Raw genomic sequence first — 57,671 nt, 5'->3', positions numbered from 1 at the left:
TCGGCTCAGTTCAGCGGATGCTTCGGCATGATTACGGTTGGCTTCAGCCACCCGGACCACCTCGCCTATGACCAGCACGGCCGGGTTGCTGCAACCGGTGGCTGCCGTTTCGATCGTACCCAGATCGGCGATGGTGGTGCGCTGGCCCGGGCGGTAGCCGCGTTCCACCACAGCCATCGGCATGTCGGATTCCATCCCCGCCCGGCGCAGGCCGGCGGCAAGCTGCGGGAGGGTTCCGATGCCCATGAGGACAACGATCGTGCCCCCGAGTCCCGCCAGGTGCGTGTGTTCCTTCTCCGTCAGGGGAGCGTGTCCGGAAACCACGGTGAACATGTGGCTGACCTCGCGGTGCGTTACCGGAATTCCCGCTGCGGCCGGAACGGAGATGGCGCTCGTGACGCCGGAGACCACGCGGACGGGAACGCCAGCGGCAACACAGGCGGCCACTTCTTCGCCACCGCGGCCAAAGACGTATGGATCGCCGCCCTTGAGCCGGACCACGTTCTTGCCCAGGAGCGCAGCTTCCACCATGAGTTTTTCGATGTCACGCTGCGTGACCTTGTGGTGTCCAGGCTGCTTTCCAACGTCCACCAACTCGCCGGACGTCAGGTCTGCCAGCTCCTGGTATGGGGCCAGGCGATCGTAAAACACGACGTCGGCATCGCGCAGGGCGTCCACCGCACCAACCGTGAGGAGATCCAAGGCGCCCGGACCACCGCCCACCAAGGTCACATGACCCTCGATGCCTGGTGCCGGCTCGAAGGCAACCGGAATCCCGGCGCCGCCGCAGCGTTCCACCAACGGCTCCCAGCCGGTGTCGCCGTCGTCCACCACTGCTACCAGGAACGGACGCTCCGGAAGCGGACCGTCGCCGGGTGTGCCAGCAGGTGTGCTGAGGCGGTATACGTTGGCCCCGGCAGCCTGGTAGCGGCGAACCGCTTGGCGGGCGGCTTTTTCGGATCCCGTAACAAGGACGTCCCGGCCTGTGAGATCAATGGTGAGCTGCATGGGTTCCCCTAATTCTCTGCGCCGACGGCTTCGCGGCGGACCGGGATAGTGGAGGCGATGAGTACGCCGCCCTTTTCCTCGTTCGTTGCGGGACGGATCTGGCCGCGCTCCGGAACGAAGGAGATGGACTCGTCCTTCTGGTTGGGGGCGTTGACGAAGGAACGGAAACGGCGGAGGCGCTCCGGGTCCTTCAAGGTCTCAGCCCACTCGTCCTCGTAGGTGTCGATGTGCTTGGCCATGGCGGCTTCAAGCTCTTCGGCAATACCCAGGGAGTCGTGCACCACTACTTCCTCGACGTGCTTGATGCCGCCGTCGAGCTCTTCCTGCCAACGCGCGGTGCGCTGCAGCCGGTCGGCGGTGCGGATGTAGTACATGAGGTAGCGGTCGATGTACTTCAGCAGCGTTTCGTCATCCAGGTCCTTGGCGAGCAACTGGGCGTGTGCCGGGGTGGCACCGCCGTTGCCGCCTACGTACAGGTTCCAGCCATCAGCGGTGGCGATGACGCCGACGTCCTTGCCGCGGGCTTCTGCACACTCACGGGCGCAACCGGAAACACCCATCTTCAGCTTGTGCGGGCTGCGCAGGCCCCGGTACCGCAGTTCCAGGGCGATGGCCATGGCTACGGAATCCTGGACGCCGAAGCGGCACCATGTGGACCCAACGCAGGACTTCACCGTGCGCAGGCTCTTGCCGTAGGCCTGGCCGGATTCGAAGCCGGCGTCAACCAGTTCCTTCCAGATGTCCGGCAGCTGCTCCAGGCGGGCACCGAACATATCGATGCGCTGGCCACCAGTGATCTTGGTGTACAGGTTGTACTTTTCGGCGACCGCTGCGATGACCCCGAGACCCTTGGGAGTGATTTCACCACCGGCAATGCGCGGAACCACCGAGTAGGTGCCATCCTTCTGCATGTTCGCCAACGCGCGGTCGTTGGTGTCCTGCAGGGAACCACGGCCGGCATCCAGGACGTAGGCGGAGTGCTGGCTGGCCAGGATGGAGGCGATGGTCGGCTTGCAGATATCGCAACCGGCACCCGTGCCGTACTTGGCCATGATCTCCTCGAAGGAGGTCAGTTCCAGGACGCGGATAGCGTCAAACAACTCCTGGCGGGACAGGCTGATGTGCTCGCACAGGGCCTTGGAAACCTCGATGCCGGACTTCTTCAGTTCGCCTTCGAGGAGCTTCTTCAACATCGGGACGCAGGAACCACACTGGGTGCCGGCACGCGTGCAACCCTTGAGTTCGCCGAGCTCCTGCACGGGAGCGTTGCCCTCGCAGGCACCGCAACCGTTGACGGTGTCGCGGATGGTTCCGGCAGAGACATTGTTGCAGGAGCACAGGATTGCATCGTCCGGAAGCTCGGTCTCCGGAGCCTCGCCGCCACCGGCAGCGCTCAGGAAAGCGCCGGGTTCGGCAGGCAGTTCACGTCCCAGCAGCGGGCGCAGGCTCATGTAAGGGGAAGCGTCGCCCACGAAGATGCCGCCCAGGAGGGTCTTTGCATCGTCAGTGGTGACAATCTTCTGGTAAACGCCGCGGGCGGGGTCGGCATAGACGATTTCGAGGGAGTGTTCGGTGCGGGCAAAGGCATCACCGAAGCTCGCCACATCCACGCCGGACAACTTCAGCTTGGTGGCGGTATCGAACCCCGGGAACGTTGCCTCGCCGCCATGCAGGCGGTCCGCGACGATCTCGGCCATGGTGTTTGCGGGGGCAACGAGGCCCAGGCACATGCCCTCGAAGTTAGCCACTTCACCGATGGCCCAAATACCGTCCACCTCGGTGGCACAGAAATCGTTGATCACCACACCGCCGCGCTGGCCCAGGCTGAACAGCTGCTCTTCGCCCTCAGCTGCGCGGAAGAGGTCGTCGCGCGGCTTCACACCGATAGCCACGATGACGAGGTCCGCATCAATGGTGCGGCCGTCTGCCATCAGGACTCCGGTGACCTGGCCGTCGTCGTCCGTCAGTACTTCGGACGGGAAGACGCCGCCGTGGACCTCGAAGCCCTTCGCCTCGATCAAGCGGCCAAGCGCCTGGCCGGCGCCTTCATCCAGCTGCGTGTTCATGAGCCACGGCGCGCCGTTGATGACGATCGGAGTGGCACCCAGCTGCTCGGTACCTGCGGCAGATTCAAGGCCCAGCAAGCCACCACCGATGGTGACCGCGTTAACCTTGCGGCCCAACTTTTCGCGAAGCTCTGCAATGGCCTTGTTAATCGCCCAAACGTCCTCGAGCGTGCGGTAAACGTGGGTGTGCTCGGAACCAGGGATCGGGAGCCGGGCTGCATCCGAACCCGAGGCAACCACCAGGTGGTCATATTCGTACTTGTTGCCTGCCGCTGTGAGGACACTCTTGGCAACGGAATCAATCTTGATCGCGCGCTCCCCGGTCTTCAGCGTCAGGGCCTCGTGCTCCCACATGGCAGCATCGCCAAGGGTGAGGTCTACGTCGGTTTCCGTCAGGGCCTTGCTCAAGGCAACGCGGTCGTAGGGGAGGTGCGCCTCTTCGGTCAGCACCGTAACCTGCCAGCCTTCAAGACCGCGGTTGTACATTGCGTCGGCGAAACGGTGGGCCGCAGGGCCGCCTCCGACGACAACGATGCGGCGCGGGTTCTCTGTACTTGAAGTGTGTCCGGTCACTGGTGGGCCTTTCGCAGATGTTGCAGACGGATCTCCGCAACTTGTGCTTCCAGCCTAGGGACGGGCAGTTTCGCTTCAGTTTCCCTTTTGTTTCGTGATCTTAACTTCTGCATCACGAACGCATTTCGCGGGGTGTGAGGTCTCTTTTACGCACCGGACACAAATGCGGACCCCCGATGAAACACCCGCGCCCTAGCTTTGAAGAGTGGCCGCAAGCGTGGCCCGGTCCGGGGGAGTGAAGGTGGAAATTGCCAGCGCCCGGACACAGTGAGAGGGGCTGAAATGACCGTAATTCTGGACCGTGCCGACGAACTGACTACTACCGCCGTTGGCGAATGGCACCGTGTGTGCCTGGTGGACGAACTCGAAGTGGCCTGGGGCGAAGCGGCACTCATCGAGGGCCGGCAGGTAGCGTTGTTCCGCATCGCACCCGGCGAAGTCTTCGCCGTCGCACAGCAGGACCCGGCCACACTGGCCAACGTCATGGCCCGTGGCATCATCGGGTCCCGTGGCAGCCGGCCGACCATTGCGTCACCGCTGCACAAAGAGGTCTACGACCTCGAAACCGGTGAGTGCTTCACTGACCCGGACCTCAAGCTCGCAACCTTTGCCACCCGCCTTGTGGATGGCTACATCGAGGTTGAACTCTAAGAACCCGCCAGACTCCGGCGGCTACAAGCCCAACGCCTCGCGGACATCCCGAAGGACGTCGTCCAGGGATGTCCGCGCTGCGTGTCGTGCAGCGGGAAGCTCTGCCGCCGACTCCACAGCCTGGATGACCTCCAGATAACACTTGAGTTTTGGTTCCGTGCCGCTGGGCCGGATGATCACGCGGCTCTGGTCCCGCGTGAGGTACAAGAGCCCGTCCGTGGGCGGCAAGGATTCGCTGCCTTCAGCAAGATCGGTGAAAACCTCGACGCCGGAGCCTCCAAACGCTTCCGGCGGGTTGACGCGCAAGCGGTTCATCATGGCGTCCAGGAGCCCAAGGTCCGCCACGCGGATGCTCAACTGGTCACTCGCATGAAGCCCGTGCACCAGGTACAGCTCATCCAGGGTGTCGAAGATCGTCTTGCCCTCGGCCTTTGCGGTTGCCGCCAATTCCGCGATCAACACGGCCGCTGAGATGCCATCCTTGTCCCGGACCAGGTCCGGCGCCACACAATATCCCAACGCTTCCTCGTACCCATAGGTGAGTCCCGGGACGCGCGAAATCCATTTGAAGCCCGTGAGTGTTTCCTCATGGGCGTAGCCTGCTGCAGCCGCAATGCGTGACAACAGCCGTGAGGACACGATCGAGTTGGCGAAGACGCCTGCCCCTGGTTCTTCGCCGCCACCGGCGGCCATACGCGCAACGATGTGTGCGCCCAGGAGCGCACCAACTTCGTCCCCGCGCAGCATCCGCCAGACTCCCGTTGCGGGGTCAACCGCAGCAACCGCAGCCCGATCGGCGTCGGGATCATTGGCCAGGACGATGTCGGCACCCCGGTCCGCCGCAGCCGCAAGCGCCAGGTCCAGGGCGCCGGGCTCTTCCGGGTTGGGAAATGCGACGGTGGGGAAATCCGGGTCAGGTTCGGCCTGCTCGGCGACGAGGGTGACGTCCGTGAAGCCTGCTGCGTTCAGTACCGATACGGCTGTTTCACCGCCCACACCATGCATGGGGGTGAGGACGATCTTCAGGTCCCGCGAGGGGAAGCGCTCTGCATCCACCAGACCTGCCATCGCCGCTTGGTAGTCGGTGGCGATGGAGCTGGGAAGTACAGTCCAGCCCGCCCCGCTCAGGGCGATGGACTCCAGGGTGCCCACGGCCTCAATCTTTTCCGCAATCCGGGCATCGTACGGGGCAACGATCTGTGAACCCCTGCCGCTCTCAGTCACGGCGTGCCGGCCAAGATAGACCTTGTAGCCGTTGTCCTGCGGCGGATTGTGGCTCGCGGTGACCATCACGCCGCCGTCGCAATCCAGCGCCCTGACCGCATAGGCGAGCAACGGCGTCGGGAGTGCTGCCGGCATGAGGAAGGTCTCGATGCCAGCCGCAGTGAAGATGGCAGCTGTCTCTTCCGCGAAAATGTCCGAGTTATACCTGGCGTCAAAGCCGACGACGGCGCGTGGCCTGGTACCCGGCGCAGCTGCGGACACCGCTTCGGTCAGGAAAGCAGCCAAGCCAGCCGCTGCCCGACGCACCACCACCCTGTTCATCCGGTTGGGGCCTGGGCCGAGAGCCGCTCGAAGGCCTGCGGTGCCAAACTGCAGGGTGCCGTTAAAGCTGTCGCCCAATTCCTGGACTGCTCCTGCGTCACCGCCGCTGGCGAGGTCGGTGAGCTCAAGGAGAGCCGCCGACGTCGTGGGGTCCGGATCGTGGGAAGCCCATTCACGGGCGTCGGTGAGCAGCTGGTTAAGGGCGGCATCGCTTGATGTCATAGGGACAAAACTATCCTCATTGCCCACATCAAGGGCAACGCGGGGTCAGATATGGCCCATAAATCTGGTCGCAATGATGCATACCTGACCCCGCGTTGCTTTAGAGGGCGCGGGATCGGACGGTGAAGTCCGTGCTCCCATCCATGCTGAACAGAGAAGATCCCGTGTTGTCCCAATCCGGGAAGAAGGTGTCCGAAATAACTGCCGCCCCATCCTGGGCGAAGACCTCCACGGACGAGGAATCCAGGAGGATGCGCAGGTGGACCTTGCTGTCGCTGCCGGAGGAGGGCAGGGCAACCTCGTGATAAGGGCTGAATTTCTCGGAGAAGTTGCTGGTCCCGGCCTTGGAACGGTCAACCTTTACCGTGCGCTTTTCCTTGTTATAGGAGATACGCAGGTTTGCGCTGCCGTCAGCGGATCGGCGAAGGAGAATTCCTGCTTCCCGCGCAGAGGTAAGGTCCATTTCGAGCTCAATGAGCTGGGTACGGCTGGCAAAATCGGCGCCAAGATCTGTGTTGGTACCCTGCGGGTCGTGGCCGACGGTGAGGTTTTTGCTCTTCATCTCACCTGAGTGTTCGAGTGCTTCCCTCGCCACGCCGGCAATTGCCGATCGCAGTTCGAGCCGCTTCTGGCCCCGGACCAGGGTGAGTTCGCGAGGGATGGCCATGGACCCGCGCCACGGCGTGGTGGGAACGTGTTGCGCGTAATCCCAATTGCCCATCCAGCCAAGGAGCACAGGCTTGCCGCCGGGCGCTCCTGAGATGGAGTTTGCCGCATAGTAGTCGGCGCCGTGGTCAAGCCACTGGGATTCGGTGAGCGGGGCATCGGCGGGCGCGGCGTTTTCGGCCGTGAAACGGGTGCCGTCGAATTCGCCGACGAAGTACTGCATGCCCGAGCCACCCGCGATGCCGCCGGGGTTGATGCTCAGCAGCATGACCCACTTCTTCGCGGCGGAGTCCTCTACGTCCATCTGGACGAGTTCCGGCACCTCCCAGAGTCCGCCTTGGGCGCCGACCCCGGAGAAATCACTGAGGAAGTCCCAGTGGAGAAGATCCGTGGATTTGAACATCTTCACTACCTGCGCGTCCGCCACGACCGTGGTCATCACCCAGTATCGTCCGGGTTCGTACCAGGTGATCTTGGGGTCGCGGAAGTTGTTGTTGGTGGGCGCCAGGTTCAGGACGGGGTTGCCCTTGTACTTCTGCCAAGTGCTTCCGTTGTCCAGGCTGAAGGCCACGGATTGCGCTTGCGCACCTTGGGGGAGCGCGCCGTTCTTTCCATATGCACTGGTGTAAAGGGCCACCATGGGTGGGTTCTGCGCGGACCCCAGTCCGGACGCGTTGTTCTTATCCATCACGATCGAACCGGAGAAGATTTCCTCCTGCGGGCTCGCCTCCATGGCAACAGGCTGCTGTTCCCAGTGCACCAGGTCCGTGCTGGTGGAGTGGCCCCAGGACATGTTGCCCCACGAATTCCCGCGAGGGTTGTACTGGTAGAAGGCGTGGTAGGTCCCGTCGTGGTACACGAGGCCGTTGGGATCGTTGAGCCAGTTCTTTTCAGCAGTCAGGTGGGCTGCGGGCCGCCACGGATCCGAAGCGGATGGCCGGTGGCCGCCCGGGGTGGGGGCCGACGTCGGGCTTTCCGTTGCTGGAGCGGTGCAGGCGGCAGCGGAAAAGGCGACCACGACGGCGGCACTTGCGGCCAGCAGATGACGGCGGGAAAGGCGGGGATTGGGGTAAGTCATGGGGAGAGATCCTGGGGTTGGGGAGTGGCAGGGGTGCCGGCCCTTGTGGAGCCCGCACCCCTGCCGTGGCCTAAGGGCCGGGGGTGTTGCGGCCTACTTGTAGAGGCCTTCGCCGCCAACGCGGAGGTTGGTGGGCAGGTAGCCGAACGGGCCGAGGCCGTTCTTGCCGAAGGTACGGTCAACCTGCGTCACGCCACCCTGGAAGTTCATCTTCACGGTGGGGGACAGGGAGCCGCCGCGGACGCCGTCCACGTTGTCAATGAACGACTGCACGAGGCCGCCAGGCTGTACGTAGTGCGAGTAAGCCTGGAACTGACGACCATTCTGGCGCGGGTCCGGACCCTCCGGCGCGTTAGCCGGCATGTTCAGGTCCGTCGGGGAGCCCAGGGCCAGGCCGCTGTTGTTCACTGGCTGGAAGTCGGAGCGAACGCCGTTGCCCACGAAGCCGTAGACGCCATCCGGGCCGCGCATGCCATCGGCGTAGGTGAACTGGTGGCTGATGGTGAACAGGTAGTACTTGTTCTTGCCGTTTTCGTTCTGGATGTAGATCTGCGGACGCTCAGTCTGGTCGTTGACGCAGTTGGCGGACAGGATCGGGGGCAGGAAGCTCCACTTGGTGAGGTCCTTGTTGTCGGCCACTGCCAAGCCCACATTGGCGGTCTGGTACCAGGCACCCGTAGTGGTGTTGACCTGGTCCAGGGTCTCAGCGTGAGGATCGCCCGGACGGTAGCCGAGGTCTTCCTGCTTGCACTTGTAGTCGCCGCGAGTGCCACCGGTGTTGCCTTCGAAGACCATAAAGGTTTTGCCCGGGTGCGCCGGGTCCGCGAAGGTGTACGGGTCACGGAACGCGAAGCCCGGGTTCTGGGCCTTGTTCTGGTACATCTTTCCATCCGGCTCCAGCAGCTTGGTGTGCTCGAAGCCGTCGAAGGTCACGCCGTCCTGGTTGGCGTGGATGTTGCCCAATGCCTTGGCAATGACAGCATCCGGAGCGATGCCGCCGCCGCCAGCGTTGCGCTCGGCGACGTCGTAGAACGTGGTGGCCGTGTAGAAGACGTTGATCTTGTTGCCCTGCATGAGGCGCGTGGAGCCGGACCATTCGGTGTTGCCGATGGAGGTGTTGTCCAGGAACAGGTGTCCGCCGTAGTTCCACTTGTCCTTGGCCGGATCAGCGTTGGTCTTGCGGAAGAAGTACCCGATCCGGGCGTTCCAGTGGCGCTGGTCGAAGCCGTAGCCGGCGTGCCGGTCAGCTACCAGGGAGAAGATGACGTCCCAGCCCTTGTAGCTGATCTGGTTCGCGTTCTCGTCCGTCAGGGACCAGGTGTCCCACACCCAGACGTCGTCGTTCATGGCGGGGAAGTCCTTGGGGATTTCCGGCATGGTGACGTCGGGGCTCATGGAGTTCTGGCCCGGAGCAACGTTGGTGTTGCTCTGTGCCATGATCTGCTTGGCGTCTGCACGGGTCCATTTGGACGTGAAGTCGGCGGCGGGGTCGTACGCCTCCTGCGTGTGGACGGAGGGCAGCGGGAAGCCGGGCGTTGGTGCCGGCATGGTGTTCGACGGCGGGTCAGCCGGCAGGTTGGCCTGCGCAGCCGGCGTCACCAGCAGGATGCTGCCGGCCACGCTGGCAGCGGCTGCGAGGGCGGCTGCCTGTCGCAGCCGGCGGCGCGGCCGTTGAAGGGTTGAGTGAGTGTTCATGCTTGCTCTTCTCGCGGAGTGTTGGACTTCGTGGAGTGGGGCGCATGCCCTGGTCCCCTGTTAAGGGGCTCGCTACTACGGCGTCCGCTCGATCCGCTGAAGGCGTCTTCGAGGGACGCCATCGTTTCGAGGTGCAGCAATCCCTTGTGGGGTTCGTGCCGCGGTGGCTCCGATACGTCGACTTACCGGAACGACTCCCACGCTAGACGGGCTTCGCGGGACAAATCAAAGCACGTTTCAGAGGCCAAAACGGGTTGTCAGACATCTGTGTGCAAGCGCTTACATTTCTCAACGCGTGCGCGTGCCACATCTCTGGAGTGGAATCAAATGTTTCGTTATAAAGCAGATTTAATCTGAGAATTTGCTGTGTGTTTACTTTTGAAATGGTTCAAGTGCCGCAGCCGCTAAAGGCGTACTGGCGGGTAACAGAGGGCGTTGGTGGAGCCTTCAAATGTCCAATCGATGGACGTAAAATGTGGTAGCGACTCCGGAGCCATCAAAGGAAACCGGATCCCGCCTGGTGTGAGCTGGTGCAGCATGTGTGAGTTACCAAAGCGGCGTTGGCGGTCCTCACTGACTCCATTGCGGCTGGTCCTCGCCGTCCTTGCCCTGGCAGCGATCGTGGTGAGCTTGTTGTTTCCGGCTCTGCTCTCGGCCCTGCCCCTTGGTGCGGGCCTTTTGACCCTGGCTGTAGCCGTCCTTATGCCCGCCATCCGGGAAGTCGAACTAGGAGCTTCTCCCAGCATCAAGCTCGCGCCTGCGCTCAAAGACCGCGAAGACGAGCTTCGCAGCGTCTTCGAACGGCAGCGTGGGGACATGGAGTACTGTGCGCACTTGCTGTGCGACAACCCGGAAACTGCCCGCCGATTGCTGGAGGCTGCGTGGTCCCAGTCCACCAACGCATGGAGGGGGCCCGTGACGCCCCAACTGCGCGTCTACACGCTGTGCGTCTTCGTGGAACTCCTGAAGAAGCACGAACACTGGCTCCAGAGCCGCGAAGGCAAGAAGAAGAAGCCCAAGGCCAGTCTGAGTCCACTGGCGAGGTTGCCGTTCGACGAGAGGGTCGCCGTCGTGCTTCATGTCTTCGCGAACCTCACCGTCGGTGAGATTGCCGGGATGACTGATCGTCCCGCCCTGGACGTCGGCAAATCCCTGGCGGCTGCCGAAGAGAAAACCAACCGCCTGGCGTTGGAAGAAGGCCGGCCGTGAGGGACGCGCTGCGGGAGCGGTTGTTGTCCGAGGCCGCGATTCATGCCAAGACGCACCCGGCTGACCTGGACCGTGCCTTGGGCGAAGGCATGTCCACTGTTCGGCGACGGCTGGTGCGAACCTGGGTGGTGGTGATCGTGGCCGCGGTGCTCGTGACGGCCGGGCTGGTGGCTGTCCGCGTTTTCCTTGACCAGCCACGAGCAGTGCTGGAATCCATCGCCGTGAGCGCTCCGGCAAGCTCGCTCCATCCCGAGGCCACCCTTCAGTTGTCCGCGGAAGCCACCTACACCGACGGCACGCGACGTCCGTTACAGGAAGGCATCGAGTGGGCCTCGGACAACGTCGCCGTGGCCGGAATCACCGCTGATGGCCAGGCGACGGCGGTCGCGCCGGGTGTCGCTGGCCTGACAGCAACGGTCGACGGCGTCTCCGGACGCTTCGAGCTCAAGGTCACCCAGCCGGGAACGGCCTCGCTGACGGCCCTGCGCATCACCCCGGGTGATGCTGAGACCAGCCCTGGAGGCAAGATACCGCTCGTCGCCGAGGGAACGTACAGCGATGGGTCACTCGGGAGGCTCAACGTCACAGCTATATGGGGCTCCCGTGATCCTGGCGTAGCGACCGTGGACGGCGACGGCCTGGTCACCGCTGCCACGCCGGGCACCGCCACCATCTCCGCCTCCCAGGACGGGTTCGAGGCCACCGCACGCATCACCGTCAACACGGCACCGCCGGCCAAGCTCTCGGGCTTGGCGATCGATCCCGCCGAACTCACGATCAAGCAAGGGCAGACGCACCAATTGACCGCAGTTGCCTCGTACACGGACGGGACCACCAAGCCCGAATCCAACGTGACGTGGTCCACCGGCAACCCGAAGGTCGCAACAATCTCCGCCTCCGGACTCCTGACCGCGCAGGGCCTGGGGCAAGTGCTCATCGAAGCCAAGCACGTGGACACCGATGGCAAGGAATGGAAAGCGCAGTCGAAGGTGACCGTGGAGCATGCGGTGATTGCCGTCGTCGTGAGTCCTGCTGGTCCGCAGGCACTGGAACCGGGCGCCACAGTCCAGCTGACTGCCACTGTCAAATACAGCGACGGCAAGCCCGGGAACCCGGTCATTGCATGGGCGTCGAGTCGCCGGATCGTCGCCACCGTCAGCAATGGCTTGGTACGGGGAGGCGCCCTGCAAGGGCAGGCAATCATCACGGCCACAGTGGACGGCGTGTCCAGCAACGGAGTAGTGGTCAGCGTTGGTCCAACGCTTCCGACCCAAGGGCCGGTAAAGGGCTAAGCAGGCCTTTAGAGCTTCGCGATGATCTCCGCCAGCAGCGTGGAGATACGCTTGCCTGCCGCTTGGCCGGCCTCGAGGACTTCGGCGTGGCTCAGCGGAGCCGGGCTGATGCCCGCGGCAAGGTTGGTGACCAGCGAGATGCCGAAGACCTCCATGCCTGCATGGCGTCCGGCGATGGCTTCCAACGCCGTGGACATTCCCACGAGGTCTGCGCCGATCCGTTTGGCGTACTGGACCTCGGCCGGCGTCTCGTAGTGAGGACCGCTGAACTGGGCGTAGACACCTTCCTGCAGTGACGGATCCACTTCGCGGGCCAGTTGCCGGACGCGTGAGGAGTACAGGTCCGTGAGGTCCACGAACGTGGCGCCCTCAAGCGGGGACGTGGCCGTCAGGTTGATGTGGTCGCTGATGAGCACAGGCGTGCCCGGGGTCCAATCCTCATTGAGGCCGCCGCAGCCATTGGTGAGGACCAGCGTCTTGCAACCCGCGGCTGCGGCCGTGCGAACGCCGTGGACGACTGAGCGGACACCCTTGCCTTCGTAGTAATGCGTCCTGGCTCCAAGGACCAAGGCGCGTTTGCCTTCCTTGGTCAGGACGGAGCGGATGGTTCCCACGTGGCCCACAACGGAAGGTTGGTGGAAGCCGGGAACCTCCGAGGCATTCAAGGTGGCGGTGGTTTCGCCAATGAGATCGGCGGCTTCGGCCCAGCCGGAACCGAGCACCAGGGCTACGTCGTGGGACTCAACGCCAGTCTCGGCGGCAATGAAGTCGGCGGCGGCCCGGGCAGCTTCGAAAGGGTCTGTGTTCATCAGCTCAGTGTTACTCACTGGTACAAGCTACCTTGCGCGTGCAGCAATTTGGTAGGGACGCGTTCGACGCCGGGGGTGAGGCTTGGCTGACTGGCAGCCTGCGGTGCAATGAGCGAGAATTGAGAATTGTGACCACCCAAGTTGACTTCAGTTCCCCCCGTATCGCGATTCTGGGGGGTGGTCCCGGAGGATATGAAGCCGCCATGGTGGCCGCTTCCCTCGGCGCAAAAGTCACCATCATCGAGCGGGCAGGCCTTGGCGGCTCCGCCGTGCTGACCGACGTCGTGCCTTCCAAAACCCTTATTGCCACCGCCGACCTCATGACCCGCGTTGGTGAGGCGGACGAGTTGGGCGTCAAGTTCGACGGCGACGGCGGCGGCTCCAAGCCCCGTGCCGACCTGAAGCACATCAACGACCGCGTCCTGGATCTGGCCCGTGGCCAGTCCCACGACATCCGCGCGGGGCTGGAACGCCTCGGCGTGGAGATCGTGATCGGTTCCGGCAAATTGCTGGACAACAACACGATTGAGGTCCTGACCCTTGAGGGCACACGAACCATTGATGCTGATGCCATCCTGCTGGCGGTAGGTGCACACCCGCGCGAGCTCCCCACGGCCAAGCCCGACGGCGAACGCATCCTCAACTGGGCCCAGATCTACAACCTGGACGAGCTGCCGGAGGAACTGATCGTGGTGGGCTCCGGTGTCACCGGCGCCGAGTTCGCCTCCGCCTACAACGGCCTCGGCTCCAAGGTCACGCTGATTTCCAGCCGCGACCAGGTCCTCCCCGGTGAGGACACGGACGCCGCCAAACTACTGGAAGGCGTGTTCGAGCGCCGCGGCGTGCGCGTGTTGTCCCGGTCGCGCGCCAACGCAGTTGAGCGGACGGACGACGGCGTGAAGGTCACCCTGGGCGATGGATCGGTAGTCACGGGCTCGCACTGCCTGGTGTGTGTTGGGTCCATCCCCAACACGGCCGGAATTGGGCTTGAGGAGGCCGGGGTGACCCTGACGGAGTCCGGGCACATCAAGGTGGATGGTGTTTCGCGCACCACTGCCCCCAACATTTACGCAGCCGGCGACTGCACCGGCGTGTTCGCGCTGGCATCCGTGGCCGCCATGCAGGGCCGCATCGCGGTTGCACACTTCATGGGTGACGGCGTGAAGCCGCTCAAGCTCAACCAGGTGGCCTCGAACATCTTCACGTCCCCGGAAATCGCTTCGGTGGGTGTTTCGGAGGCCGACCTCGCGTCCGGCAAGTACCAGGGCGACGTCGTGATGCTCTCGCTGCTCAGCAACGCCCGCGCCAAGATGCGCAACACCAAGGATGGCTTCGTCAAGATCATCGCCCGCAAGGGATCCGGCACGGTCATTGGGGGCGTGGTGGTGGGACCGAACGCTTCGGAACTCATCTTCCCGATCTCCGTGGCTGTCACGCAGAAGCTCCACGTTGACGACGTCGCCAGTGCGTTCACGGTGTACCCGTCGCTGACTGGGTCCATCTCGGAGGCAGCGCGGCGCTTGCACGTGCACATGTAGCTTCTTGCTCCTGTGGCGCCCGTTTCGATGGCTTGCTGCATGCCAGACGATTCCCACCGTCTGGCGCGCAGCGCGTCATCGAAACGGGCGTTTCTGCTTCCTACGCTCGGAGGGCCGCGATGGCTTCGGCGACGGGCATGTGCAACGCAGGACCGTGGCCCGGCAGGATCACGTTCGCTTGGACGGCGCTTAATGACCGTGCCGCTGCGAGGGCGGTCTTCGGATCCGAGTGGTACATCCGGTGCAGCATCTGGGGCCCGGAACGTGTGCTGATCGGGTGGCCACTGACAAACGAGTCGCCGACGGCGATGGCCTGCGCCCCAGGGAGCAGTAGGGCAACATTGCCTGGAGTGTGCCCGGGCAAGAGGATGGCTTCCGGCTGGCCAGGCAGGCTCCGGAGCCTGTCCTCGTCCCACGCCTCGGCGCGGGTTGCCGGCTCCGCCTGGAGGGCTTTCGCTGTGATGACATGGAGTAACCAGCGGAAAACGCGGGGACGCCAAGCCCGGATAATCACCTGACCGAACGTGACCTGATGCTTCTCCTTGCCTTGAACGTGTGCCAATTCCTCCGGGGAACACAGGATGGGCGTGCCGAACGTCCGCGAGAAGTACGCAGCGGAGCCCGTGTGGTCCACGTGGCCATGGGTGATGAGCATGGCTTTGGCATCGGCGGGATCCAGGCCCAGCCCCTTGATCGATTCGAGGACCAAGTCACGGTCGGCGGGGTATCCGCCGTCGATCAGCAGGAAGCCCGTGCCGTCCCGGACAATGACCCAGTTGGACGCGGGCCCCTGGACGAAGAAGACTCCCGGCGCTTGCTCAGATACGTTCACCCGAGAAGTCTAAGGGGGGCGCCTACGCAGCGGTCGCCTGGAAGTGCTTCTCGATGAGCCCTTTGATGTCCTCGTGGCATCCACCGCACCCTGTGCCTGCCCGTGTGGCCTTGGAGACCTCGCCAACAGTGCTGCATCCTTCCAGCACGGAATCCTCGATGCTGGCGGCGCTGACGCCTGCACAGCGGCACACTGTGCGCTGGGGATCGTTGCTGGTAGCGCCGGAATCCAACTGGTCCGGGCCGTCCAGGCGAAGCAGCAGGGAACGGTCGGCCGGCAACTCCGAGGAACGTTCGAAAAGGACCACCAGTTCAGCGGCAGTCCGGGGCATGCCCACAGCAACCAAACCCTCCAGCACTCCACCGCGCGTTGTCATCTTGACGTAGCGGCCGTGCTCGGGATCGGCCCACTGGGAGATCTGGCGACGTGCCCGGCCAGGAGTGGCCCCGGCTTCCAGAAGCTCTTCGTCCCATGGATCGGCCTGGTTATCGCCGGCAACAGCCAGGTTGATGCCCCGTGCTTTCAGAACCACGACGCCTGGCTTTTCTGTGGGCAGGGCTTCCAGCGCATCCGCGGCTTCCTGGCCCTCTTGTGCCAGGACCACCAAATATTCAGCCAGCCACTCGGCCTGACGCCAGCCCGGGCCTACCAAACCGGAGGGGGCGGTGGCGGTCCGGCAATCAAGGCAGGAAGCGTCAGGGCAGCGGACCTCGGCACAATCGCCGATCGCGAACATGTGTGGCTCGTGGTAGGTCCGGAGATGGTGGTCCACCAGGATGCCGGCACCCGTGGGAAGGCCGCAGCCTTCGGCCAGTTCAATCCTCGGGCGGACGCCGCAGGAGAGGACCAGCAGGTCGCCGTCGATCGCCGAGCCGTCCTCCAGCAGCAGAGCGGAGAAACTTCCGCCGGGGCCAGCGGTTTCCACGCCTGTAGACCTCGCGTTGCCGGCCATCCGGACGCCGCCTGCACGGAGGCTGCTCGTCAGGACGGATCCGCTGCCACGGTCAATGCTGCGGCCCAAAGGGAAGGGGCCGTTGTGGACCACCGTTGCCTGGGCGCCTTCCTCCGCGGCTGCGAGGGCGGTTTCCAGGCCAAGCACGCCACCACCCAGGACCACCACGCGTTTACCGCCAGCGACAGCTTCACGGAGGACCGCGGCATCGCGAAGATCGCGCAGGGCAGTGACACCGGCTGGAAGAACGGGGCCCGCCGGATCAGGGTTCAAGCCGGTGAGGTTGGGAATGACGGGCCGGGAGCCGGTGGCAAACACCAAGCGGTCGTAGTGTTCGTTGGTGCCGTCGGAGAGAATCACATGCTGGCGTGCACGGTCAATCCTCTTGACCTTGACACCCAACCGGACGTCAACGCCGTCGGCCTCCAGTTCAGCAGCATCAGCCATGGCCAGGGCTTCAGGAGTGGTCCGCCCGACGCCCAGTTCGGCCACCATGACGCGGTTGTAGGCGGCCTCAGCTTCCTGTCCGACCACCAGCAATTGCACAAGTCCTGTGCGGACCGCGGGAAGCAGTTCGTCCACCAGTCGCGCAGCAACGGGGCCGAATCCAACAACAACAATGCGCTCGCTCATGATGCCTCCTTGGCGTGCAGGGGCAGTCCGGATCCAGCAGGCACGGCGACTGGAGCCGCTGACACTGTGGTGGACGCTGCCCGCCGGACCCATACCCGGCTGGTCTTGAACTCCGGCATACCGGAGATGGGATCGGTGACCGCCTCAGTGAGGCGGTTGGCGTTTTCCTGGCCCGGGAAGTGGAACGGGAGGAACACAGTGTCCGGGCGGACCGAGTTGCTGAGTTCCGCCCGGCAGAGGACCTCACCGCGTTGGTTGGTCACTGTTGCGTAGTCGCCGTCGGCAATGCCACGCGCTGCGGCCGTGCCAGGGTGGATCAGGAGCTTGGCCTGCGGCTGAGACGCCAGCAGCTCGCTCACGCGGCGCGTCTGGGCGCCGGACTGGTAGTGCTCCAGGAGGCGGCCAGTGGCTAGGGCCAAAGAGTCGTCCGCAAACGAACGTACAGCCCGCTTGGAAGGGGTAACCGGGACCATCACGGCGCGGCCATCAGCATGCGCAAACCCGTCCGCGAAGAGTCGCGGCGTTCCCTGGCTGCCCACGGGGTACGGCCAGTAGGCAGCTTCGCCACGATCCAGCATGGCGTAGTCGATTCCGGAGTAGTCAGCCAACCCACCGGCGGAAGCAAGTCTGAGTTCTTCAAACACTGTCTCGGGGTCATCGCTGAACATGGAGGGAGCCTCGAGCATTTCCGCGAGCCGTGCCATCAGCCACAATTCGCTGCGGACGCCAGGGGGAGGGGTGATTGCCTTGCGGCGTCTGATGACGCGTCCCTCAAGGTTGGTCAGCGTCCCTTCTTCCTCGGCCCACTGCGTCACGGGCAGGACCAGATCGGCTTCGGCCGCGGTCTCGGACATGAAGAAGTCGCAAACCACCAGGAAGTCCAGGCTGCGGAGTCCTTGGGTTACCGCGTTGGTGTCCGGCGCCGAAACCACCACATTGGCGCCGTGCACGAAGAGGCAACGGACGCCGTCGGGCTTTCCGAGCGACTTGAGGAGTTCGACGGCGGGCAGGCCGGCTCCGGGGATCAGCGACTCGTCCACACCCCAGACCTTGGCGATGTGGGCGCGTGCAGCGGGGTCGGTGATTTTGCGGTAGCCGGGAAGCTGATCAGCCTTTTGGCCGTGCTCGCGGCCGCCCTGGCCGTTGCCCTGGCCAGTCAGCGTGCCGTAGCCACTGCGGGCCGAGCCCGGCAGGCCAAGGAGGAGGCTGAGGTTGATGGCAGCGGTTGCGGTGTCCGTACCATCCACGTGCTGTTCGACTCCACGGCCACTGAGGATGTAGCTGCCGCCATTGCGGGCGCCCTGGGCCAGGCGTCGGGCCGTCTCACGGATGAGGGTGGCCGGGACGCCAGTGATGGACTGGACGCGCTCGGGCCAGAAGGCGTTGAGGCTGCGGACCACGGAAGCATAGCCCTTGGTGTTTGCCTCGATGTAGCCGGTGTCGGCCAGGCCTTCGTGGACCACAACGTGGCTGATGCCCAGAAGGAGGGCCAAATCTGTGCCGGGCGTCGGCTGCAAGTGGATGCCACCGCCGTCGCCCGTGAACGCTGCCGTAGCCGAACGGCGGGGGTCCACTACGATCAGCCCGCCGGCGTCGCGCGCGCCCTGAAGATGCTGGACAAACGGCGGCATGGTCTCGGCGACGTTCGAGCCGAGCATGAGGATCACGGACGCGGAGTCAAGGTCCGTGACGGGGAAGGGGAGGCCACGGTCCACGCCGAAGGCGCGGTTGCCTGCGGCGGCTGCCGATGACATGCAGAAGCGGCCGTTGTAATCGATGCGTGAGGTGCGCAGGGCCAGCCGGGCGAACTTGCCCAGCATGTACGCCTTCTCGTTGGTGAGGCCGCCACCACCGAAAACTCCGATCGCGTCGTTTCCGTGCTGCTTCTGGGTGTCCTTCACAGCGGCGGTGATCAGCATGAGCGCCTGGTCCCAGGAGATCGGCTGGTGGACGCCGTCGGATCCTTTGAGCATCGGTTCGGTGACGCGGCCGTTGTGACGCAACAACGACGCCGATGTCCAGCCTTTGCGGCACAGCCCGCCCCGGTTGGTGGGGAAATCGCGCCCTGAAACTTCCAGGGGCACGGCACCTTCACCGGGCATTGCAGGTGTGGCAGGGCTTGCCGGTGCTGCGTCGGACGAGGGCGCGGGCGCTGCCCCGGCTGCCGAGGCAGCCGGGGTCAGCGTCATGGCGCACTGGAGCGCGCAGTAGGGGCAGTGGGTATCGGCGCCGTTGGGCATCTAGATGTGTCCGATCGTGTTGCGCTTCTGGGCGGGGCGGATGTAGCAGACCCAGCAGACGGTGAGCATCAGGACGTAGGCTCCAACGAATCCGTAGAACGCCGGGGTGTAGGAGCCGCTTGCGGTGTTCGATGCGTTGAGCACCTGGGGGATCACGAATCCGCCGTAGGCACCGATCGCCGAGATCAGGCCCAGTGAGGAGGATGCCAACCGTGCCGTTGTACCGCTGGGGGCGCCTGAACGTGCGGCCCGGCTGGAGGTCGCGAAGATCACCGGGATCATGCGGTACGTTGCGCCATTACCGAAGCCGCTGGCCAGGAAGAGCACCAGGAACAAGGTAAGGAACAACCAGAAGTTCTTCAGCGGCAGGGTCCAGATCATGGTCAGCGTGATGACAGCCATGGAAGCGAACGAGGCGATGGTCATCCGGGCGCCGCCCATGCGGTCTGCCATGCGGCCACCGTAGGGACGAGCCAGAGAACCGACCAGCGGGCCGAGGAATGCCAGGGACAGGGCCACTGCACCGAGGTGGATGGAGGAGAAATCGGGGAAGTAGTCCTTGATCAGCTTCGGGAAGACGCCGGCGAAGCCGATGAACGAGCCGAACGTACCGATGTAAAGGAATGCCATGATCCACAGGTGCGGTTCTTTGAGGGCCGCCACGGATCCGGCCACGTCACCCTTGGCGCTGGTGAGGTTGTTCATGTACTTCCATGCACCGAAAGCCGCGATCAGGATCAGCGGGATCCAGATGATGCCGGCCATGGGCAGGTTCACGGTTCCAGCTGCGAGCAGGGTGATGGCGATGGGAACCACAAGCTGCGCGACGGCGGCACCAAGGTTTCCGCCCGCGGCGTTCAGGCCGAGGGCCCAGCCCTTTTCGCGTGCCGGGTAGAAGAAGGTGATGTTGGCCATCGAGCTGGCGAAGTTGCCTCCGCCGAAGCCGGCGAGGGCTGCTACCAGGAGCATGATGCCGAACGGCGTTTCCGGATTGGAAACACAGATCGCCAGGCCGCTGGCGGGAATCAGGAGGAGCAGTGCCGAGACGATGGTCCAGTTGCGGCCACCGAACTTCGGCACCATAAAGGTGTAGGGGATTCGCAGCGTGGCGCCTACGAGGCTGGGGATGGAGATGAGCCAGAAGATCTGGTTGGTATCGAACTTGAAACCTGCTGCGGGGAGCTGGACGACAACGATCGACCAGAGCTGCCATACGACAAAGCCGAGGAATTCGGCGAAGATCGACCAGTACAGATTGCGCTTGGCGATGGACCGGCCTTCGGCTTCCCACTGGCCCTTGTCCTCGGCGTCCCAGTTGGCGATCCAGCGGCCGGGGCGGTGTTCAAGGGCGGGAACGGCGGTAGCAGTGGACTGGGCGGGGGCCAGTTCTTCTGCAGTGCGGTCAACAGTCACGGAGTGCCTCCTTTGTGGGGACGTTGTTCTTCCAAGGTAGGTTTCACGCGTTTCGCGGACCGTCGCCCTTTGTAAACGTGCTGTGACATTTCCCTATCGGCGGGGTCACCGGCGCGTGAGGCAATGGTGAGGTAGTGTGGCCCGGACCACAGGGTGAGACTTTTCGACTGGTCCGCATAGTGGACTTAGTTGTCCAGTCAATGGACTGCGGGAACTATTATTGAACTCTCGAATAATCCTTCGCCGGGCAGGCTCCGAGGGGCATCGGCCGGTGTGAACGAAAGCTGCTACTACATGTCTTCGACTGCCACGTCCAAGGAAGGCGAGTCCACCAAGCCAGTGAACTCGCGGGGCAAAGTGATCTTCGCCAGCCTGATCGGCACGACGATCGAGTTCTACGACTTCTACGCCTATGCCACCGCGTCAGTGCTCGTCTTCCCCAAGCTCTTCTTCCCCGATGCCACAGACATCAATGCGCTTCTCAGTGCGTTCGCCATCTTCGGTGTGGCCTTCTTCGCGCGTCCCATCGGCGCCGTTGTCTTCGGCCACTTTGGTGACAAGATCGGCCGCAAGGGAACCCTGGTTGCCTCGCTGTTGACCATGGGTATCGCAACCTTCCTGATCGGACTCCTGCCTACGGCTTCCATGGCAGGGTGGGCGATCCTGGCCCCGATCATGTTGGTTATCCTGCGCTTCTTCCAGGGCCTGGCCTTGGGCGGCGAATGGTCCGGCGCAGCTTTGTTGGCCACCGAGAATGCGCCGGAAGGCAAGCGTGCCATCTATGGAACGTTCCCGCAGCTGGGTGCCCCTATTGGCTTCATCATCGCCAACGTGATCTTCATCTGGATGAACGTTGCCCTGACGGCCGAAGAGTTCCTGGCATGGGGTTGGCGCGTTCCGTTCATCCTCAGCGCGATCCTGGTCATTGTGGGTCTTTACGTTCGCCTGAAGCTGGTGGAGAGCGTGTCCTTCACCAAGGTGATCGAACAGGAAAAGGTCCAGAAGCTGCCCCTCGCCGCAACCCTCAAGAGCCACTGGCGCCCGGTTCTGGCCGGCACCTTCATCATGTTTGCCACCTATGTGCTCTTCTACATCATGACCACGTTCACCCTGTCCTACGGCACCAAGCCCACCTTGGTCGGCGCCCAGGCCGCGGCCGAAAAGGCAGGCAAGCCGATGACGGCGGACCAGGTTGCGGCGTTTGTCCCCGGCCTGGGCATCACCCGGTCCGACTTCCTCTGGATGCTGATCATCGGCGTCGTCTTCTTCGGTATCTTCACCGTGGTCTCCGGACCTTTGGCCGAGAAGTGGGGCCGTCGGAAGTTCCTGCTGGGCGTCACCGTCGGCATCTTCGCATTCGGTGCGCTCTGGTTCACCATGTTTGGTCCCGGCCAGGCAGCGGCGATGGTTGGCCTCATTGTGGGCTTCACCCTCATGGGCCTCACGTTTGGGCCTATGGCGGCCATCCTGCCTGAGCTGTTCCCGGCCAACGTCCGCTACACCGGTTCTGCGGTGGCGTACAACCTGTCGTCCATGATCGGAGCGGCCCCGGCATCGTTCGTCGCCATCGCTCTCTGGCAGGCAGCGAACGGCAGCACGTGGTTGGTTGGGGTCTACATGGCGATCGCTGCGGTGATCACCTTCGTGGCGCTCTGGCTCACCCGCGAAACCAAGGACATGGACTACGAGAACAACGTCGCCTGACCTTTGGGAATTAACGACCTCGGCCCCGCATCGGAAGGTGCGGGGCCGAGGTGTTTAAGCTTCGGTTCTTAGTCCTCGATGGTGGCGATGACAGCGCCGGCAGCGACCGTCTCACCCGCTGTGGCTGCGAGCCCGCGCACCGTGCCGGACTTGTGTGCGGTCAACGGCTGTTCCATCTTCATGGCTTCCAGGACAACGATCAGATCGCCCTCGGCCACGATATCGCCATCGGCAGCTGCCACCTTGACGATGGTGCCCTGCATCGGCGAGGTCAGTGCATCCCCACCGGCGGCAGCCGCTGCGGCTCCTGCCGAACGGGAACGCTTCTTGGACTTGCCCGACTTGGTGCCAGGACCACTGGAAACAGCTGCAACGCTGGCGCCCAAGCCGGACGGCAGAACGACCTCAAGCCGCTTGCCGCCAACCTCGACGACGACGCGCTGGCGCTCACCGGCGTCGGGCGTTTCCGTACCCGCACCGCTGGCCGTCCAAGCAGGGATGTTATTGACGAACTCGGTTTCGATCCAGCGGGTGTGGACGCTGAACGGTCCCTCTACCGGGGCGAAGGCGGGGTCCGTGACAACGGCGAGGTCGAAGGGGATGACGGTGGGAATGCCTTCCACCACCATCTCCTCAAGGGCGCGGCGCGAGCGCTGGAGGGCTTGCTCGCGGGTGGCGCCGGTGACGATCAGCTTGGACAGCATGGAGTCGAAGTTTCCGCTGATGACATCGCCCTGCTCAATGCCGGAGTCCACGCGGATGCCGGGGCCCGTGGGGTTCTTCAACGTGCTGACCGTGCCCGGGGCGGGCATGAAGTTGCGGCCCGGGTCTTCGCCGGTGATGCGGAACTCGAAGGAGTGGCCGCGGACTTCGGGGTCCTCGTAACCAAGAGCTTCGCCGCGCGCAATGCGGAACTGTTCACGAACGAGGTCGATGCCCGTAACTTCCTCGGAAACACAGTGCTCCACCTGGAGCCGGGTGTTGACCTCAAGGAAGGAGATGGTGCCGTCCTGGCCCACCAGGAACTCGCAAGTACCGGCGCCGAGGTAGTTGGCTTCCTTCAGGATCGCCTTGGAAGATTCGTAGAGCCGCTTGTTCTGCTCCTCGCTCAGGTAGGGAGCCGGGGCTTCCTCGACGAGTTTCTGGTTGCGGCGTTGCAGTGAGCAGTCGCGGGTGGAGACAACCACAACGTTGCCGTAGGCATCCGCCAAGCACTGGGTCTCGACGTGGCGCGGGGCGTCCAGGAAGCGCTCGATAAAACACTCGCCGCGGCCAAAAGCGGCTATCGCCTCTCGGACCGCGGATTCGTACAGCTCAGGAATCTCTTCCATGGTGCGGGCAACCTTGATGCCGCGTCCGCCGCCGCCGAAAGCAGCCTTGATGGCGATGGGCAGGCCGAACTCCTCGGCAAACTTCAGGATCTCGTCCGCGGATTCCACAGGATCAGCTGTGCCGGGAACCAGTGGGGCGCCTACCTTTTCGGCGATGTGGCGCGCCTGGACCTTGTCGCCCAGGGCAGAGATAGCCTCGGGGGAGGGGCCGATCCAGGTGATGCCGGCGTCGATCACTTTGGCAGCGAACTCCGCATTTTCGGCGAGGAAACCGTACCCGGGGTGGATCCCATCGGCGCCGGCCTGCTTGGCGACGTCGATGATCTTGTCCATGACCAGGTACGACTCAGCTGCGGTGTTGCCGCCAAGGGCATACGCTTCGTCGGCGAGGCGGACATGCAGGGCGTCACGGTCCGGGTCTGCGTAGACGGCTACGGAGGCGATGCCTTCGTCCCGGGCGGCTCGGATGATGCGGACCGCGATTTCGCCGCGGTTGGCAATCAAGACCTTGGTGAGAGGGCTGGAAATGGGCTGCGCCGGGTTAGCTGACAAGTTGTTGACTCCTTCTGTCCTTGAGGAGCCTAGCGTGATTGTGAGGGTTCCGCCCATATTGATGGGGGATTCCGTGTGTGAGGAGATGTTCCTTTGTAGGGTTGCTACAAATCGCTTCTACTGGTGCGCGTCCCACAGTTCGGTGATGCCAACATTCGCGTGGACCAGCAGTTCGCGCAGGGTAGAGATGGAAAGACCGACGACGGCGTGCGGGTCACCGTCCACCTTGCGGATAAACGCGCCACCCAGGCCGTCGATGGTGAACGAGCCCGCGCAGTGCAGTGGTTCCCCAGTGGCGATGTAGGCGTCGATGTCGTTTGTGGTCATCTCGACGAAGTGAACCTCGGCACTGGACACGGAGCCGACTGTTGCGCCCGTTCCGTCTGCAGGCTCGTCCTCGTCCACCTCGGCAGCGGTGTCCCGGCAATCGACCAGCCAGTGACCGGTGTGGAGAACTCCCTTGGATCCGCTCATGCGCAGCATCCGCTCACGTGCGACCTCCGCCGTGTAGGGCTTGCCGTGGGATTCGCCGTCGAACTCGAAGACCGAATCGCAGCCGATCACCAGGGCACCCTCCGCTTCTGGGAGCGCGGCTACCGCTTCGGCCTTTGCCCGGGCCAGCAGCAGCGCGGTGTCGTGTGCGTCGGTGACGCCGTAGTGCGCCTGCACCGCGTCCTCGTCCACGTCCGAGACCAGGACGTCGTGCTGGATCCCCGCTTCCGTCAGCAACTTGGTGCGGGCAGGGGACTGCGAGGCAAGGATCAATCGGGTCACCGTCCCAGCCTAATACGTTGTTCTCTCACATCCTGCTCGTTTTCCGGCGATGTTCTCTCACTTCCTGCCCGTTTTCGGGGGAGTCCGCTCACTTGGCAGGCCGGACTCTGACGCAACGTGGCTCATTTCTGCGGACCGGGATGGTTATGAGCCAAGGGAACCCTTGGCGCTTGCTATCAAGGAGCGTTTTGGCATGGACCGTGGGGTCGAAGCTCTGGTGGACACCTTGCTCTTCGAACATGTCAGCCTGATGACAATGGATCCGCGTACGACCACGGCCCTTGAGGAAGCACGGGAGGCCGACTGGAGGATCGGCATCGTCACGAATGGGGCAACGGCGCAGCAGACACTGAAGATCGAACACCTTGGGATTGAACCCTACGTCGATTGCGTCGTGATTTCCGAGGCCGTTGGCGTGAAGAAGCCTGACGCAGAGATTTTTCGACTGGCGGCTCAGGAATTGGGTGGCGTTCTGACTGATGGCTGGATGGTGGGAGATCACCCGATCGCCGATGTCTCGGGTGGCCGGGCGGCGGGATTGAAGACCGCGTGGGTCTCCCGCGGGCAGGACTGGCCCAACGATGTGCCGCTGCCGACCCTCACCCGCCACAGTGCCGCTGAGGTAATCGATGCTCTGATTCAGCTCGACGCCAGGCACGACCTCATCGTGTGACATGGGCGCCCGCTAACAAAGCACGAAAAAAGCCCGACGTCGGCACCCAAGTGAGTGCCGACGTCGGACTTTCTGCGGGATGTGAGAGAACGTCCGTCAGATCGGGGGTGGATGTGAGAGAACGTCCGTCAGATCGGGGGTGGATGTGAGAGAACGTCCGTCAGATCGGGGGTGGATGTGAGAGAACGTTAGTGGACCAGTTCCTCGGAGCCGGTCTTCGGGCGGTCGCTGCGGTTCAGTTTGGCGCCTTCGACGTCCACATCCGGGAGGACGCGCTGCAACCACTTGGGCACCCACCACGCCTTCTCGCCAAGCAGGTACATGACGGCGGGAACGATCGTCATACGGACTACGAACGCATCGATGAGCACACCGAACGCCATCGCGAAGCCCAACGGCCGGACCATGGTGAGGTGGCTGAAAATGAAGCCTGAGAACACGCTGACCATGATGATCGCGGCCGCTGTGACCACTGCTGCCGCGTGGCTGAAGCCGGTGCGAACAGCGTGTTTGGCGTTCTCCCCATGCATAAATGATTCACGCATGCCCGATGTGATGAACACCTGATAGTCCATCGCGAGGCCAAACAGCACGCCGATCAGGATGATCGGCAGGAAGCTCAGGACTGCGCCCGGGTTGGCGACGTCGAAAATCGCTCCCAGCCAGCCCCACTGGTAAACGGCCACGACGGCGCCGAAGGCGGCGGCCAGGGACAAGAGGAAACCACCGGTGGCGAGCAGAGGCACCACAATCGAGCGGAAGACCAGCAGCAACAGGATCAGCGAAAGTCCGACGACGATTGCCAGGTACGGCGGCAGGGCAGCCCCAAGCTTTGCGGAGACGTCGATGTTGCCGGCAGTCTGGCCGGTGAGGCCGATGGTGACATCCAGGTCTTCGCGGATTTGGGTGCCCTTGGCCCTGACGTCCGATACCACCTGGACGGTGCCGGCACTGGCTGGGCCTTCTTTGGGAATGACCTGGAAGACGGCCGTCCGGCGATCGTCGCTCAGGGCCACAGGCACCGCAGCCGTGACGTTCTCTACGCTGCGCAGCTGTTCCGCGACGTCGAACTGCTTATTCTTGGCATCAGGTTCGCTGAGCCCCTCGGGGAATTCGGCGACGACGACGATCGGTCCGGTGACGCCTTCGCCGAAGCTGCTGCGCGTGAGGTCATAGGCTTTGAAGGCTTGCGAATCGACTGGCTCGGATCCGCCGTCGGGGAGTGCCAGTCGAAGCTGGGAGGCCGGCAGCGCCAGGGCGCCCAACAGCACGACGCTGGCCACGAGGGAAACCCAGGGGTGCCGCGTGACCAAGCCACCCCAGCCACTGCTGCTGCGCTTCTCTTCCAGGGCACGGTCCGCGGCTTCGTGGCCCGGCTCGGCATTGTGCTTGGCGGCCTTGGCCCAGGCGCGCTTGGAGATCAGCTTGCGGCCGATCAACGCCAGAATGGCGGGGGTCAGTGTCAAAGCCACGACTACGGCGAAAGCAACTGTCGCTGCGGCGGCAACACCCATCACAGCCAGGAAGGGCAGCCCCGGGACCACAAGTGCCGCCAGCGCGATGATGACGGTGAGGCCCGCGAACAGTACGGCGTTTCCGGACGTCCCGGTGGCGAGGGCTGCGGATTCCTCGCCGTCCATCCCGGCCAGAAGCTGGTTGCGGTGGCGGTTGACGATGAACAGGGAGTAGTCGATGCCAACTGCAAGGCCAAGCATCAGGGCAAGCATCGGGGAGATGGAGCTCATGTTGATCACGCCGGTTAGCGCGAATGTTCCGCCGACGCCCACAGCCACGCCAATGAGGGCCATGACGAGGGGCAGGCCCGCGGCGATGAGTGTGCCCAGCATGAGGATCAGAACGAGGGCTGCCACGGCGACGCCGACGATTTCCGCGACTCCGAAGATCTGTGAGACGTCCTCGGTGATTTCCTTGCTGGCATATGCTGTGACACCGGCAGAGGAGACCCCCTGAACAATTTCCTGCACTTGTTTGCGGACGGCGGGATCAACGGCGTTGATGGAGGTCTTGAATTGGACCTGGGCAATGGCGGCCTTGTTGTCGGTGGACACGAAACGCATCCCTTGAGAGGCCTCCAGCTGGCGCTTTCCCACGGCCAACGCGGTGGCTCCGTCGGCTGCTTCCTTGGCGCCGGCGTCGAGCTTTGCTTTGTTGGCGGCGAGTTCGGCACGCTGCGGCGCGAGTTGGGCCTCGATTTGTGCAGGCGGGAGGCCTGCGGCTGTCATCTGCTGTTCCGCTCCCGCGAGCTGCGCTTCGCCCGCTTCCAGTTGGGCGCGGGCCGCGTCCAGCTGGGTCTTGCCTTCGGCAGCCTTCGCTTCGCCTGCGGCAATCTCGCCCGCGGCCTTGTCCAACTGCTCCTGGGTGGTGAACGGATTCACCGTTCCCTGCACGTCCGGCATGGCCTCAAGCTTGATGAGCGCAGTGGCTACGGCGTCCTTCTTGGCTTGGTCAAAACCGGACTCGCCGGCGTCGAAGGCCACGCTCGCCGAGCCGCCGGACGCGTCGGGCAGGGCTTCTTTGAGTTTGTCGGCCATCCTCTGGGTTTCCGTGCCAGGGATGCTGAAGTTGTTGGACATGGTGCCGTGGAAGGCGGCGGCCGAACCTCCCACGGCCACCAGGACTGCCAGCCACAGCGAGATGACCAGCCAGCGGCGGCGATAAGAAAACTTGCCCAGGCGGTAGAGGAACGAGGCCATGTCAGAACCGATCTGTGGAGTTGGGAACGGAGGAGAGGATTGATGCGTTCGCAGCTGGCGCCGCTTGTGGAGTGGCTTCCGACGACGGCGCGAAGCCGGCTCCCAGGAGGCCCATGGCGTCGATGAGGTACTGGCGCAGAGTCGCCAGCGATTCGGCCGACAGGTCAGGACCCCGCTCGGCGAACCAGACTGTCATGGCAGCCTTGCCGCATGAGATGACGGATCCGGCAAGGGCATGCAAGTAGAGCTCGCTGGTCTCTGGTCCAAGTCTGCTGCGGGCGGCGTCGATAATCTGCCCCGTGCAGTGTTCCCATGCTTCGAGTTCGGAACGGGCCAGGGAACGGTTCTCCTGGGTGAGACTGAAAAGTTCGGCCATAGGTGCTACAGACATGGGGTCAGCGAGGGCCATCAGCGCGGCCTGTGCGGATTCGAGGATCGATTCCTCGGCTGGCCTCAACCGGAATTGCTCAAGGGCGCGATCCATGAAGCCGTCGGCCACGGATGCCAAGGCAGCCTCGAGGCTCGCGAAGTAGTTGAAGAAGGTCCGTCGGGAAACGCCTGCGCTGGCGGTGATGTCCTCCACCGTGAAATTGCCGGGGCCGTTGCTGCGGAGAAGGTCAAGGGCTGCGGTGGCGATGGAGGCGCGGGTTGCCGCCTTGTTGAGCTCGCGCCGTGAGGGGCCGCTGGTTTCGGCGGGCTCAGCGGTGGTCGGCTCACTGCTGGTTGAAGTCACATACTTACACTAAGTGCAACTTTGCACTCTGCGCAATTTTTTCTTGCGCGGGTATGACGAATCCCGCCCTTGTTCGCTCTGCTCACCGCACAAGGGCGAGGAGAGCGAACAAGGGCGGGACCCGGGTGATGCGGAGGGAAGCAGGTCAGAACTGGTGCGGGGGAGCCTGGGGCGCAGGGTGAGTCGGCTGCGGTGGCTGTTGCTGAGCCTGCTGAGCCTGCTGCCCTTGTGCAGGCTGGGACGCTGTCTTGGTCAGGTACACGGACTGGCCGGTGGCACCGGGTTCGCCTTCGCCGAGCGGAAGCACGTAAACGGCCGTGCCATACGCGCAGACTTCCGTCCAGTTGGTCCCCATTTCGGACGTGTCGAAACGCATCGCAACAATTGCGTTGGCGCCGCGCTGCTGTGCTTCGTTGACCATGCGGGCCATGACTTCCTGACGGCTTTCATAGAGTGCCCTGGTCATTTCAGGCAGCTCGCCGCCACCGAGGGAGCGGAAACCGGCAAGCATCTGGGAGCCGATATCGCGGGAACGGACAGTGAGGCCCATGACTTCGCCGAAGACGGCGTCGATCCGGTGGCCGGGTATCTCATTGGAGGTGACGATCAACATGCTCCGAGCCTATCCAGCTTTCGCCGTTAAACCGCGCAATCCCCGGGGAAGAAGTCCCCAAGGGATTGCGCGGTGCGAAAAGCCAGCTGGTGCTATGCCTTGGAATCGGCCAGTTCGCGCGCCTCGTTCTCGGCAGCAGCAGTATCGTTGGCGAACTCGTCAGCGAATGCGGCACCATTGCGGGGCGCGTTGTACAGCGATTCGTCCAGAATGCCTTGGCGCTTGGCGACGATTGCAGGGATGAGCGCCTGGCCTGCCACGTTGACGGCTGTGCGGCCCATGTCCAGGATGGGGTCGATCGCCAGCAGCAGTCCGACGCCGGCCAGCGGCAGTCCCAGCGTGGACAGGGTCAGCGTGAGCATGACAACGGCGCCGGTGGTACCTGCCGTGGCCGCGGAACCGAGCACGGACACCAGCACGATGAGGAGGTACTGGCTGAAGTCCAGGTTGATACCGAAGAACTGGGCCACGAAGATCGCTGCAATGGCCGGGTAGATCGCTGCGCAACCGTCCATCTTGGTGGTGGCACCCAGTGGTACGGCAAAGGAAGCGTAGCCCGAGGGAACGCCGAGGTTACGTTCGGCGACACGCTGGGTGAGCGGCAGCGTACCGATCGAGGAACGGGAAACGAAGGCCAACTGCACGGCCGGCCACACGCCGGAGAAGTACTGCTTGATGGAAAGGCCGTGGACACGGACCAGGATCGGATAGAGGACGAAGATCACCAGTGCCAGGCCGATGTAGATGGCGGCAGTGAACTTGCCAAGGGAGCCGATGGTGTCCCAGCCGTAGATGGCAACGGCGTTACCGATCAGGCCGATAGTGCCCAGCGGGGCGATGCGGATGATCCACCACAGCACCTTCTGGATGACGGCCAACGCGGAGGCGTTGAAGGTAAGGAACGCTTCTGCCTGCTTGCCGACCTTGAGGGCAGCGATTCCGACGGCGATCGCGACCACCAGGATCTGGAGCACATTGAAGCTGACGGAGGTGCTGACCGTGGTGGCAGCATTGGCGCTCTCCGTGACAGTGGAGCTCGCGCCGAGTCCGAGGAAGTTCTTCGGGAAGAGTCCGATCAGGAATGCCCACCAGTCACCGGTTTTGCCGGCGTACTCGGCCTTCTGCGTGATCCCGGTAGCTGCACCAGGCTGCAGGAGCACACCCAGGCCGATGCCGATGAGCACCGAAACCAGTGAGGTGATGGCGAACCAAAGCAGCGTGTTCCAAGCGAGGCGGGCCGCGTTGGAAACCTGGCGAAGGTTCGCGATGGAGCTCACCACCGCGGTGAAGATCAAAGGAACGACGGCGGTCTGCAGCAACGAGACGTAGCTGGAGCCAATCGTTTGAAGAGTTGCGCCGAGGCCGTTGGGGGCGGTCTTGGTGCTGCCGGTGTACTTGGCGATGAGGCCAAGTACGAGGCCGATAATGAGGGCTGCAATGATCTGGACGCCGAAGGATCCTGCCCACTTGGGAAGCTGGAAGCCGTTCTTTCCAGGCGCTGAAGTGATGTTGTTTGAGGTGCTCACAGGAACACGCTAGGTGCACCTCAAATAACATAGCGAACGGACGTTTAGAAATATTACGTACCTATGAAGTTATTCCCGCCCTAGGTGTGGCGTGCGTCTCGGGGGCGGTTGGCGATTACCCCAGCAACGCCCGCCGCAGAACGTCCAAGCCGACCGAGCCGATGTTCAGTGCCTTGCTGTGGAAGGACTTGAGATCGAACCCTTCGCGGGTTTCAAGCTCGGCCCGGATCTGCTCCCAGAGCCGCTGACCCACCTTGTACGAGGGTGCTTGCCCGGGCCAGCCGACATAGCGGGTGAATTCGAACTGGAGCTGGCCTTCGCTGATGTCGAGGTTGGCCTTGAGGAAGTCAAAGCCCTTCTCGGGCGTCCAGGTTCCGGTGCCCCAGCGTTCGGGGACGGGTAGTTCCAGATGGACGCCGATGTCGAACACAACGCGGGCGGCACGCATGCGTTGGCCGTCCAACATGCCCATATGGTCGCCGGGGTCTTTGAGGTAGCCGAGTTCGAGCATGAGTTGCTCGGCGTAGAGTGCCCAACCTTCGCCGTGTCCGGAGACCCAGCAGACGTTGCGGCGCCAGTTGTTGAGGAGTTCGCGGCGGTAGGTGGCGGTGGCGACCTGGAGGTGGTGGCCGGGGACGCCTTCGTGGAAGACCGTGGTTGTTTCGGACCAGGTGGTGAAGGTGTCTTCGCCGGCGGGAACGGACCACCACATGCGGCCGGGCCGGGAGAAGTCGTCGGAGGGGCCGGTGTAGTAGATGCCGCCTTCGTCGGTGGGGGCAATCATGCATTCGAGGGTTTTCATGACGTCCGGGATGTCGAAGTGGACGTCTGCGAGCTCGGATACTGCGCGGTCCGAGAGCTCCTGCATCCACGCCTTCAGGGCGTCCGTTCCCTTGATCTGGCGGGCGGGATCGTTGTTGAGGATGCTTTTGGCTTCTTCGATGCTGGCGCCGGGCTTGACTTGCGCGGCTACCTTTTCCTGTTCGCTGATGAGCCGTTCAAGCTCCTGGACGCCCCAGGCATACGTTTCTTCCAGATCGACTTCGGCGCCAATAAATGAGCGGGAGGCCAGTGCATACCGTTCCCGTCCCACCGCGTCCTTTTCCGGGGCAACGGGGAGAAGCTCGTCCTGGAGGAAAGTACCCAACGACTCGTAGGCTGATCGCGCAGCTGAGGTTCCGGCGTCGAGCTTGGACTGAACGTCTGCGGGAAGCGGCTGCCCACCAAGGGAAGCGGATGAAGCCATCTTGGCGAAGAAGCCATCCTCGGCGGCGTAGCGGGCGGTCTGTTCGATAACGATCCGAACCTGGCGCGCGGCGGCTACTTTGCCGTCTTCCTTGGCAGCGCGAAGGGAGGAAATGTAGCCCTCGATGGCCCCTGGAACGTTGGCGGCACGGCCGGCAATGTGCTCCCAGTGCTCCACGGTGTCCGTGGGCATGAGGTCGAAGATGGCGCGGATATCCTGCGCGGGCGAGGCGATGTTGTTGAGGTCGGCAGCATCCCAGCCGGTTTCGTGGATCTCCAGCTCCAGGCCGAGCCGCTCGCGCATTGCGTCCAGGGTGACGACGTCGGATTCGTCGGTCGGTTCCAACGCCGCCAGCGATTCCAACGCCTGCCGGGCGGCCTGTGCGTGGGCCTCGGCGCCCGCGGGCGAGTAGTCCTGATATTCAGTCTCGTGCCCCGGCAACCCCAACGTGGTGGCGAAGCTGGGATTGAGTTCGATCAGCTTTTCCGTGTACGCGTCAGCAACGGAATCGATGGCGGTCTTGGGTCGTGCAGGCGTGTTTGCAGTAGTCACCCACAGAGCCTAACCGTGAGTCGGCTCACGTGAAAGGGTTGTTGCACTTTCTTCCCCAACCGCGAGAAGCGAAGCTATCCGCGGCTGCGCTTCCACGCGCCCGGACCCGGCGTGGGGTCCAGGCGCAACTGCTGACGGCGCACCCAATGACGAACGTTCGGCTTTGAAGGCTCCGGTGTCTGGGGTAATCCGACAGAAGCGACGACGGCGGCAAGCGCTGCGAGCTCTTCGGCGGTTGGTTCTCCCTTGACCACGGAGAACATGGGAGCAACGGGTTCGGGTGTTGAAGGGCTTTCGTCTGCCCGATGCTTTGCCGGGCTCACAGCGGGATGTTCCCGTGCTTTTTGGTGGGCAGGCTGGCGCGTTTGTCGCGAAGGGCGCGCAGGCCGCGGATGATCTGGAGACGCGTGTCAGAGGGTGCAATGACGGCGTCCACATAGCCCAGCTGAGCTGCCTGGTAAGGGTTGAGGAGTTCTTCCTCATAACCTTGGATGATCTCGGCGCGCTTGGCTTCGACGTCGCCGCCCGCCTCGGCAACCGCTGCGAGATCGCGACGGTAAAGGATATTCACTGCACCCTGGGCGCCCATGACACCGATCTGGGCGGTGGGCCACGCGAGGTTCAGGTCCGCGCCCAGCTTCTTGGAGCCCATCACGATGTATGCGCCGCCATAGGCCTTGCGGGTGATGACGGTGAGCTTGGGCACGGTGGCCTCAGCGTAGGCATACAGGAGTTTGGCGCCTCGACGGATGATTCCCTGGAATTCCTGGTCCTTGCCGGGGAGGAAGCCGGGCACGTCCACCAACGTGATGATGGGGATGTTGAAAGCATCGCAGTGCCGGACGAACCGGGCGGCTTTCTCGGATGCGGAGATGTCCAGGGTGCCTGCGAACTGCATGGGCTGGTTCGCAACGATGCCAACTGTGTGGCCTTCGACCCGCCCGTAGCCGATGATCACGTTGGGGGCGTACAGCGACTGCATTTCAAGGAAGTGGGCGTCGTCCACGATCTGCTCAATGACCTTGCGCATATCGTACGGCTGATTGGCCGAATCAGGGATCAGCCCATCCAAGGCGAGATCGTCGTCGTCGAGTTCCAATTCCTGGTCGTGTTCTACAACCGGGGCCTCTGAGAGGTTGTTGGAAGGCAGGAAATCCAGGAGTTCGCGGACGAATTCGATGGCGTCGGCTTCGTCGGAGGCAAGGTAAGTGGACGTTCCGGTGGTGGCGTTGTGCTGGCGGGCACCGCCCAGCGTTTCCATATCCACGTCCTCGCCCGTGACGGTCTTGATGACATCGGGGCCGGTGATGAACATGTGGGAAGTCTTGTCGACCATGACCACGTAGTCGGTCAGGGCAGGGGAGTAGGCAGCGCCGCCGGCGCACGGGCCCATGATGAGCGAGATCTGGGGGACGACGCCGGAGGCATGGACGTTGTTGCGGAAGATATCCGCGAACATGGCAAGGGAAGCCACGCCTTCCTGGATGCGCGCGCCGCCGCCGTCGTTGATGCCCACTACAGGGCAGCCGTTGCGGAGGGCGAATTCCTGGACCTTGACGATCTTCTCGCCGTTGACCTGGCTCAAGGAGCCGCCGTAGACGCTGAAGTCCTGGCTGTAGATGGCAACGAGGCGCCCGTCCACAGTGCCGTAACCGGAGACGACGCCGTCTCCCAGGGGCTTCTTTTTCTCCATGCCGAAGGCTGTGGAACGGTGGACGGCGAGGGCGTCGAACTCAACGAATGATTCGGGATCGACCAGGAGGTCAATGCGTTCGCGGGCAGTGTTCTTACCGCGTGCGTGTTGCTTTTCGATCGCTTCCGGGCCGGAAGGCTGCTCTGCACGGGCCTGGCGGTCGCGGAAGTCTGCAATCTTTCCCGCTGTCGTTGTCAGATCGTGGCTCATCAAGTGTCTCCGGCTCTGTAGCTGATTTTCGCTGGCGCAGTTCTGGTGCAAACAAGTAGCTGACTTAAGTAGCTTCCGTACAAAGAACAGGCCCCGCTGGCCAGTCTAGTGACGCCATTGCCGCGAACCGCTGTAGAAACCCTACAATTTTCAGCGCCCAAGCCAAAGCTGCCGCTATGTTACCCGTCAGTAACATACTTGGGTTAGAGTGTCTCCATGACTCCAAGCAACGATGCTTCCCCAGCTTCCGAAGAGAGTAAGCCGACGGGCAGTACCCCTTATGTAGCCAGCGGTTCGCTCAAGGGCCGCACCATCATCATGTCCGGCGGCAGCCGTGGCATCGGATTGGCCATCGCCACGCGCGCGGCCCGCGACGGCGCCAATATCGTACTGATGGCCAAGACCGGAGAACCCCACCCGAAACTGGAAGGGACCGTTTTTACTGCGGCTGATCAACTGGTCGCCGCCGGCGGTCAGGCTCTGCCCCTCGTTGGCGATGTCCGCAATGACGACGACGTCGCCGCGGCAGTGAGTGCCGCCGTCGAGCGTTTTGGGGGAATCGACGTCGTCATCAACAACGCGTCAGCCATCGACCTCTCGCGCACGGATGCGATTGACATGAAGCGCTACGACCTCATGCAGGACATTAACGTCCGGGGAACCTTCCTGCTCTCGAAGCTGTCCCTCCCGGCACTGCGGGAGTCCGGGAACGGGCACATTCTCACGCTGTCTCCACCGCTGAACCTCGATCCAAAATGGGCCGGGATGCATCTGGCCTACACCATGGCCAAGTATGGAATGAGCCTCACCACCCTGGGACTCGCCGAAGAGTTAAAGAGCGACGGCGTTTCGGTCAACTCGCTCTGGCCTTGCACGCTGATCGATACCGCGGCGATCCGGAACATGCCTGGCGGGCAGCAGATTGTGAAGGCCGCCCGCGGACCGGAGATCATGGCTGATGCTGCGCACGCTGTGCTGACTGGCGCCAACCTTGCCGACGGCGTCACGGGTTCGGGGAACTTCTACACCGACGAAGAAGTCCTCAGGGCTGCCGGCGTGAAGGAGTTTGCGCCATACAGCCTCGGGGCGCCTGAGGACCGTCTGGTGCCAGACATCTTCCTCTAAGCGGATTCCCATGTTTCGGGCAAGTTCTGCGGGCCGCAACTGGATAGGATTCAGCTATGGATGCCGAACAGCCTGCCAGCAGCGAACCCTTCGTCCCCAGGTCCGGGGAAGACCGGCCGTCATTGGACCGTGAGGCGCTGCTCGAGCCTGATTTCCTGTCGGCAACCGGTATTTCCCAATTGAACATTGTCGAGTCCACGGGATCCACCAACCAGGACCTCGTGCGTGCCGTAACCGTGGAGCCCAAAAAATGGGCTGATCTCGCCGTGTTGACCGCCGAGCACCAGACAGCGGCGCGCGGACGGCTGGACAGGCACTGGGAATCGCCGGAGCGCTCTGCCGTTTCAGTGTCAATGGTGCTGCGTCCTGTCACAGCCGAAGGCATGCCCGTGCCGACGCAGAGTTACTCGTGGCTCTCACTGCTTGCCGCCGTTGCCCTGCGCGAAGCATTGCAGGAAACGGCTGGCGTTACGGCGGAGATCAAGTGGCCCAACGACGTCCTGGTTAATGGACGGAAGATCGCCGGAATCCTTGCCCAGATGACGCCGCTGGGTGACGGGTCGGTCCCTGCAGTGATCCTGGGCGTTGGCCTCAACGTCTCGCTGGCGCAGGATGAATTGCCGGTGCCAACCGCTACGTCGCTGGCCTTGGAAGGGGCCACGACGACGGACCGTACCGCGCTGCTGAAGAGCTACCTTTCACGCTTCAGCCGGCTTTACCGCAGCTTCTGCAACTCAGAAGGTGATCCCGCGGCAGGGTTGGCAGGTGGGCCCTCGCTGCATAAGCGCGTTGAGTCGGCAATGGTCACCTTGGGACGCGAGGTGCGCGCGCACCTGCCCGGCGATCACGAAGTGGTGGGCCATGCCTCCCGATTGGACGAGCACGGATCGCTCCTGGTGGTGGACCACGGCGGCCGGGAACATGTTGTGACGGCTGGTGATGTGGTCCATCTGCGCGCCACGGAAAGCGGTTATGCGTAAAGAGTTGCTTCCGGGGGAGCAGGTCATCACCATCACGCGGCAACAGGCCCGCTCGCTGTTCTTGCCAACGCTGGCCTTCATAGTGGTTCCTGCCTTGGCAGCCTACGCCTGTGCGTGGATTATCAAAGGAAATCCGCAACGCCTTGCCCCATTCATTACAGTGGAATGGACGCCATGGCTTGTCGGTGCCTGTGTGGGCCTGGCAGGGCTCGTGCTGGTGGCCTACAGCTTGAAGCGGGTGTTGAAATGGCGTTCAGTCAGGTTCATCCTGACAAGCCGCCGGATAATTGCCAAGTACGGAATGTTTCGCCGCGGCGACTGGCAGGTGTCATTGATGGCGGTCCGCAGCGTGGGGGTCCACCAAAACCTGCTGCAGCGGACATTGCACTCCGGGAATATATCCTTGGATACCGGGCCCTCTGGCGAATCCGTCTTGACGGACGTACCGGAGGTCGGAAAATTCAGGGGCTACATTCTTGACGCCATGGATGAACTGCCCAAAGGTGGGGTTTTTGAGGGTGAAGTCCTGTCGGACTTTGATGGGTTGCCGTGGGAATTGAGAGAAGGTGGAAGAGATGAGCGTTGAGGATCAGCAGTCCGGTGAGGACCTGGACGAGGAGTTCGACGCCGTACCCGAACCTTCAGTGGATGAGGACACGGAACCAGCGCCCGTCCAGGCGCCCGTGACCACCGGCCCGCCCACCGGCGTGATGTCCGCAGAACGCCTGGCCATCAAAGCGCTTGAGGCGAGGTTGCTTGGCGGCGAACGCAAGCTCCGCCGTCGTGAAGTTGCTGCCGGTGCAGGTGTCTCCATTCTTTCCGCGCGGAAGTTGTGGCGGGCTCTGGGCTTCCCCAACTTCGGCGACGACGACGTCGCTTTCACCGAACGTGACCAAGCAGCGTTGTCCACCATTCTTGACCTCGTCCGCGCGGGGATCCTCACCGAGGAAGCTGCCATATCCGTTACCCGCTCCATCGGCCAGATGACGGACCGCATGGTGGTCTGGCAGATCGAAGCACTGGTTGAAGACATGGTCCAGGAGCAGGGAATTCCGGATGCCGTGGCCCGCAAGCAACTTGTGGGCCAGTTGCCGGCCCTGGTGGATTCCCTGGAAGAGATCCTGGTCTACTCGTATCGTCGTCAACTCAATGCCGGTGTTCAGCGGCTTGCCGTTCGTGCCGAGGCGGGCTTGCAAGCGAGCGAGGAAGGACGGGAAGGGGACGAGGACGATTCTCCTTTGCCTTTGGCCCGTGCCGTAGGGTTCGCCGACCTCGTCTCCTACACAAGCCTCTCCCGGCGCATGAACGAGAAAACCCTGGCCCAAATGGTCCAGCGCTTCGAGAACAAATGCGCTGAGATCATCTCCGTGGGCGGCGGGCGCCTGGTGAAGACCGTGGGCGACGAAGTTCTCTATATTGCCGAGACCCCGGCGGCTGGCGCGGAAATCTCCCTGGCTTTGGCGCAGGCCTTTACGGAAGACGAGATCCTGCCCCAGGCGCGGGTGTCCATGGTGTGGGGTCGCATCCTGTCCCGACTCGGCGATATCTATGGCCCCACCGTGAACCTTGCTGCACGGCTGACCACCCTGGCCCAGCCTGGGACGGTGCTGGTTGATGCTATGACTGCTGCTGCACTCGGACAGGACGAACGCTTCGTGCTGGTCCCGCAAAAGTCCGAGAATGTCCGTGGTTTCGGTGAGATCCACCCCGTGATGCTCGCGCGTGGCCGCGGCAAGGGCCTGGTGCTGGACTAAACGTTCTCTCACGTCCTGCGGGTTTTTGGTGATTGTTCTCTCATGTCCTGCGGGTTCTTGGTGATCGTTCTCTCACGTCCTGCGGGATTTTGGTGCCCGAGTCGGTGAGGTTCCCGATGCCTGCGAGGCCGGATTCCCGGCTGTCTTCCTTCCGGCTGATCTCCTCGACGATCTGTCCCGCCGCCTGTCATGAGACAGGATTGGCCGCATCGCTTCCTCACGGAAAGCCGCAGCGTACTTTCCTCCGGCGTGGTCATCCGAAGTGAAGCTTCCATCAGGCTGTCTCAGAAAACCACCCGACCCCAGGAATACGGTGCGGATGAGAGAGGAATGGGGAAAGCGGTGGGGACGTGAGAGAGGGATGGGGGAAAGCGGTGGGGATGTGAGAGAGGGATGCGAAAAGGCGGTGGGGATGTGAGAGAGGGATGTGCTTGAGACCACCCGTCACATCTGCGCAAATCGATGGACAAAACAGGTAGTCTTGGGGATGGTTCGTGCTCGTATGGCGACAGGGCATGCCCGTCGCCGCATAGTGGGGGAATGTGAATGGCTCTGCCTGATGTGTCCGGCAAGGGCAGTTCCAGCAAGCGCCCATTCAGCCGGCCAAAGGGTCTGAGCGCCGCAGCGTTCCTGGCCGCCGCAGCTGTAGTTGTCACCAGTGCCATCCTTTATCCAGGCTTCAAAACCACTGACGTAGACCTCAACGACGGCGGCGTTTGGGTGGTCAGCAAATCGAAAAACGCGGCAGGCAGGCTCAACTACCCGTCAAAGTCACTGGACGGTGCGGTCACCCCGGCCAGCACTGACTTCGAGATTCTTCAGCAGGCAAGCGACATTTTCATTGACGACGCCAGCGGAGCCAGCATTAACCCGGTCAGTGCCGCTAACATGCGCCTCGGGGGAGACCAGAAGGTGCCTGGCGCGGCGGAAGTCAGCTTCGGCAACAAGGTATTGGCGGTCACAGATCCCGCCAACGGCAAAGTCTGGGCTGTTTCGCCAACATCCATCGGCGGCTTCAGCGATGAATCCCAGCCCCTGCTTGAGCAGTCCACGGGTATCGCTTCGGTGGTGGGTATGGACGACACCATCCACACCTTGGATCCGAAAGCAGGAAAGCTCACTGCCACGAAGGTAGACACCGATGGCCACGCAATCGACTCGCAAGTGCGGACCGATGACGCCCTGAAGGCTGACGGCGAGGTCCAGCTTGCCGCGGTGGGCGACCAGGCGATCGTCCTCAACCAGGCCACGGGCAACATCGTCCTGCCCGGCGGAAACAAGGTGCACTTGGACGATGCCAGGGACGCCAGGCTGCAGCAGAGCGGTCCAGCAGCTGACTTCGTGGCCATTGCTACGCCCAAAGCCCTTCTCCTGCAGCCGCTGGATGGCGGAACAGCAAAAACGGTCCAGTCCGACGGCCAGGGAACTCCCGCGGCGCCGGTCCATCTGGGCTCCTGCACTTACGCCGCCTGGTCCGGGGCCAACAAATACGTCCGCGAATGCAGCAATGAAGCGGACAACCGGCGCGCCGACGTCCCCAAGGCGAGTGCATCGCCGTCGTACGTTTTCCGAGTCAACCGTGATCTTGTGGTGCTGAACGACGTGAACTCCGGGAACGTCTGGATGGTCAACCAGAACATGCAGCTGGTTAATAACTGGGATGACGTCATTCCGCCGCAGCAGACATCGGACGACGCCGATAAGGACTCTGCGGACGAAGTCCAGCAGACGGTTCTTCCGGACCGCAGCAAACCCAACACGCCACCCATCGCGAAGCCGGACTCGTACGGTGTCCGGGCAGGAAAGACCACCATCTTGCCGGTCTTGGACAACGACGCCGATGCCGATGGCGACGTGTTGACGGTCGGAGTGGGGGAGCCACTGAAGTCAGGAGCGTTGTCAGCGGTCTATGGTGGCACGGGTTTCCAGATTGCCGTGCCGGCGGGCGCTTCCGGTTCGGAAACATTCAAGTATTCGGTGGACGATGGGCGAGGTGGATCGGGCGCTACTGATGTAGACCTCCGAATCGTCCCTCCGGAGGAAAACAGCGCGCCCCAGCCCAAGCCGAACCGGAACAACGCGCTGGTGGTTCAGTCGGGCAAGATCGCCAGCCAGTTTGTCCTCACTGATTGGACAGACCCCGACGGCGACGACATCTTCGCCGTTGCTGCTTCCAGCAGCGACCCGGCTGACCAGGTCCGGGTCAGGCCGGACGGCCTGCTCACCTTACAGGACTCGGGTGCGGGGCCGGGCCGGAAGACCCTCAACGTCAAAGTCTCGGATGGCACGCTCACCACGGAGGGCCAGATCAGCGTGGATGTGCGCGCTCCCGGAGCCTTGCCACCCATCGCGAATGCGGACCACGTGGTTGCTGTAGCGGGCCAGGACACGGTGATCGCCCCACTGAAGAACGACACCGATCCCCAAGGCGGCACGCTTCGCCTTGCCCAGGCGCAGCCCGACGGCCAATCGACGGCGGTAGTCGGACCGGACCAGCAAACGTTCACTTTCAATTCCGGTGCTGTCGGACCCCACTACGTCACCTATATGGTGACCAACGGACCGGCGAGTGCCCAGCAGCTGGTGCGCATCGACGTCGTCTCCGGAAACAGCGACGGCGCGCCCGTAGCTGTGCGCGATATAGCCCTCCTGCCCAGCGGCGGGAGCACTGTGGTCGATGTCCTGGGCAACGACTCGGATCCCGCAGGCGGCGTCCTGGTAGTGCAGTCGGTGACGGCAGCTGATGGGCTGCCGGTGAGTGTGGCCGTGCTGGACCACTCGGTGGTCAAGATCAGCGACGTCCGGGCGGAAGGGCAGCTGTCCCTGAAGTACACGATTTCCAATGGCAAGGCCTCGGCGACGGGTGACATCTCGGTCCAGGTGGTTCCGGCACCCACCAAGCTGCAGGCTCCGCAGGCGAAGCCCGACGAAGTGACGGTCCGCGCCGGCGACGTCGTAACGATTCCGGTCCTGGAGAACGACACGGATCCCAATGGTGGCGAACTCGACCTGGACCCTTCCCTGGCCCAGCAGCCGGACGAAGCAAGCGGCCGCATGTTCGTGGCCGGAAACACGCTCCGCTTTATTGCGGGGGACGAGCCCAAAACGGTCTATGCGATCTACAAGGTCAGCAACGCTTCCGGTCAAACGGACTCCCAGCAGGTCACCATCCGAATCCGTGCCCGGGATGACGCCACGAATAGCCGGCCGGAGCCCCGGAACCTCACGGCCCGCGTTGTGGCGGGCATGACCGTGAAGATCCCTGTTCCCCTGGACAGCATCGACTCCGACGGCGACTCTGTCCAGCTCATCGGGATCGACAAAGCCCCCACGTTGGGGACTGCCATTCTGCGGGACGGCTATCTGGAGTTCACGGCTGGCGGCAAGTCTTCCGGAACGGACACTTTCAGCTACCGCGTGAAGGACCGGATCGGGGCAGAGAACACTGGCACGGTGATCGTGGGCATCGCCCCGGCTGACGTGGATAACCAGAAGCCGATCGCCGTTGACGACGCCATTGACGTCCGTCCTGGACGCCGGGTTGCCGTGAATGCGCTCAAGAATGATTCAGATCCCGACGGCGATCCCATCGGCTTGGCGTCTGCTTTCGAGGCGGATCCTGGGCTGCAGGTAGAGGCGGCCGCGGGGAAGGTAGTGCTCACTGCGCCCGGTGTGGCCGGAAACGAAAGCATCAGCTACCGGATCCAGGATGACAAGAAGGCGGAAGCAAGCGCTGTTATCCGGGTTCAAACAAGCCCGACGGCGGACCTGCACGTACCGCTGGCACAGGACGACCACGTCACCCTGGCCGAGACACTGGGCAAGACCGCAGTAGACGTACCTGTCCTGAAGAACGACTCAGATCCCGACGGAATATCCGAAGACCTGAAGATTTCCCTTCCCGACGGAAACCCGAACGCCCGCGTGGGTACCGCCGGAAATGTGGTGGTGACGTTGGCCCCGCAGGATCAGCTGATTCCCTATACAGTCACCGACATCGATGGCCAGACAGCAACCGCAGTCATGTGGGTTCCCGGCCAAGGTCTTCAGTACCCGACCCTCGCCAAGACCGACGTCGTGGAAGTCACCGCCGGGGATGAGCTCACGTTGGCGCTCCAGGAATACGTCAAAGTAAGGGATGGGCGAACGCCCCGCATCACTGTGGCGGACAAGATCCAGGTCCTTGGCGGAGACCCCCTGAAGGTGATCGCGGGCGACGGGACGGCACTGCGGTATGCCGCAGGAGCAGATTATGTCGGTCCAGGTTCTGTCACCTTCGAAGTGACGGACGGCGCTGGACCGGACGACGCCGAAGGGCTCAAGTCCACCCTCACCATCATGACGCGGGTGCTCCCGGATCCGAATGCCAACCATGTCCCTACCTTCAGCGGCGCTGCCATCGATGCTCCCAAGGGCGACGCCTCAGAGATTGACCTCGCCAACCTGGCCAAGGATGTGGACGCGCAGGACCAAGGCAAATTGAAGTTCGAGCTCGACGGCCAGCAGCCGGGCGGATTCGACGCGCGGATCGAGGGTACCGTCCTCAAAGTGACCCCGGGTCCGTCCATCAACCCCGGAGCCCGTGGTACCTTCCCGCTCAAGGTCACCGACGGCAGGTCCGAGCCCGTCAGGGCCGCAGTGACAGTAACGGTGGTTTCCTCCAACCGTCCACTGCCGGCGGCCAATGATGACGTCGTGGATAAGGCCGACGCCGGGCGATCGGAGACCATCAACGTGCTGGGGAACGACTTCAACCCCTTCAATGAATCACCCCTGACCATTGTGGGAGCGGTGGTGGAAACAGGAGCCAGCTCGGGTCAGCCCGCCATCTCCGGCGACTCCATCACGGTCACGCCCGCGGACGGGTTCAAGGGCGTGCTGGTGATCCGCTACACGGTGAAGGATAAGACCGGGGACCCCAGCCGGCAGGCCATTGGACGGGTACGCATCACCGTCCGCGACAAGCCCGATGCTCCATCCGCCCCAGTGGCAACCGACGTCCGGAGCCGCACGGCCGTGCTCAAGTGGGCGCCGCCGTCGGACAATGGCGCAGCCATCACCAAGTACACCGTCAAGGCAGCTGGGTTCCAGCAGGAATGCCCCACCACGACGTGTACGCTCTCCGGCCTGACCAACAACGTCAAGTACGTGTTCACCGTATTTGCTACCAACGAGGTGGGCGATTCGGCCGCCTCCGTCCCATCCAACGAGATCCGCCCGGACGAGAAGCCCTCGCCACCGGACGCGCCGTCGGTCAAAGCCGGGGATAAGAACCTGGCCATCACCTGGACCCCAGCGAAGACCGAGGGGTCACCAGTGAAGCATTACAACCTGGAGATCTCACCGCCACCAGCCAGCGGCATCGCGGTCAAGAATGAGGTCACCGGGTTGAGCTACACGTGGCCGGGCCTGACCAATGGCGTGAAGTACAAAGTCCGCGCGCAGGCCATCAACGAGCTCGGCCCTTCGGACTGGAGCCTGTACTCCGCGGAAGACCACCCAGCCGGGCTGCCCGGCGCCCCGGCGGCGCCCAGTACCGCCGTCGTATCTTCTGTTGGCACGCAGAACCAGCTCCGTGCGGATTGGTCTGAACCGGACATCAACGGCGACCCCATCAAGAACTACTACGTCACGATGAGTGGCGGCGGAGGAGCAGCGCAGTCACAAACCGTACCCGGCAACGTCCGCAGTGCCACCTTCACTGCCAGCAACTCCGAGGCCGGTTACACGTTCACCGTGCAGGCCGAGAATAAAGCGGGCAAGGGCGGAGTCAGTGCCGCGTCGGCACCGCGTCGCGCCACGGGCAAGCTCGGAACCGTAGGAAATGTCAGTGCCACCCCCGCCAACACAGGCGGAGCAGGCACCCAGCTCACCATTAACTTCAACCCGTTGACTGCTGCGCAACGCAACGGCTCCAGCGCGAATGAAGTCAGCTATACCTACAGGGCGAGTACCGGCCAGTCAGGCGCTATCCAGCCGGGCCAGACCGTGGGCGGCTTCGCCAACGGCCAGGCGAGCAGCGTCACCATCACCGCACATTCGTCGGTGGCGCCCAGCTCGGATGCGAGTGCCCCTGCAACGGCTACGCCATATGGATCCCCAGGTACGCCTTCTGCTTCTGGAACTAACGGGGCGCTGAACAACCAGTCCGTAACGCTTAATTGGGCCTCGCCCCCGCCGTCCAGCAACGACGTCAAGACCACAAAGATCAGGATCGACAACGGTGCCTGGGAAACGGTTGCGGCTTCCGGAAGCAGGACGATCAATACCGGCGGTTGGGAGCAAACCCGCACCATTTATGTCCAGACGTTCAATTCCCTCGGAACAGCAGGGCCGGAAGTCAGCGCAAGTGCCACATCGGGCCGGCAGGGAGTCTGGGAGGGCGTCTTGAACACCTCGGTGGTTCAGCGTTCCTGCACCTACACATTGGGCGGGGACAACTACCGGCCAACGCCCTACTTTGACTGCGATGGCGTGAATGCCAACCTGCCGCCATGGGAATACCCCGGGCAGAAGATGGTGGTGAAGTGCTACATCGTCCAAGGCGACCAGTCCGACCAAATGTTCACCTGGTGGAGGATCGAAGACGGTTCGGACAGGAATGTGGGCCGCTACATCATCTCCTTTCACACCACGGTGGGTGAGCCTGGCCGGGTGGGGGCGCCTCAATGCTAGCCGCCGTCCACGGGAGGGGAGTTCTCCCCATCGCCGCATCCCCGGGGAAGGCCATAGGCTGTCAAAGCCAATGGAGAGTCCAATCTCGGGTTCCCTTGGCTACTCGTTCGGTGCGTGGGATAGTCTTAGGGACTGAAAATTCCGCCGCCGTATGGGGGTACTGCGGAATGCAAGGCTGCCGGCACATGCCGGTTGGCCTGGACGCCGCCTGGGGGCGGCTGTACAACAAGGGAATTTTGGGGCTGTGACATCTTTCTTCGGCAAGCTGGGGCTGAAAAAGCGTCGAAACAAGAAACTCGTATCTGCAACTGCAGTGACTGCGGCCGGCGCCTTGCTGGTAGCGGGTGCAGTGCTCTATCCGGGGTTCAAGACGGCCGAGGTCGATTTGAACGACGGCGGCGTGTGGGTTGTGAGCAAGACCAAGAACGCCGTGGGACGGCTGAATTATCCCTCCCGGGTTCTTGATGGAGCCGTGACACCGGCAACCACCACCTTCGATGTCCTGCAACATGACGGCAACGTTTTTGTGGACGATGAGTCCGGCTCCACCATCAACCAGGTCTCTGCGGCGAACCTGAAGTTGGGTGGCGACAAACAACTGCCCTCGTCCTCGCAAGTCAGCTATGGTTCCAGCGTCCTCTCAGTCACGGACCCCGCCCGCGGAAAGGTGTGGGCACTTTCGCCCTCCACCGTGAACGGCTTCGACGAAGAATCCACCGAACCCGTCCTCACCGGCTCGCAGAACATGGTGTCGGCCGTCGGACAGGACAACCGCATTTACACGGCGGACCCGGGCAAGGGCGAAATCACTATCACCACGGTGGACGCCAACGGCGAGCGGACTGCCTCGGAAGTAACCAAGGTGGACGAGCTCAAGGGCGCCGGTGATCTGCAGATTGCTGTTGTGGGCGACAAACCGGTAGTGCTGGATGCCGCATCCGGAAACCTCTTCCTCCCCGGTGGCCGCAAGCTCCAGCTGCAGGACGCCCGGGAAGCCAAGCTCCAGCAGAGCAGCGAAGACAGCGGCTTTGTGGCCATCTCTACGCGCAAAGCCCTCCTGAAGCAGCCTTTGGACGGGTCCACGGCGGCGACAGTCAACGTGGACGGAGAGGGAGTTCCCGCTGCGCCCGTGCAGGTCAGCAAATGTGTTCACGCAGCGTGGGCCGGGGCCAACAAATACATCCGTGATTGCGATAACGACGCAGACGATAAGAAAAACGATGTCCCCAAGGCCAGCGCATCGCCCAGCTACGTCTTCCGCGTGAACCGGGACCTCGTGGTCCTCAACGACATCAACTCCGGCAGCGTGTGGCTGGTCAACCAGAACATGCAGCTCGTGAACAACTGGGACGATGTTGTCCCGCCAAAGAACCAATCCGATGACCAGGACCAGGAATCCGCGGACAACAACACCATCAACGTCCTCCCGGACCGTACCAAGCCGAACCGTCCGCCCGAGACCAAGCCCGACGAGTTCGGCGTACGTCCCGGCCGCACTTCAGTCCTGAGCGTCCTGGACAACGATTCAGATCCCGATGGCGATGTCCTCACCGCCTCGGTTGGCGCCAACGGCCCGAAGTCGGGTGCGCTGGAGAACATTTACGGTGGCTCAGCGTTCCAGATCAAGGTCCCTCCCACCGCGAAGCCCGGCACGGAGGTCTTCGACTACAACGCAGCGGACGGCCGTGGCCTGTCGGCTGGTGGCAAGGTGACGCTGCACGTCATCGCGCCGGAAGAGAACAAGCCCCCACTGTTCAAGCGTGCCGAGCCCACTACGATGCTCGTGGAGCAGGGCAAGTCCGTTAGCCAAAACGTCCTTACCGACTGGATGGATCCCGACGGCGACGACCTCGTCCTGCTGGACGCCAAGGCTGACAATGACCAAGACCAGGTCAAGGTCCGCCGGGACGGGTTGCTCACGTACCAGGATTCCGGCGCAGCGCCCGGCAAAAAGAACGTCACCATCACCGTCTGGGACGGCCGCGCCACCACCACGGGCCGGGTGGTGGTGAATGTGCAACCGCCCGGAGCCCTCGCACCGGTAGTTAACGCGGACCACGTCACAGCAGTGGTGGGCCAGGACCTGGTCATCTCGCCGTTGAAGAATGACGTTGACCCCAATGGCGGCGCCTTGCGCGTGGCCCATGTTGAGGCTGCCGGCCCGGCGGAGCTGGGTCCAGTGACCGACGGCGGAACCTTCACGTTCCGCAGCAACACCCCCGGCCCTGTGTATTTGAGCTACATCGCCAGCAACGGACCACAAAGCAGCCAAGGCTTGATCCGCGTGGACGTGGAGTCCGGCAAGGACGCCGGAGCCCCGGTTGCTGTCCATGACGTAGCCCTGCTGCCTGTGGGTGGAAGCGTGTTGGTTGATCCGTTGGCCAACGACTCCGATCCTTCCGGCGGAGTCCTCGTCCTCCAGTCGGTTACTGTGCCCGACGGCTCCTCCGCATCGGTCAGTGTGATCGACCACAGCGTCCTTCGCGTCACTGATGTCCTCGGCGCCAAGGAACCTTTTGTGTTCAGCTACACCATGTCCAACGGCCGCGCCTCGGCCACCGGAACGGTGGGCGTCGTCCCGGTGCCGGCCCCCGCCGTCGTCGAGGCTCCCCAGCCGAAACCCGACGAGGTGAACGTACGCGTCAACGACGTCGTCACCATTCCTGTCCTGGACAACGACACACATCCGCAGGGCGAAAAGCTCTCTGTTGATCCGGTGTTGGCCCAGCCCATCGCCGAAGGAGACGGCAAGGCGTTCATTTCCGAAGACACGCTCCGCTTCATCGCAGGTCCTGCCCCCAAGACCGTGCGCGCCATCTACAACGCCGTGGATCCACAGGGACAAAAGAGCGCCGCTGCAGTGACCATCCACATCCTCCCGTTGGAAGGCGCCCAGAATTCGCGGCCACAGCCCAAGAATCTGACGGCACGGGTAGTGGCTGGCGGCAGCGTCCGCATTCCGGTTCCGTTGGATGGCATCGACCCCGACGGCGACTCGGTCCAGCTCACCGGCATCGACAGCACACCCAGCATGGGAACCGCGACGGCGGGTAGCAACTTCATCGATTTCGTCGGCGCAGGCGACGGTGCAGGTACCGATACGTTCCGATACAAGGTGATTGACCGCCAAGGAGCCGTCAACACAGGAACTGTCACAGTGGGGGTTGCACCGCGCGGTGAAGACAACCAGAAGCCGGCTCCGGTGGATGACGAAGTCAAGGTCCGTCCGGGCCGGCAGATTGCCGTGGACGCTACCGCCAACGACACTGATCCGGATGGTGACCTGATCCGGATCGTGGCCGATGGCATTGAAGCTGACGCCGGCTTGGACGCCCACGTGAGCAAGACCAGTGGCCGCATCCTTATTACAGCGCCCGCTGCCGAAGGCACGGTGAACGTCCGCTATTCCGTGGCCGACGACCGCGACGCCGTAGGCCAAGCCAGCATCAGGGTGATCGTCAGGAACGATATCCCCCTGCAGGCCCCGATTGCCCGCGACGACCGCGTGACATCGGCCCAGACTCTCGGGAAGACGGCCGTAGACGTGCCCGTCCTGAAGAATGACGAAGACCCCGATGGTGTGGGGGAGAATCTCAAGATCAGTACTGGGTTGGAGACGGCCCGGCCCGGTTCTGAGGGCAACGTCATCGTCGACCTCACGGAGCAGCCCCAACTGGTGCCCTACACCGTGGAGGACGTGGATGGACAGAAGTCCACGGCCATCATCTGGGTGCCGGGCATCGGGCAGCAGGTTCCCACCTTGGCCAAGGACGAGGTGGTGGAGCTGGTATCGGGCCAGTCCGTCACCGTAAATTTGGCCGACTGGGTCAAGGTCCGTGATGGACGTTCACCCCGCCTCACCCAGGCGGACCGCATCAAGCTCATCGGGGCGGACGGCAGCGATCCAATCGCCAACGGTGGCACTGCAATCAAGTACACCGCAGGCGCAGAATACGTGGGCCCGGGATCCATCAGCTTTGAAGTCACGGATGGAACCGGTCCTGATGATCCCAACGGCTTGAAGTCCACGCTAAGCATCCGTACAAAGGTGCTTCCGGACCCCAATAAGAACAATCCGCCCACGCTGCTTGGCAGCCAGGTCGAGGTTCCCAAGGGGGACTCGGCGAGCCTGGACCTGGAGAAGCTGACCTCGGATCCTGATTCCGACGATGTCCAGAACATGAGCTACGAGCTGGTGGGCGCGGCGCCCGGCGGTTTCCGGGTGAACGTCGACGGTAAGACACTCAAGGTGTCCGCTGATGATTCCGTGCAGATCGGCCAAAGCGGTACAGTCCAAGTGAAAGCCAAGGACCGCCGCGGGCTGGAAGCACTAGCTACGTACAAGCTCTCCCTGTCCGCATCCAACCGCCCTGAACCTGTGGCTAATGATGACGTGGAACCCGATGCACAATCGGGCAAACCTGTCACGGTCAATGCGCTGGCGAACGATTCGAACCCGTTCCCGGACACACCCCTGAAAATCGTCTCGGCTGTCACGGAGACTGGCCAGGGGACGGCGGATTCCAGTGGTGGAAACGTGACGGTGACACCCGCAACAGGCTTCACCGGAACAATGGTTGTGGCATACACAGTGCAGGACAAGACCGGGGAGCTCTCGCGGTACGCCACGGCACGCATCCGGCTCACGGTGAAGGACAAGCCGGCGGCCCCGACCACTCCGCTGGCACAGAGCGTTGGCGACCAAACAGCCTTGCTGACCTGGAATGCCCCTGCGGACCGTGGTTCGCCCATCACCAAGTACACGGTGTACGGCGAAGGCGGCTTCAAACAGGACTGCCCTGCCAACACCTGCACGCTGACTGGCCTGACCAACAACGTGAAGTACCACTTCACAGTGACGGCCACCAACGCCATCAATGAGTCCGATCGCTCGCCCGTGTCCGCCGAGGTTCGACCCGACGTGAAACCGGACACCCCCGTGGCACCGACGCTCAAGTTCGGGGACAAGCAATTGTCCGTAGCCTGGGTCCCGCCAGCCAGCAAGGGCTCGCCCATCAAGTCCTATGATCTGGAGATCTCCCCGGCTCCCGCGGGCCAGAATCCCCAGATCCAGAACCTCACCGGTGCAAGCTACGTCTGGAAAGGCCTGACGAACGGCGTTGCCTACAAGGTCCGTGTCCTGGCCAGGAACGACGCCAAAGAACCCTCGGAGTGGAGTCCTTACTCCGCCGCGGAAACTCCGGCAGGGGTACCGGCAACACCGGCTGCTCCCTCTGTCTCCGGCGCGGGATCAGTTGGCAGCCAGAGCCAGTTGAAGGTCAGCTGGGTAGCTCCCAACAACAATGGCGACCCCGTGTCTGCCTACACGCTGACCACCTACCGGGGTGGCGCCGTCGTGGGTTCCCAATCTGTAGCCGCCACATCGCAGAATGTCACCGTGGCAAACGCTGAGGCTGATTACACCTTTACCGTTTCGGCCACCAACAAGGCCGGTGTCAGCGGAGTCAGCCAGCAGTCGGCTGCTATTCGTGCTGCGGGCAAGCCCGGCACGGTAGGAAGCGGTTCGGTCACTGCAACTGGCACCAGTGGACAGCTCCGGGTGACGTTCACCCCGCTGACCGCCGCGGAACGCAACGGTTCGCAGGACAACGAGATCACCTACCGCTGGCAGACCGCCTACGGTTCGGGCCCGATTGGCCGCGGCGGCGGAGACATCGGCGGCCAGCCAAACGGCAACAACGTGGTGGTCAACATCATTGCCACTTCAGTGAAGAACGGCATGTCCGGCGACGCCAAGGCAATTGGCACGGGGAACCCCTATGGGCCCCCGAATGCGCCGAACGTCAACGGTGGAAAGTCTGCCAAGGGCGATGGCCAGGTGCACTGGACGTGGAACAACCCGGCCATGAACGGCCGTCCCTTGGATCACTACGAAGTCAGCCTGGACGGTGGCGGTTGGAACGGCGTGGGTAAGGCCACGAGCTTTGATGCCTCCGGTGGCGGTTGGAACAACACCCGAAACCTGAAGGTCAGGGCTGTCACCGTTGTGGCCGGACCGGCCGGCAGCGCCAATTCCACCAGCGGCGACGATCCCACCCCACCGCCGCCAGCGTCGCAGATCCAGGTGGACGCCAGCAGCGTCCGGACCTGCCCGGGCAAACCCGGTCTGCCGGACTCCTACACTCCGGGCAGCCCTGCCAGTTGCGGCGTCGGCTGGGTGGAGCGCTCCTGGGGCAAGATCACCATCAATTGCACCAAGGACATTTACGGCAACGGCACCCCCTGGTACCGGCTCCAAGGCACTGCCAAGGACGGCTGGTTCGTCAAGTCCACCACGGTGGATCTCTACGGACCCCGGCCCGGCGGTTGCTGAAATGCCCATCACACGTCATCCCAACCCGTCATACCCAGAGAAGGACTGAACCCCATGACCATGACAAACGAGCAGGCCGCATGGTTTGCAGAAACGTTCGAGAAGCTCGTTGCCAACGTGGGCCAGGCTGTTCTGGGCAAGGACCACGTGATCCGGCTGACCTTCACGGCGATGCTGGCTGAAGGCCACATCCTGTTTGAAGATGCGCCGGGCACCGGCAAGACCTCGCTGGCCCGTGCCTTGGCTGCGACAGTGCAGGGTTCCCACAACCGCATCCAGTTCACTCCGGACCTCCTGCCTTCGGACGTCACGGGTGTGACCATCTACGATCAGAAGACCCAGAAATTCGAGTTCCACAAGGGCCCGGTCTTCAACAACATTGTCCTGGCCGATGAGATCAACCGCGCCTCGCCGAAGACCCAGTCGGCGTTGCTGGAGGTCATGGAAGAATCACGGGTCACCGTGGATGGCACTACGTACGAGGCAGGTCGTCCGTTCATGGTCCTGGCTACGCAGAACCCGATTGAACAGGCCGGTACCTACCGCCTGCCCGAGGCACAGTTGGACCGATTCCTGATCAAAACGTCCATAGGCTACCCGGACCACGCCTCCACCGTGAGGCTCCTGGGCGGGGCCAACTTGAAGGACCGTTCCAAAGACCTCACTCCCATCATCACCACCCAGGCCGTGGCTGACATGGCGGACCTCGCCGCCACCACCCACGTGGACACTGCAGTGCTGGAATACATTTCACGGCTCTGCGAGGAGACGCGCAGCGCTTCCGAGACCCGACTTGGTGTCTCCGTCCGTGGTGCTTTGGCCATGGTGCGGGCCGCGAAGGTTTGGGCCGCCGGACAGGGACGCAACTTTGTCCTTCCGGACGACATCAAGGAACTTGCACCCGTGGTCTGGACACACCGTTTGGTGATGGATCCCGAGGCCGAATTCTCGGGCGCAACGCCGGAGGTCGTGCTCACGCGTGTCCTGGCCGAGGTCGCGGCCCCGCAGCAACGCGCGAGCGCATAGGGCTGTGCGAACGCTTAACAAAGTAGTCGGTGCTTGGCGGCGCAAACCCGGCATCCAGAAGCCCGGCAAACTCCATCCCTCGGCCGTATGGGCTGAGGCAGTGGGAACAGCAGGGGAGTTTGTCGCACCGGCATGGGCCAAGGCGCGGGAGCTGTGGCTTCGCTTCGCCTGGCCTGTCCTTTCCGTGGTGAGTGTGCTCGGCTGGGTGGTCCTTGCTGCGGCTATTGGGTTGTGGATCGCCGGGCAGGCCTGGGGTTGGCAGGAGGCGAAGTCTGCCGCAATGGTTGCTTTCCTGCTGTTTGTGTTGGCGGTGGGCTTCATCGTGGGCCGCTCGGCTTACGGCGTGGTCCTGGATCTGGCCCGCACGCGTGTGGCGGTGGGGGACGACGCAGTGGGCAGCATCGCCGTGTCCAACGTTTCGGCCAGGCCGCTGTTGCCCGCCGCGTTGGAGTTGCCGGTGGGCGCCGCGACCGCTGTCTTCCACTTGCCGCGCATGAAGCCGGCCCAGGTACATGAGGACCTTTTCACCATTCCGACGGCACGGCGTGCTGTGATTGTCGTCGGTCCCGTACGGTCCGTGCGTGCTGATCCGCTCCATCTACTGCGGCGGCGCGTGCTCTGGACTGAGCCAGTGGACCTTTTCGTCCACCCGCGCACCGTACCGTTGGGAGGCTCGGCCGCCGGCTTCATCCGCGACCTTGAAGGCATGCCCACCACGGAACTTTCCAGCGCCGATGTGTCCTTTCACGCCTTGCGTGACTACGTTCCCGGGGACGATCGCCGTCACATTCACTGGAAGACTACGGCCCGCACCAACAAACTCATGGTTCGCCAGTTCGAGGAAACGCGCCGCGCGCACCTGGCTATCTCGCTCTCCATCAACACCGACGAGTACGATTCCGAACCCGAATTCGAAATGGCCATTTCCGTTGCCGCGTCCATCGGCCGACAAGCCATCCGGGAGCAGCGTGAGCTGGACGTCCTGACCCAAAAGGGACCGCTCCGCTGTGAAACGGGCCGCAACCTGCTTGATGACATGACCAGGATTGTGGGGGCACCCCTTCGGAAGACCGCCGTCGACCTCGCCCGGAACCTGTCGGACACCGTTCCCAACGCGTCGGTGGTGTTCTTCGTGGTCGGGAGCCACGTCACGGCAACGCAGCTCCGCACCGCGGCCGCGTCCGTTCCGCCCGGCGTTCGCAGCCTGGCCGTCCGCGTCCAGCCCGGAGCGGCGCCGTCGAGGGCCAACATTGCAGACCTGACCGTCCTCACCGTTGGCGACCTCGATGACCTGGCCATCGTGCTGAGAAAGGCGGCAGCATGAGCACCGCACCAAATCTTCGGGCACGTCGCAGGGACGCCAGCCGCAGGGACACCAGCAGCGGCGCCAGACGTGCCAGCGCAGGCACGGTATTTGCCGACGGCCGACCCCTTTGGCATTTTGCCGTGGACTGCGGCGCCCTGGTGGTCCTGCTGTTCCTGGGCGTGCTTGGCTTCAGCCTGAGCTTCGGTGGCGACCCGCGTTACATCATCGCCGGCCTGGGCGGCATTTTCCTGGGGCTCGGTATCGCGATCCTGAACGCGCATCTCCGTTTGGGACTGCTGATCACCACCGCACTGGGTTTCGGTGCGTACATGCTGTTCGGTTCGGCATTGGCAGTGCCGGACTCAGCCGTCCTCGGGATCCTGCCGAGCCTCGATTCGTTGCGAACCTTGCTCCTGGGCATCGTCTTTGCGTGGAAGGACATGCTCACGGTCGGCGTGCCCGTAGGCACGGCCAACGGCATGCTCATTGTGCCGTTCCTCAGTTCAATGATCACTGCGCTGGCTGCGGGTTTGTTGACCTGGCGCCTGAAAAGTCCGTATTGGCCGCTGTTGCCGGTGCTGGTCCTTTTCGTCACCGGCATCGCCTTCAGTACCAGCGCGGGCTTCCTTAATGTGGAGCGCGGAGTTTCGTTGACCATTGTCTCGATCGTCTGGGCAACATTCCGCCGTGACGCACTCCGGCAGAGCAGCACCAAGACCGTTTCGGCCAACAGGGCTGAGTCCGACGCCGGTGCGGCCCGCCGCGGGAAGCTTCGCCGCCTGGGGACTGCTGCTGCCGTGGTGGTCGCCGCCGTCGGAATCACCGCAGTCGCTTCGCCTTTGGTGACTGCCAGCGACGACCGGAAGGTACTACGCAACACGATTGTTCCGCCGTTCGACCCCCGCGACTACATCACGCCGCTTGCCAGCTTCCGGAATTTCGTGAAGGACGAGAAAGACCAGACGCTGTTCACCGTGAAGGGTCTACCCAAGGACGCACGCGTGCGACTGGCGGCGCTGGATGCCTTTAACGGCCTCAACTACACCATGGATCCCAACAGTTCCGGGAACTTCAGCAAGGTGGGAGATGCCCGTTCGCTGAACACGCTGGCCGATACGGGAAGCCCTGTAGCCGGAAGCAATTACACGCTGGAAATCAGCATCGAGGACTACCAGGGATATTTTGTCCCTGGAGGCCGCCACACCACAGGTATGAGCTTCCTGCAGAGCTCGGGAGCGGCGTCGGGACTGTACTTCAACGCCGGCACTGATACTGCGGTGACCACCAAGGGCCTGGCAAAGGGCGACAACTACACAGTTCAGGTTTCTGATCCGGGAACTCTTGAACATGGCCAGCTGACGCAGTACGACTTCGCCAAGCTCACGTTGCCCGAAGCCCAGGAAGTACCGCCGATCGTCGCCTCGCAGGCCAACGAACTCTCGGCTGATGCGCCCACGGCAATCGACCGTGTGCGGCAGATCGAAGCCCATTTCCAGAAGAGCGGGGCATTCAGTAACGGCCTGGTGGCTGACGGCCAGCTGCCTAGCTTGCCTGGTCACAGTGCGGCACGTGTTCGCAGCCTGCTCTCCGCCAAGCAAATGCTGGGCGATGACGAACAATACGCCGTGGCGATGTCACTCATGCTGCGTCACCTCGGTATCCCTTCGCGCGTTGTCATGGGGTTCTATCCGGATCCCAAGAGCCCGGAAAACGGTGCGGGAGACGTCAAGATCATGGGCAAGGACGTGCACGCCTGGGTGGAAGTGGCCTTCGACCGCGTCGGCTGGGTATCCTTCGATCCCACCCCGCCCAAGGACAACGTGCCTATCCCGCCGGACCCCGAGAACAAATCCAAGCCCAAGCCGCAGGTGCTGCAGCCGCCGCCCCCGCCGCAGGAGCCCGCGGACCTCCCGCCGGACTCTACCCCGGATGCCTTGGATGCTGACGAGAAGAAAAACAACCCGTGGCTGTTCTGGGGACCGCTGCTTGCCGCGATCGGCGTGGCAATGATTCCGCTGGGAATTCTCGCCGTGCCGCTGCTGCTGATACTTCTGCTGAAATCACGACGCCGGAAGGCACGTTTTCGTGATGGCCACCCCGCCCAGCGGGTCGGCGGTGGGTGGAACGAGGTGTTGAGCCTTGCCACTGACATGGGCGCCTCGATTGACACCAAGTCCACGCGGAGGGAATCGGCTACTGTCATCGCCGATGCCTTCCCGGTGACGGGAACCACTACCACGATGTTGGCCCACAGGGCTGACGCCGCGGTTTTCGGGGCTGGGCAACCCAGCGAGGAAGAAGTCAAGGAGTACTGGGAGATCGTGGATTCCTCGCTTGAGGACATCACAGGAAGCGTTGGTTTCTGGAAGCGGCAGCAGGCCCGGTTCTCGCCGAGGTCGTTGCTTTCCGATGGCAGGGCCGTGCTGCGTCGGCGGGAACAGACACCCCCGGCCCGCACGAAGGGTGGCATGTCCACCGTGGGCAACCTGTTCAAGAAGAAGGGCAGCATTGATGAGTAGTGAAGCTGAGCTGTGCCCGGCCTGCAAGCATCCGGTGCGTCCCGGCGCAGCTTTTTGTACTCATTGCGGATCGCCGCTGACCAATCGTGGAGCCCGGAAGGAACGCAACGTCAACCGTGCCCAGGCTGCCGCCCTTGACTTCGCAAACCGGCAAGGCCTGCCCGATCCCGGTAGTATCTCGGTAGTGCAGGCGTCAACAGCACCGATGCAGCCGGGACGTGAAGCAGCTGCAAACGTACATCCGGGGCCAGGGGGAGGGACCACAATGACTACACAGCTCGAGCTGGTACCGGCATCCGCAGGAAAACGCCTGGGTGCGGCAGTGCTGGACTGGTTGGGACCTGTTGCCGTCCTGGCAACCACGTTCGCACTTGGCATCGCGGGCATCACCCAAAGCCGGCGGAATGGCTTTATCGTCTACGACACCTCCCTGCTGGTCCTCTTGGGGAGCATCGGCCTCGGTGTCACAGTCCTGTACGTGTTTGTACTTCTGGGAATCGAAGCCCGGTCCGGAAACACCATCGGTAATCAACTGATGGGTATCCGAAGTGCCGATGCCGACGGCTACGCTCCGGGCGGCGGTGTGGTTTTTGTCCGTGGCATTCTCACGGGCGGGCTCCTTCTGCTGGGGGCAATCCTGGGTGCTGTGCTGTTGGGCCTTGGCCTGCTTGGATTGGTCCTGTGGATCGCCCTCCCGCTCATGGTCCTTGGAGTGGTTTGGGCCGTCCTGGTGGTTGTTTCCAATGCCTGGGACAGGAACGGCAAGCTACGTGGCTGGCATGACAAAGCAGCGAAGTCCTTGGTCTTCGACGTCCACACGGGCCGCAATCCGGTTGCCACCGGAGGAATCCAGGGGCCCTACAGCTTCGCGCCCGTGGAGCTACCGCCCGTGCAGCCAGTGGTGTCACCCATGCCGTCAATGTCCGGGGCAACAGCAATGTCCAGGGCAACAGCAAAGCCCGGGCCAGCGGCAACGGCAAACCCGGTTCCAGCCCCGATGCCAACAGCGCAGCCTTCCCACAACCCCAACCAGTGGCGTCCTCCTGCGGCCCCGCAGCCGGTTCCCCAGCCAGCTCCCGTTGCCCCTTCGCACCCGGACGACGACGTCGAGAGGACGCAGATGCGGCCCGGAACTGCCCGGGCGGAGGCCGTGCTCCGCATCCATGTTGACGACGGCCAGGACGTGGAACTGGGTGGAACCGTCCTGGT

General features: G+C 63.3%; 35 protein-coding genes (2 of these 35 running past the window's edge). 16 read left to right on the top strand and 19 right to left on the bottom strand.

Annotation, left to right across the window (positions count from 1 at the left end; genetic code table 11):
* Both cobA and nirB read right to left on the bottom strand, forming a co-directional pair.
* On the bottom strand, positions 1-1,008 hold the 5' portion of the coding sequence (gene cobA, locus ABIE18_RS05305) for a uroporphyrinogen-III C-methyltransferase (RefSeq protein WP_499721614.1). It extends 27 nt beyond the left edge of the window; the window shows 1,008 of its 1,035 coding nt (coding positions 1-1,008); the start codon lies at positions 1,006-1,008; the stop codon falls past the left edge of the window.
* Between the two features lie 8 nt (positions 1,009-1,016).
* On the bottom strand, positions 1,017-3,647 hold the full coding sequence (nirB, locus tag ABIE18_RS05300) for a nitrite reductase large subunit NirB (protein ID WP_499721613.1): 2,631 nt from the start codon (positions 3,645-3,647) through the stop codon (positions 1,017-1,019).
* Positions 3,648-3,929: 282 nt separating this feature from the next.
* On the opposite strand from nirB, the gene nirD reads away from it, so the two are divergent.
* Positions 3,930-4,298, top strand: coding sequence for a nitrite reductase small subunit NirD (nirD, locus tag ABIE18_RS05295; protein WP_442006263.1), 369 nt, complete (start codon positions 3,930-3,932; stop codon positions 4,296-4,298).
* A 21-nt stretch (positions 4,299-4,319) separates the two neighbouring features.
* Here nirD and ABIE18_RS05290 read toward each other — a convergent pair whose 3' ends face one another.
* The 3 genes from ABIE18_RS05290 to ABIE18_RS05280 all read right to left on the bottom strand — a co-directional run bounded on the left by ABIE18_RS05290 (position 4,320) and on the right by ABIE18_RS05280 (position 9,504).
* Positions 4,320-6,065, bottom strand: a complete 1,746-nt coding sequence (locus ABIE18_RS05290; protein ID WP_499721611.1) for a phospho-sugar mutase — start codon at positions 6,063-6,065, stop codon at positions 4,320-4,322.
* Between the two features lie 100 nt (positions 6,066-6,165).
* Positions 6,166-7,809 carry a glycoside hydrolase family 32 protein gene (locus ABIE18_RS05285; protein WP_499721609.1) on the bottom strand — a complete coding sequence of 548 codons (1,644 nt, stop codon included), beginning with the start codon at positions 7,807-7,809 and terminating at the stop codon, positions 6,166-6,168.
* A 93-nt stretch (positions 7,810-7,902) separates the two neighbouring features.
* Entirely contained in the window at positions 7,903-9,504 is a 1,602-nt protein-coding gene (locus ABIE18_RS05280) for a glycoside hydrolase family 68 protein (protein WP_499721608.1), read from the bottom strand.
* 537 nt (positions 9,505-10,041) lie between these two features.
* Here ABIE18_RS05280 and ABIE18_RS05275 point away from each other — a divergent pair.
* The gene (locus ABIE18_RS05275; protein WP_499721607.1) at positions 10,042-10,713 is read left to right on the top strand and encodes a hypothetical protein; all 672 of its coding nucleotides are present in this window, start codon (positions 10,042-10,044) and stop codon (positions 10,711-10,713) included.
* Entirely contained in the window at positions 10,710-12,005 is a 1,296-nt protein-coding gene (locus ABIE18_RS05270; RefSeq protein ID WP_499721606.1) for an Ig-like domain-containing protein, read from the top strand. Before ABIE18_RS05275 ends, ABIE18_RS05270 begins: the two co-directional genes overlap by 4 nt.
* Positions 12,006-12,013: 8 nt before the next feature.
* Here the strand turns inward: ABIE18_RS05270 and ABIE18_RS05265 are convergent, their stop codons facing one another.
* Positions 12,014-12,814, bottom strand: a complete 801-nt coding sequence (locus tag ABIE18_RS05265; RefSeq protein ID WP_499721604.1) for a purine-nucleoside phosphorylase — start codon at positions 12,812-12,814, stop codon at positions 12,014-12,016.
* Between the two features lie 128 nt (positions 12,815-12,942).
* Here ABIE18_RS05265 and ABIE18_RS05260 point away from each other — a divergent pair, with 128 nt between their 5' ends.
* On the top strand, positions 12,943-14,352 hold the full coding sequence (locus ABIE18_RS05260; protein ID WP_499721602.1) for an NAD(P)H-quinone dehydrogenase: 1,410 nt from the start codon (positions 12,943-12,945) through the stop codon (positions 14,350-14,352).
* 100 nt (positions 14,353-14,452) lie between these two features.
* Here the strand turns inward: ABIE18_RS05260 and ABIE18_RS05255 are convergent, their stop codons facing one another.
* The 4 genes from ABIE18_RS05255 to ABIE18_RS05240 are packed head-to-tail and all read right to left on the bottom strand — an operon-like array spanning position 14,453 to position 20,422.
* Positions 14,453-15,184 (bottom strand): MBL fold metallo-hydrolase, encoded by a 732-nt coding sequence (locus ABIE18_RS05255; protein WP_499721601.1) that lies wholly within the window; start codon positions 15,182-15,184, stop codon positions 14,453-14,455.
* A gap of 22 nt (positions 15,185-15,206) precedes the next feature.
* Positions 15,207-16,769, bottom strand: a complete 1,563-nt coding sequence (locus tag ABIE18_RS05250) for an FAD-dependent oxidoreductase (protein ID WP_499721600.1) — start codon at positions 16,767-16,769, stop codon at positions 15,207-15,209.
* The gene (locus tag ABIE18_RS05245) at positions 16,766-19,009 is read right to left on the bottom strand and encodes a molybdopterin oxidoreductase family protein (RefSeq protein WP_499721599.1); all 2,244 of its coding nucleotides are present in this window, start codon (positions 19,007-19,009) and stop codon (positions 16,766-16,768) included. The genes ABIE18_RS05250 and ABIE18_RS05245 overlap by 4 nt, the downstream gene beginning before the upstream one ends.
* A complete protein-coding gene (locus tag ABIE18_RS05240) occupies positions 19,010-20,422 on the bottom strand; it encodes an MFS transporter (RefSeq protein WP_499721597.1) in 1,413 nt (470 codons plus the stop codon). It lies immediately after the preceding gene.
* 294 nt (positions 20,423-20,716) lie between these two features.
* Between ABIE18_RS05240 and ABIE18_RS05235 the strand changes: the two genes are divergently transcribed.
* Positions 20,717-22,126, top strand: coding sequence for an MFS transporter (locus tag ABIE18_RS05235; protein WP_499721596.1), 1,410 nt, complete (start codon positions 20,717-20,719; stop codon positions 22,124-22,126).
* A gap of 68 nt (positions 22,127-22,194) precedes the next feature.
* On the opposite strand, the gene ABIE18_RS05230 is transcribed toward ABIE18_RS05235, so the two are convergent.
* On the bottom strand, positions 22,195-24,066 hold the full coding sequence (locus ABIE18_RS05230) for an acetyl/propionyl/methylcrotonyl-CoA carboxylase subunit alpha (protein ID WP_499721595.1): 1,872 nt from the start codon (positions 24,064-24,066) through the stop codon (positions 22,195-22,197).
* 60 nt (positions 24,067-24,126) lie between these two features.
* Positions 24,127-24,783 carry a Maf family protein gene (locus ABIE18_RS05225; protein ID WP_499721594.1) on the bottom strand — a complete coding sequence of 219 codons (657 nt, stop codon included), beginning with the start codon at positions 24,781-24,783 and terminating at the stop codon, positions 24,127-24,129.
* Between the two features lie 193 nt (positions 24,784-24,976).
* Here ABIE18_RS05225 and ABIE18_RS05220 point away from each other — a divergent pair, with 193 nt between their 5' ends.
* A complete protein-coding gene (locus ABIE18_RS05220; RefSeq protein ID WP_499721592.1) occupies positions 24,977-25,456 on the top strand; it encodes an HAD family hydrolase in 480 nt (159 codons plus the stop codon).
* A gap of 188 nt (positions 25,457-25,644) precedes the next feature.
* Here the strand turns inward: ABIE18_RS05220 and ABIE18_RS05215 are convergent, their stop codons facing one another.
* The 7 genes from ABIE18_RS05215 to ABIE18_RS05185 form a co-directional block, all read right to left on the bottom strand.
* Complete coding sequence (locus ABIE18_RS05215) at positions 25,645-28,170, bottom strand: MMPL family transporter (protein ID WP_499721591.1); 2,526 nt, start codon at positions 28,168-28,170, stop codon at positions 25,645-25,647.
* 1 nt (position 28,171) lies between these two features.
* Positions 28,172-28,903 carry a TetR/AcrR family transcriptional regulator gene (locus ABIE18_RS05210; RefSeq protein ID WP_499721589.1) on the bottom strand — a complete coding sequence of 244 codons (732 nt, stop codon included), beginning with the start codon at positions 28,901-28,903 and terminating at the stop codon, positions 28,172-28,174.
* Between the two features lie 145 nt (positions 28,904-29,048).
* Positions 29,049-29,516 carry a YbjQ family protein gene (locus ABIE18_RS05205; protein WP_499721588.1) on the bottom strand — a complete coding sequence of 156 codons (468 nt, stop codon included), beginning with the start codon at positions 29,514-29,516 and terminating at the stop codon, positions 29,049-29,051.
* Between the two features lie 92 nt (positions 29,517-29,608).
* Positions 29,609-31,042, bottom strand: a complete 1,434-nt coding sequence (locus tag ABIE18_RS05200; RefSeq protein ID WP_499721586.1) for a dicarboxylate/amino acid:cation symporter — start codon at positions 31,040-31,042, stop codon at positions 29,609-29,611.
* Between the two features lie 115 nt (positions 31,043-31,157).
* Positions 31,158-32,840 (bottom strand): DUF885 domain-containing protein, encoded by a 1,683-nt coding sequence (locus ABIE18_RS05195; protein ID WP_499721585.1) that lies wholly within the window; start codon positions 32,838-32,840, stop codon positions 31,158-31,160.
* A gap of 74 nt (positions 32,841-32,914) precedes the next feature.
* A complete protein-coding gene (locus ABIE18_RS05190) occupies positions 32,915-33,163 on the bottom strand; it encodes an acyl-CoA carboxylase epsilon subunit (RefSeq protein WP_499721583.1) in 249 nt (82 codons plus the stop codon).
* A complete protein-coding gene (locus ABIE18_RS05185) occupies positions 33,160-34,743 on the bottom strand; it encodes an acyl-CoA carboxylase subunit beta (RefSeq protein WP_216925413.1) in 1,584 nt (527 codons plus the stop codon). The genes ABIE18_RS05190 and ABIE18_RS05185 overlap by 4 nt, the downstream gene beginning before the upstream one ends.
* Before the next feature lie 216 nt (positions 34,744-34,959).
* Between ABIE18_RS05185 and ABIE18_RS05180 the strand changes: the two genes are divergently transcribed.
* The 10 genes from ABIE18_RS05180 to ABIE18_RS05135 form a co-directional block, all read left to right on the top strand.
* On the top strand, positions 34,960-35,868 hold the full coding sequence (locus ABIE18_RS05180; protein ID WP_499721582.1) for an SDR family oxidoreductase: 909 nt from the start codon (positions 34,960-34,962) through the stop codon (positions 35,866-35,868).
* 56 nt (positions 35,869-35,924) lie between these two features.
* Complete coding sequence (locus ABIE18_RS05175) at positions 35,925-36,848, top strand: biotin--[acetyl-CoA-carboxylase] ligase (RefSeq protein WP_499721580.1); 924 nt, start codon at positions 35,925-35,927, stop codon at positions 36,846-36,848.
* Positions 36,841-37,434, top strand: coding sequence for a PH domain-containing protein (locus ABIE18_RS05170; protein ID WP_499721579.1), 594 nt, complete (start codon positions 36,841-36,843; stop codon positions 37,432-37,434). Before ABIE18_RS05175 ends, ABIE18_RS05170 begins: the two co-directional genes overlap by 8 nt.
* Entirely contained in the window at positions 37,424-38,602 is a 1,179-nt protein-coding gene (locus ABIE18_RS05165) for an adenylate/guanylate cyclase domain-containing protein (protein ID WP_499721578.1), read from the top strand. The genes ABIE18_RS05170 and ABIE18_RS05165 overlap by 11 nt, the downstream gene beginning before the upstream one ends.
* Positions 38,603-39,148: 546 nt before the next feature.
* Entirely contained in the window at positions 39,149-45,277 is a 6,129-nt protein-coding gene (locus ABIE18_RS05160; protein ID WP_499721576.1) for an Ig-like domain-containing protein, read from the top strand.
* A gap of 244 nt (positions 45,278-45,521) precedes the next feature.
* Complete coding sequence (locus ABIE18_RS05155; RefSeq protein ID WP_499721575.1) at positions 45,522-51,611, top strand: Ig-like domain-containing protein; 6,090 nt, start codon at positions 45,522-45,524, stop codon at positions 51,609-51,611.
* Between the two features lie 54 nt (positions 51,612-51,665).
* Positions 51,666-52,637: an AAA family ATPase gene (locus ABIE18_RS05150; protein ID WP_477513726.1), complete on the top strand. Its 972-nt coding sequence runs from the start codon at positions 51,666-51,668 to the stop codon at positions 52,635-52,637.
* Positions 52,638-52,641: 4 nt separating this feature from the next.
* Positions 52,642-53,961 carry a DUF58 domain-containing protein gene (locus ABIE18_RS05145; RefSeq protein WP_499721573.1) on the top strand — a complete coding sequence of 440 codons (1,320 nt, stop codon included), beginning with the start codon at positions 52,642-52,644 and terminating at the stop codon, positions 53,959-53,961.
* Complete coding sequence (locus ABIE18_RS05140) at positions 53,958-56,462, top strand: transglutaminase TgpA family protein (RefSeq protein WP_499721571.1); 2,505 nt, start codon at positions 53,958-53,960, stop codon at positions 56,460-56,462. The genes ABIE18_RS05145 and ABIE18_RS05140 overlap by 4 nt, the downstream gene beginning before the upstream one ends.
* A protein-coding gene (locus ABIE18_RS05135; protein WP_499721570.1) for an RDD family protein crosses the window boundary here: on the top strand, positions 56,455-57,671 show its 5' portion. 268 nt of this gene lie beyond the right edge of the window; only the first 1,217 of its 1,485 coding nucleotides appear in the window; the start codon lies at positions 56,455-56,457; its stop codon lies off the right edge, out of view. Before ABIE18_RS05140 ends, ABIE18_RS05135 begins: the two co-directional genes overlap by 8 nt.

The organism is Arthrobacter sp. 2762 (assembly GCF_040548745.1).
In the GTDB taxonomy this organism is placed as follows: domain Bacteria; phylum Actinomycetota; class Actinomycetes; order Actinomycetales; family Micrococcaceae; genus Arthrobacter.
The sequence above is the reverse complement of the archived record's forward strand: the minus strand, read 5'-3'. Positions and strand labels throughout refer to the sequence as shown.

Coding starts and splice junctions, on each gene's coding strand:
- nirD (WP_442006263.1), top strand. CDS start 3,930: ATGACCGTAATTCTGGACCGTGCCGACGAACTGACTACTACCGCCGTT.
- ABIE18_RS05290 (WP_499721611.1), bottom strand. CDS start 6,065: ATGACATCAAGCGATGCCGCCCTTAACCAGCTGCTCACCGACGCCCGT.
- ABIE18_RS05285 (WP_499721609.1), bottom strand. CDS start 7,809: ATGACTTACCCCAATCCCCGCCTTTCCCGCCGTCATCTGCTGGCCGCA.
- ABIE18_RS05280 (WP_499721608.1), bottom strand. CDS start 9,504: ATGAACACTCACTCAACCCTTCAACGGCCGCGCCGCCGGCTGCGACAG.
- ABIE18_RS05275 (WP_499721607.1), top strand. CDS start 10,042: ATGTGTGAGTTACCAAAGCGGCGTTGGCGGTCCTCACTGACTCCATTG.
- ABIE18_RS05265 (WP_499721604.1), bottom strand. CDS start 12,814: ATGAACACAGACCCTTTCGAAGCTGCCCGGGCCGCCGCCGACTTCATT.
- ABIE18_RS05250 (WP_499721600.1), bottom strand. CDS start 16,769: ATGAGCGAGCGCATTGTTGTTGTTGGATTCGGCCCCGTTGCTGCGCGA.
- ABIE18_RS05245 (WP_499721599.1), bottom strand. CDS start 19,009: ATGCCCAACGGCGCCGATACCCACTGCCCCTACTGCGCGCTCCAGTGC.
- ABIE18_RS05235 (WP_499721596.1), top strand. CDS start 20,717: ATGTCTTCGACTGCCACGTCCAAGGAAGGCGAGTCCACCAAGCCAGTG.
- ABIE18_RS05230 (WP_499721595.1), bottom strand. CDS start 24,066: ATGGGCGGAACCCTCACAATCACGCTAGGCTCCTCAAGGACAGAAGGA.
- ABIE18_RS05220 (WP_499721592.1), top strand. CDS start 24,977: ATGGACCGTGGGGTCGAAGCTCTGGTGGACACCTTGCTCTTCGAACAT.
- ABIE18_RS05215 (WP_499721591.1), bottom strand. CDS start 28,170: ATGGCCTCGTTCCTCTACCGCCTGGGCAAGTTTTCTTATCGCCGCCGC.
- ABIE18_RS05205 (WP_499721588.1), bottom strand. CDS start 29,516: ATGTTGATCGTCACCTCCAATGAGATACCCGGCCACCGGATCGACGCC.
- ABIE18_RS05185 (WP_216925413.1), bottom strand. CDS start 34,743: ATGAGCCACGATCTGACAACGACAGCGGGAAAGATTGCAGACTTCCGC.
- ABIE18_RS05180 (WP_499721582.1), top strand. CDS start 34,960: ATGACTCCAAGCAACGATGCTTCCCCAGCTTCCGAAGAGAGTAAGCCG.
- ABIE18_RS05175 (WP_499721580.1), top strand. CDS start 35,925: ATGGATGCCGAACAGCCTGCCAGCAGCGAACCCTTCGTCCCCAGGTCC.
- ABIE18_RS05170 (WP_499721579.1), top strand. CDS start 36,841: ATGCGTAAAGAGTTGCTTCCGGGGGAGCAGGTCATCACCATCACGCGG.
- ABIE18_RS05165 (WP_499721578.1), top strand. CDS start 37,424: ATGAGCGTTGAGGATCAGCAGTCCGGTGAGGACCTGGACGAGGAGTTC.
- ABIE18_RS05160 (WP_499721576.1), top strand. CDS start 39,149: ATGGCTCTGCCTGATGTGTCCGGCAAGGGCAGTTCCAGCAAGCGCCCA.
- ABIE18_RS05150 (WP_477513726.1), top strand. CDS start 51,666: ATGACCATGACAAACGAGCAGGCCGCATGGTTTGCAGAAACGTTCGAG.
- ABIE18_RS05140 (WP_499721571.1), top strand. CDS start 53,958: ATGAGCACCGCACCAAATCTTCGGGCACGTCGCAGGGACGCCAGCCGC.